We start from the raw sequence: 56,492 nt of genomic DNA, 5'->3' as shown, positions 1-56,492 counted from the left end.
AGGCCGCCGAGGACCCGCCCGCCGCGCCCGGCCCAGGCCGCGGCCAGCGGGGTCGGCCAGGGCTCGTAGAGGACGTCGAAGAGGGTGCCGGGCCGCTCGGGCACGGCCGCCGCCAGGGCGTCGGCGGCGCCCGCGGGCGTGGTGGCGATCACCAGGGGCGCGACCAGCGCCCGCGGCGCGTCCGCCCAGTCGGCGGTCGCCACCGCAACACCCAGCCGCTCCCCCCAGCCGCGCATCTCCTCGGCCCGCTCCCGGCTGCGGACGTACGCGGTGACCTCGCCGGTGCAGATCCGGGCGAGCGCGGCGAGCGCGGAGGAGGCCGTGGCCCCGGCGCCCAGCACCGCGGCGTGCGGGACGCTCTCCACGCCGCGTTCGCGCAGTGCGGCGACCATGCCGGGGATGTCGGTGTTCTCGCCGAGGCGGCGGCCGTCCGCGGTGAAGACCACGGTGTTGACGGCCCCGACCGAGGCCGCGGTGTCGCCGATCCCGTCCAGCAGGGGGATGACGGCCCGCTTGAGCGGCATGGTCAGCGACAGGCCGGCCCACTCCTCGCCGCCGGCGGCGAGTTTCTCCAGGAACGGCGCGATGCCGCCCTCGTCCACCTCGAAGCGGTCGTACGACCAGCCGGTCAGGCCCATCTCGCGGTAGGCGGCCCGGTGGAGCACCGGGGAGAGGGAGTGGGCGATGGGCGATCCCAGGACCGCCGCCCGCCTCGCGGCCGGGCTCACTGGCCCTCCCCGTTCTTCTCCTGCTCCGCGTTGAACTTCTCCACGTGCCGGCTGTGTTCCTCGTAGGTGTCGGAGAACACCGTGTTGTCCTCCGTGATCGACACGAAGTAGTACCAGTCCCCCTCGGCCGGCTCCACCGCCGCGTGCAGCGCCTCGGCGCCCGGGCTGTTGATCGGGCCGGGCGGCAGGCCCTTCTTGGCATAGGTGTTGTAGGGGTGGTCGAACTTGGCCATGGTGCTGGGCGAGGGCACGTCCAGCGTGTACTGGTTCTTGGCGAAGTTGTAGGTGGAGTCGAACTGCAGGTAGCCGTTGGTCTCGGTGTTGTCGGGCTTCAGCCGGTTGTAGACCACGCGGGAGACCTTCACGAAGTCGTGCTTGTACTTGCCCTCCGCCTGCACCAGGCTGGCGACGGTGAGCACCTGGAGCGGCGACTCGAGGCCGAGCCGCTCCACATGGCCTTCCAGGTCCGCCTTCTCGAACTCCCGCTCGGCCCGCTCCACCATCTTCTTGAGCAGGTCCTCGGGCTCGGTCTTGTCGCCCACGGTGTACTTGGCGGGGAAGAGGAAGCCCTCGGGGTTGCCCTCCGCCCACTCCGGCAGGCCGAGGTCGGCCTTCTCGGCGGCCTTCTTCGTGGTGCCCTCCGCCAGCTCGAGCTTCTCGTCGATCAGTGCGTAGATCTCCGAGGCCCGCTTGCCCTCGGCGATGATCAGGGCGTTCTGGCTGGAGGGGTCGAGCATCATCTCGATGGCCGCCGCCGAGGACATCTCCTTGCGGAGCATGTAGACGCCCGGCTGGATGCTCTGCGCCTTGGGGTTGGCGTTGGACGCCTCGATGAAGCCCTGCTGGCTCTTGACCACGCCGGCCTTCTCCAGGATGGCGCCCATCTGGGCCAGCGTGCTGTTCTCGGGGATCTCCACCTGGGTCTCGCCCTCGCCCCGGCCCGAGAAGTCGGGCGCGGCGGCGAAGTGGCTCTGGTAGAAGTCGTAGACGAAGTAGCCGGCCGTGCCGACGCCGCCGACCAGGACGAGGGCGACGGTCAGGCAGGCGATGCCGTTCCTGCCCTTCCTGCCGCCCCTGCCCTTGCCCCCGCGTCCGGACCGGCCGCCGCCCTCGTCGTCGTGCTCGTCGTCGCCGTCGTCCGAGAAGAAGGCGTGCTCGCCCTGGTCCGGGCCGGGGTCCCAGCCGGTCTCCTCGTCGGGCCCGGGGCCGGGGTCCGGCTCGTCGCGGCGCCGCCGCCCCGGCTGCCGGGAGTGCGGAGGCTGCTGCCCGTACTCCTCGTGCTGCTCGGGGTGCTCGGGGTGTTCGCGGTGCCCGTGCTGCTCGGGATGCTGTCCGGGGTACTGCGGGTAGGCGTCCTGGGCTCCGGGGTGAGCGGTGTGGTCCGCGTACTGTCCGCCGCCGTACGGATCGTCCTGGTGCTGCCCCTGGTGCTGTCCGTAGGGGTCGCCCTGGTGCTGCTGGTGCTGGCCGTACGGATCGCCGTACTGCTGCTGTTGGCCGTAGGGGTCGCCCTGGTGCTGCCCGTGGTGCTGCTGGTCCTGGTGGCCGTACGGATCGCCGTACTGCTGCTGGTGACCGTACTGCTGTCCGCCGCCCTGGGCGTCCCAGCCCTGCTGCCCGTAGCCGGGCTGCTGGTGCTGTTGTTGGCCTTGGTGCTGTTGGCCCTGGTGCTGCTGGGGGTGGTACTGACTCTGCCCGCCGTAGGTGTCCCAGTCGCCGTGCCGGGTTCCCTGCTGGGCCCCGTGGTGGGCTCCGTCGTTCCACCCCTGGTCCCCGTAGAGCGGGTCGTCGGGGTGCCACGGTTCGGAGCCGGTGCCCCGGCCATACTCAGTCATCGATCCCCTAGAGCCGTCGGACGGCAGCCGGTTGCGGTACTCGCGGACGCCGCTGCCCGAACAGCCGTCTCCGGCGTACGGCTTGGTGTTCGAACGGCGCCGTCCGAAGCGGAACGTTACCGTACCGCTATCGGCCGCCCGCCCCGACGCACTCCCCCGGGGCCTGGCCGGACACCCGCTCGGTCTCCAGTGCGCTCTGCAGGATGACCACGGCCGCGGCCTGGTCGATCCGGCTGCGCCCCTTCTTCGACGAGACGCCCGAGGCGCGCATGGACTGGGCCGCGGTGACGGTGCTCATCCGCTCGTCCACCAGGCGTACCGCCACCGGGGCGACGGCCTGGGCCAGTTCCCGGGCGAAGGCCCGCACCCGGGTCGCGGCCGGGCCCTCCCGCCCGTTGAGGGAGCGGGGGAGCCCGACCACGACCTCCAGCGGTTCGTACTCCGCGACGAGTTCGGCCAGCCGGCGGCGGGCGGCCGGGACGTCGCGTCCCGGCACGGTCTCCACCGGTGTGGCCAGGAGCCCGTCGGGGTCGCAGGAGGCGACCCCGATCCGGGCGTCCCCGACGTCGACGGCCAGCCGCCTGCCGCGCCTCATCAGGCGGCCGCCACCAGGCGCTCGACGGCGGCGACGGCCTCGTCGACCGCCTGGGGGTTCTGGCCGCCGCCCTGGGCGACGTCCGGCTTGCCGCCGCCCCCGCCGCCGAGGGCCTTGGCGGCGGCGCGGACGAGGTCGCCGGCCTTCAGGCCGCGGTCGCGGGCGGCGTCGTTGGTGGCGATGACGGTCAGCGGACGGCCGTTGGCCACCGAGAACAGGGCCACCACGGCCGGACGCCCGCCCTGGATACGGCCGCGCACGTCGAGGACGAGCTTGCGCAGGTCGTCGGCGGTCGTGCCGTCGGGGACCCGGGCGCCGACGAAGGCGGTCCCGTTGACGTCGCGGGCGGAGGAGGCAAGGCCCGCGGCGGCGGCCAGGACCTTCTCGGCGCGGAAGCGCTCGATCTCCTTCTCGGCGTCCTTGAGCTTGGCGAGCATCCCGGAGATCTTCTCCGGCAGCTCCTCGGGGCGACCCTTGAGCAGATCGGTGAGCTGGGAGACCACCGTGTGCTCGCGGGCGAGGAAGTTGTAGGCGTCCACGCCGACCAGGGCCTCCACGCGGCGCACGCCGGAGCCGATGGAGGACTCGCCCAGCAGCTTCACCAGGCCGAGCTGGGCGGTGTTGTGCACGTGGGTGCCGCCGCACAGCTCCTTGGAGAAGTCGCCGATGGTCACCACGCGCACCCGGTCGCCGTACTTCTCTCCGAACTCGGCGATGGCGCCCTGCTTCTTGGCCTCCTCCATGCTCATCACCTCGGCCATGACGTCGAGTTCACGGGCGAGAACCTCGTTGATCTTCTGCTCGACGTCGGTGAGGACGGTGCCGGGCACGGCGGTCGGCGAGCCGAAGTCGAAACGGAAGCGGCCCGGGGCGTTCTCGGAGCCGGCCTGGGCGGCCGTCGGGCCGAGCGCGTCGCGCAGCGCCTGGTGGGTGAGGTGGGTGGCGCTGTGGGCGCGGGCGATGGCCCGGCGGCGCGTGACGTCGATGGCGGCGTACGCCGAGGCGCCGACGGTGACCTCGCCGACCTGGACGGTGCCCTTGTGCACGGTGACGCCGGGCACCGGCTGCTGGACGTCGCGGATCTCGACGACGGCGCCGGAGTCCAGGCGGATGCGGCCGGTGTCGGGCTGCTGGCCGCCGCCCTCGGCGTAGAACGGGGTGCGGTCGAGCACGACCTCCACCTCGTCGCCCTCGGAGGCGGCCGGCGAGGGCAGGCCGTTCACCAGCAGGCCGACGACGGACGCCTCGCCCTCGGTGTCGGTGTAGCCGGTGAAGACGGTCGTCCCGGCGGTGTCGGCGACCTCGCGGTAGGAGCTCAGGTCGGCGTGGCCGGTCTTCTTGGCCCTGGCGTCGGCCTTGGCGCGCTCCCGCTGCTCCCTCATCAGGCGGCGGAAGCCCTCCTCGTCCACGGACAGGCCCTGCTCGGCGGCCATCTCCAGGGTGAGGTCGATGGGGAAGCCCCAGGTGTCGTGGAGCAGGAAGGCCTTCTCGCCCGGCAGGACGGCCCCGCCGGCGGCCTTGGTCTCGGTGACGGCGGTGTCGAGGATGTTGGTGCCGGCCTTGAGGGTCTTGAGGAAGGCGGCCTCCTCGGCGAGCGCGACGGTCTCGATGCGCTGCCGGTCGGTGATCAGCTCCGGGTACTGCTGCCCCATCGTGCCGATCACGGTGTCGACCAGCTCGCCGACGACCGGCTTGTCGGCGCCCAGGATGCGCATGTTGCGGATGGCGCGGCGCATGATGCGGCGCAGCACGTAGCCGCGGCCCTCGTTGCCGGGGGTGACGCCGTCGCCGATGAGCATCACGGAGGTGCGCATGTGGTCGGCGACCACGCGCAGCGAGACGTCGCTGCCCTCGGCGGCGCCGTAGCGCACCCCGGTCAGTTCGCCGGCCTTGTCGATGACCGCACGCAGGGTGTCGGTCTCGTACATGTTGTGCACGCCCTGCAGGATCATCGCCAGGCGCTCCAGACCGAGGCCGGTGTCGATGTTCTTGCTGGGCAGCTCACCGAGGATCGGGTAGTCCTTGCCCTCGCCCGGCCCGCGCTCGTACTGCATGAAGACCAGGTTCCAGATCTCCACGTAGCGCTCGTCGTTGACGGCCGGGCCGCCCTCGGCGCCGAACTCGGGGCCGCGGTCGTAGTTGATCTCCGAGCAGGGGCCGCAGGGACCGGGCACGCCCATGTCCCAGTAGTTCTCCTTCTTGCCCAGCCGCTGGATCCGCTCCGCGGGGACGCCGACGACGTCGCGCCAGATGCGCTCGGCCTCGTCGTCCTCCTCGTAGACGGTGATCCACAGCTTCTCCGGCTCCAGGCCGTAGCCGCCCTTGTCCTGGGGCGTGGTGAGCAGCTCCCAGGCGAGCTTCGCGGCGCCCTCCTTGAAGTAGTCGCCGAAGGAGAAGTTGCCGCACATCTGGAAGAAGGTGCCGTGCCGGGTGGTCTTGCCGACCTCCTCGATGTCCGGGGTGCGCACGCACTTCTGCACACTGACGGCGCGCTCGTACGGCGGGGTGGCCTCACCCAGGAAGTACGGCTTGAAGGGCACCATGCCGGCGGGGACCAGCAGCAGCGTCGGGTCGTCCGCGATCAGCGACGCCGACGGCACGACGGTGTGCCCCCGCTCCTCGAAGAAGCGCAGCCAGCGGCGGCGGATTTCAGCCGACTCCATCAGTGGTCCTCATTCCGGTCGTACGGGTGGGTGGCTCCGAGGGCGGGACGGTGCGGGGCCCGTCCGGCGATCCCCCGGCGTTCTTCCGCCTGGCCTGCGGCCCCGGGGTCGGCGGGGGCCGTCAGTCCCAGTGCGTCGTTCAACTCGATCTCCCGCTGTGCCATTCCGGCGCGGACGTCGAGCGCGAAGTCCTTGAGCCGGTGCCCGGCCGCCACGGCCTGGTCCGCCGCTCGTACGGCGAGGCTGTCGGGCGCGAGGCTGCGCAGCTTGCGGTTGACCTTGGTGGTGGCCCAGACGCCGGCGGCGGCGCCGGCGCTGAACCAGAAGGCACGGCGGAACACGGTGGGATCAGTCCTTTCCGTCGCGGCGCCGGCCGGCCCCCCGGCGCGCGGCCGGCACGGACCGGCCCACGACGACGGGGCGCTTGGACCGCGGCGGGTCGCTCCTGCGGCCGAGGGCGCGGCGCACTCCGTAGCCGAACGCGGCGACCTTGACCAGCGGGCCGCCGAAGGCGGTGGAGACGGTGGAGGAGAGCGCCGAGGCGTTGGCGGTGACCTCCTGGACGTCCGAGGCGATGGCGTCCACCCGGCTGAGCTGGCTCTGTGCCGAACGGACGGTCTCGGATGCCTCGCTGAGGAGGGGGACCGCCTGCTCCGTCACACCCGTCACCAGTCTGGTCGCCGCCTTGAGCGTCTGCGCGAGCCTCACCAGCACCACGGCGAGGAACGACACCAGGATCGCCCAGAAGACGGCCACCAGGAGGCCGGCCACCTCTCCACCGGACACGCTGCACCGCTTCCCTCGGGTCGTATGGGGTCGGCCGCCGCGTCCTGCGGTTCGTGGGGGTACCTGCCCACCGATCTCACGGGTGCGACGGCGGATACCGACCTTATCGCGCCGCGGGCCGTCGCCCGTACCGCATTGTCCCCGCACCGCGCTCCCCCGGCCCGGCGGCACCGGCCCGCGCCCGCGCGCCGGTGCGCGACGCGCCGCGGCCCTCCTGCCGCGCGGGACGTCAGGAGGGCCGGGGACCGGGAGGTCCGGACGCCCGTACCGCCCCTGCCGCCCGGGGCGGGCGGCAGGGGCGGTACGGGCGCGGTGCGGGATCAGCGGGCGTAGTACTCCACGACGAGCTGCTCGTCGCAGACGACCGGGATCTCCTTGCGGTTCGGCTCGCGGTCCAGGCGGAAGGCCAGCGCCTGGAGGTTGACCTGGAGGTAGCGCGGGGTCTCGCCGTCGGGCGCGTAACCGCCCTCGCGCGCCACCTGGAAGGGGTGCTTGGCGCGGCTGCGCTCGCGGACGGACACCACGTCCTCCGGGCGGACGCGGAAGGAGGGCTTGTCGACCTTGCGGCCGTTGACCTCGATGTGGCCGTGCACGACCATCTGGCGGGCCTGGTAGATGGTGCGGGCGATCCCCGAACGCAGGACGAGCGCGTCCAGGCGGCGCTCCAGCTCGATGACCAGGGCCTCGCCCGTCTTGCCCTCGGCCTTGCGGGCGCGGTCGTAGGCGCGGGCCATCTGGCGCTCGCTGATGTCGTACTGGGCGCGCAGTCGCTGCTTCTCCAGCAGCCGGACCTTGTAGTCGCTGTTCTGCTTGCGGCCCCGGCCGTGCTCGCCCGGCGGGTACGGGCGCTGCTCGAAGTACTTCACGGCCTTCGGGGTCAGCGCGATGCCGAGCGCACGCGACTTCTTGACCTTGGGACGCGACTGGTTCACGTTGAACGGACCTCCGTGTAATTTAGGTGAGCCTAACCTTAGCGGAGGAGAACGCATGTTTCGACCTGGGAGCCCCCTGCCCGGCGCCGGTTCCGCACGCGGCGGCGGCCCCGGCGGCAGTGCCGGAGCCGCCGCCGGGGCGGAGAGCGCGAGGAGGGGTCAGCCGCGTCCCGAGGCGGAGCCTGACGAACGGCGGCCCGGAGCCGCCGAGCGGATGCGTACCCTCGTCGAGTCGAACGCCTCGGCCGCCCTGGTCATTCCCGGTGCGGACCTGGGCGATCCGGAGTGGCCGGGCCAAGGTGCCTGCGAGGCCCGCGCCGTCACCCCCGAGGGGGACGTGCTCCTGCTGGTCCCGGCCGGTTCCCCGGCCGCCCGGGCCGCGGCCCACGCCCGGGACGGCGATCTGGCCGTCGTGATGGAGATCACCGACGTGGCGCCCGTCGCGGTGCCCCACCGCGTTCGCGGCCGGGCCGAGGTCGCGGGCTGGCTCACCCCCGTCTCCGGCGGCGAGCGGGCGTCCTGCGCCCGGCTGATGGCCGAGCGGCACCCCTCGGGGCCGTTCCCGGGCGCGGCGTGGACACCGCTGCGGCTGGAGGTCGGCGAGGGGTGGATCGGCGATCTGCGGGGTGAGGGGCACGTCGAGCCGGACGAGTTCGCCGCCGCGGCGCCCGACCCCCTGGCGCGCCACGAGGCCGAGTTCCTGCAGCACCTCGCCACCGCCCACGACGACCTGCTGCGCGGGCTGTGCTCGCTGCTGGGCGAGCGGGAGCGGGCCTGCGGCGCCTGGGAGGCGGTGGTGCCCGTGGCCCTGGACCGCTTCGGGCTGCGGGTGCGGTTCTGCGCGGACGGGCGGGGCTTCGACGCGCTCTTCGACTTCCCGCGGCCGGTGCGGGACGCGTCGGGGCTGCGCCGTGCGGTCCGGGCCCTGTTCGAGGCCGGTTCCGCGTCCTGAGGGGTCCAGGGCCACGGCGCCGGGAACGCGCGGGGCCCGGCGGAGCCGGCGGCGGGCCCTCAGGGCTTGTCCGGCGCCCCCTCACCCCGCAGCCTGGCCCGCACCCGCTCCGCCACCTCGGCGTACCGGGCCTCCGCCCCGTACCGCGTCGGCTCGTAGTAGCGCCTGCCGTGGACGCCGTCCGGGGCGTACTGCTGCGCGGCGATGCCGCCGGGCAGGTCGTGCGGGTAGCGGTAGCCCTCGCCGTGGCCCATCTTCCTCGCGCCCTGGTAGTGGCCGTCGCGCAGGTGCCGCGGCACGGGGCCGGCCAGGCCCGCCCGTACGTCCGCCAGGGCCGCGTCGATCGCCAGGTAGGCGGCGTTGGACTTCGGGGCGAGGGCCAGGGCGACGGTCGCCTGGGCGAGCGTGATCCGCGCCTCGGGGAAGCCGATCATCGCCACCGCCTGGGCCGCGGCCACGGCGGTCTGCAGGGCCGTGGGATCGGCCAGGCCGATGTCCTCGCTGGCGGAGATCATCAGCCGCCGGGCGATGAACCGCGGGTCCTCCCCCGCCTCTATCATCCGGGCCAGGTAGTGCAGGGCCGCGTCCACGTCCGATCCCCTGATGGACTTGATGAGCGCGCTGGCCACGTCGTAGTGCTGGTCCCCGTCGCGGTCGTACTTCACCGCCGCCCGGTCGACGGCCTCCTCCAGCGTCGCCAGGGTGATCTCCCGCTCGCCCTTGTCCAGGGCCGCGCCCGCGCCCGCCTCCAGCGCGGTGAGCGCCCGGCGCGCGTCGCCGCCGGCGATCCGCAGCAGATGCGCCTCGGCGTCCCCCGGCAGCTCCACCGCACCCGCCAGCCCGCGCTCGTCGGCGACCGCTCGGCGCAGCAGCCCGCGCAGGTCGTCGTCGGTCAGCGGCTCCAGGGTCAGCAGCAGCGAGCGGGACAGCAGCGGGGAGATCACCGAGAAGTACGGGTTCTCCGTCGTCGCCGCGATGAGGGTGACCCAGCGGTTCTCCACGGCCGGCAGCAGCGAGTCCTGCTGCGCCTTGCTGAAGCGGTGGATCTCGTCCAGGAACAGCACGGTGTCCTTGCCGTAGGCGCCCGACGAGCGCCGTGCGCCGTCGATGACGGCCCGGACCTCCTTGACCCCGGCGGTGATGGCCGACAGCTCCGTGAAGCGCTTGTCGGTGGCCTTGCTGACGACGTAGGCCAGGGTCGTCTTGCCGGTGCCCGGCGGCCCCCACAGGATCACCGACGACGGCCCCGCGGGCCCCTTCCCGCCCTCGCCGACCAGGCGGCGCAGCGGGGAGCCCGGGCGCAGCAGGTGCTGCTGGCCGACGACCTCGTCCAGGGTGCGCGGCCGCATCCGGACCGCCAGGGGGGAGGCGGACGGGTCCTTCTCCTGGCGCTCCTCGGCGGCGGCGGTGAACAGATCCGGTTCCACGGAACGCAACCCTAAGTCACGCCGCCGACAGTCGTACCGGCAGCGCCGGCGCCTCCGGGACGAACGGCCGGAGGGCCGCCCCGCACCGGTGACGGCACGGGACGGCCCTCCGGCCGTTCACGGATCAGCTCGTCCAGAAGTCCCACCAGCGGGTCAGGACCAGCATGCCGATGATGCCGACGTGGACCGCGGGGATCACCCAGTGGAACTCCCGCACGCCCTCGCGCAGCCAGGCCGGGGCGGGCAGGAAGCCGTTGTGGATGTTGCGGAAGGTCGTGTACCAGAACATCAGCAGGGTGGCGACCCAGGCCAGGTTGCACCACAGGCACAGCTTGCCGATCTCGTACAGCGACTGGTACATCAGCCAGGTGCAGAAGCCGACTCCGAAGAGCATGCCGGCGTTCATGGTCAGCCAGTACCAGCGGGGGAAGCGCGCCCCGGCCAGCAGGCCCATGCCGACGGCGACGATCATGCCGTAGGTGACCAGGCCGAGCACCGGGTTGGGGAAGCCGAACGCCTCGGCCTGCGGGCTCTCCATCACGCTGCCGCAGGAGACGATCGGGTTGATGTCGCACGCCATGTCCAGCGTGTCCCCGGTGAGCTTGGCCTCCAGCAGTCTGAACTTGTCGACCGTGATCACCCAGGCGGCGAGCACTCCGGCCAGACCGGTGATCACCAGCAGCAGGGCGTAGGCACGGCCCGCGCCCACGGCACCCCCCGCGGGCGGCCCGCCGCCGTCGTCGCCGGTGCGGGCCGCTTCGTCCCGGGGTGCCGTGGTCGTCGTCATGGTCGAGTCATCCCGTCGTCTCAGGTGGGGTTCTTCATTGTGCACAACGCACAACGAGTCAGGCGAGATTCCGTCGCAGTTCCGCCACCACACCGTCCAGCGGCACCGGGACCTGCTCGCCGCTGTCGAGGTTCTTGACCTGGACGACCCCCTCGGCCAGATCCCGCTCCCCGGCCACGACGGCGTACGCCGCCCCCGAGCGGTTGGCCGACTTCATGCCGTTCTTCAGACCGCGGCCGCCGTACGCGAAGTCCGTCGCGATCCCCTGCCGGCGCAGCTCGGTGACCACGCCGAACAGCGCGCGCCTCGCCTCCTCCCCCAGCGGGACGGCGAAGACCTGGGTGCGCGAGGGCTGCGGGAGCTCCACGCCCTCGGCCCGCAGGGCCAGGACCGTGCGGTCCACGCCCAGCGCCCAGCCCACCGACGGCAGCGGCGGGCCGCCGATCATCTCCGACAGGCCGTCGTAGCGGCCGCCGCCGCCGACCGCGGACTGCGAGCCGAGCCCGTCGTGGACGAACTCGAAGGTGGTGCGGGTGTAGTAGTCCAGGCCGCGCACCAGCTTCTCGTCGTCCTCGAACTCCACCCCGGCCGCCGTCAGCAGCCCGCGCACCTGCTCGTGGTACTCCTTGCACGCCTCGCACAGGTGGTCGGGCATCATCGGCGCGCCGGCGAGCTGCTTCTGGACGGCCTCGCGCTTGTCGTCCAGCACGCGCAGCGGGTTGATCTCGACGCGGGCGCGGGTGTCCTCGTCCAGGTCGAGTCCGCGCAGGAAGTCCTGGAGGGCCGCGCGGTAGACCGGGCGGCACTCGCGGTCGCCCAGGGAGTTCAGCAGCAGCCGGAAGTTCCGCAGCCCCAGCGAGCGGTACGCGTCCACCGCCAGGATGATCAGCTCGGCGTCCAGGGCCGGGTCCTCGGCGCCCAGCGCCTCGGCGCCGACCTGGGAGAAGTGCCGGTAGCGGCCGGCCTGGGGGCGCTCGTAGCGGTACTGCGAGCCGGAGTACCAGACCTTCACCGGCAGCGCGCCGCGGTGCAGGTTGTGCTCCAGTACGGCGCGGACGACCGGCGCGGTGCCCTCGGGGCGCAGCGCCAGGCGGCTGCCTCCCTTGGTGGTGAGGGTGTACATCTCCTTGGTCACGATGTCGGTGGACTCGCCGACACCGCGGGCGAACAGCTCGACGTTCTCGAAGCCGGGCGTCTCGATGTAGCCGTAGCCGGCGCGCCGCAGCGGCGCGGCGATCGCCTCGCGCACCGCGAGGTAGTCGGCCGACTCCGGGGGGATCAGGTCATAGGTGCCCCTGGGGGCGGAGAAGGTGCTCACGTCTTCTTCGTCGTCACATTCCTCGTCGCGGGGCGGCGGTGCCGCCTCCCGTTCCGAACGGGCCGCCGGCGGCCACCTCCCGCAGGAACGGGTTGGTGGCGCGCTCGCGGCCGATGGTGGTCTGGGGGCCGTGGCCGGAGAGCACCACGGTCGAGTCGTCCAGGGGCAGGCACACGCGTGCCAGCGACCGCAGGATCTCGGCGTGGTCGCCACCGGGCAGGTCGGTGCGTCCGATGGAGCCGGCGAACAGCAGGTCGCCCGAGAACAGCACCGGCGGGACGTCGGCCTGCTCGGGCATCCGGAAGGTCACCGACCCCCTGGTATGGCCCGGCGCGTGCGAGACGGTCAGCTCCAGTCCGGCCAGGGACAGCACGGCGCCGTCGGCCAGTTCCTCCACGTCGTCCGGCTCCCCCACGGAGAGCTCGCCCATCAGCGGCTGCCCGATGGAGCGGCCCAGCCACTTCTCGGGGTCGCTCATCATCTCCCGGTCCTCCGGGTGGATCCAGGCGGGCACACCGTGCGCGCCGCACACCGGGACCACGGAGGCCACGTGGTCGATGTGGCCGTGGGTGAGGACGACGGCGACCGGCTTGAGGCGGTGCCTGGCTATGGCCTCCTCGACGCCTTCGGCGGCCTGGTGGCCCGGGTCGATGATCACGCACTCCTCGCCCGCGGCGGGGGCGACCAGATAGCAGTTGGTCCCCCAGGCCCCGGCGGGGAACCCGGCAATGAGCACGATCGTCCTTCGGTCGTCCGGCAGGGATGCCGCGGCCGTCGGACCGGCCGCCGGCAGCGGTTACAGAGCCTACCGGCGACGGGACGGAGCCCGCGAACCCGTATCCCGTATACCGTACGGCCCAAGCTGTGGCACACGTGTGCGTACGCACGCCTCGTACAGACGCCCCGAAGGATTCGAAGGAGACGACCCGTGGTCAGCAGTGAGCAGCGGCGCAAGCAGCTCGCCCGCGAGAAGTACCTGCGTCAGCAGCAGCGGCGGGCCGAGGCACGGCGCAAGGGGCGGATCCGCAACGCCTCCATCGCGGGCGGCCTGGCCCTGGTCCTGGCGGCCGGCGGCGCCTACGCGGCCGCGGGCGGCCTGGCGGCGGACGACAAGAAGGCCGACAAGGCCTCCGCCGAGCCCTCCGCCCCGCCCACCAGCAAGGCCCCGGACCCCTGCGAGAAGCCGGCGAAGGGCGAGCCGAGCGAGAAGCACTGGAAGAAGGAGCCGAAGATGTCGATCGACACCTCGGCCACCTACACGATGAAGCTGGAGACCACCTGCGGCGACATCGAGATCGAGATGGACGCCGCCAAGACGCCGCGCACCGTGAACTCCTTCGAGTTCCTGGCCGGTGAGGGCTACCTCGACCACTCCCCGTGCCACCGCCTGGTGAACCAGGGCATCTACGTGCTGCAGTGCGGCGACCCGACCGGCACCGGCACCGGCATGTCGAAGGACGGCAAGGTCCAGCAGCCCGGCTACTCGATCCCGGACGAGAACCTCGACGACCCGAAGGTGAAGAAGGGCACCTATCCGGCGGGCACGGTCGCCATGGCCAACCGGTACAACGCCCAGACCAAGGAGGGCCGGGACAGCGGCGGCAGCCAGTTCTTCCTGGTCTACGAGGACAGCCAGCTGCCCCCGGACTACACCCCCTTCGGCACCGTCACCAAGGGCATGGACGTGCTGAAGAAGATCGCCGACGCCGGTATGACCCCGGACCCGCAGACGGGCAACACCAAGCCGAACGCGACCGTGGTGATCGACAAGGCGACGGTGCGGAAGAAGTGACCCCCGGCGGCCGGTGCCGCGCCCGTGCCCGGCGGCCGCTCCCGGCGGCCGCGCACCCGGATTTCGGTCGCCCGGGATGCGGACAGGGCGGGCACCGGTCGCCTATGTTGGGCGTTGTACGGGGTGCCTGCGCCGACGGCCGGGCAAACCCCCCGGCCGGCCGGTCGAACCGGTGCGGCCGGACCGGCCCGACCGGTCGAATCCGACCGTCGGCCGTATGACAACCGTGGACGATGCCGGGGAGCGCACGCCTCCCGTCGGCATCATGTGGAGGAGGCGCTGTGAGCAGCGACCCGTGGGGCCGCGTCGATGAGACGGGGACCGTTTACGTGCGTACCGCCGACGGCGAGAAGGTCGTCGGCTCGTGGCAGGCCGGAGCCCCCGAGGAGGCCCTGGCCTACTTCGAGCGCAAGTACGACGGCCTGGTCGTGGAGATCGACCTCCTTGAGCGCCGGGTGAAGACCACCGATCTGTCGGCCAAGGACGCCCTGGCCGCCGTCGGGCACCTGCGGCAGCAGGTCGAAGAGGCGCACGCGGTGGGCGACCTGGAGGCCCTGGGGAGGCGGCTGGACCAGCTCACCGAGCTGATCGAGACCCGCCGGGAGGAGCGCAAGGCCGCCCGGGCCCGGCAGGCCGAGGAGGCGCGCAAGGCCAAGGAGGCGCTGGTCGCCGAGGCCGAGGAGCTCGCCGCCAGCGACCAGTGGCGGGCCGCCGGGGAGCGGCTGCGCGCCCTGGTGGACACCTGGAAGGGCCTGCCCCGGCTGGACCGCAAGTCCGACGACGAGCTGTGGCACCGCTTCTCGCACGCCCGCTCGGCCTTCTCCAAGCGGCGCAAGGCCCACTTCGCGTCGCTGGACGCCCAGCGCGAGGAGGCCCGGCGGCGCAAGGAGAAGCTGGTCGCCGAGGCGGAGGCCCTGTCCGGTTCGACGGACTGGGGTCCGACGGCAGCCCGCTACCGCGAGCTGATGCAGGAGTGGAAGGCCGCCGGCCGGGCCCAGCGCGAGCACGAGGACGCGCTGTGGCAGCGCTTCCGCGGCGCCCAGGACGTCTTCTTCGCCGCCCGCGGCGAGGTCTTCGCCGAGCGGGACGCCGAGCAGCGGGAGAACCTGGCCCGCAAGGAGGAGCTGGCCGCCGAGGCGGAGAAGCTGCTCCCGGTCACCGACCTGAAGGCGGCCCGGGTGGCCTTCCGCGCGATCAACGAGCGCTGGGACGCCGTCGGCCATGTGCCCCGGGATGCCCGGGCCGGGATCGAGGGCCGGATGCACGCGGTGGAGCGGGCGATCCAGGAGGCCGAGGAGGCCGAGTGGCGCCGCACCAACCCCGAGGCCCGGGCGCGTGCGGAGGGCCTGACCGGCCAGCTCCAGGACGCCGTGGACAAGCTCCGCGCGCAGATCGAGAAGGCCCGTGCGGCCGGCAACACCGCCAAGGCGGAGAAGCTGGAGCGCGAGCTCGAGGGCCGGCAGGCCCTGCTGGACCAGGCCCTCAAGGGGCTGCGGGAGTTCAGCGGCTGAGAACGCGGGACGCGGGTACACGACGGGCGGCCCCGGCACCTTCGAAGGTGCCGGGGCCGCCCCCGTGCCCGGTCCGCCCGGCCGCGGTCGTCCGGGCCGGCCGGACGGACCGGGCGGACCGGGCTACGACCGGCGGGCCGAGGTGACGCGGTAGACGTCGTAGACGCCCTCCACCCCGCGCACCGCCTTCAGCACGTGCCCCAGGTGCTTGGGGTCGCCCATCTCGAAGGTGAAACGGGAGATGGCCACCCGGTCCCGGGAGGTCTGGACGGCCGCGGAGAGGATGTTCACGTGCTGGTCGGACAGCACGCGGGTGACGTCCGACAGCAGCCGGGAGCGGTCCAGCGCCTCGACCTGGATGGCGACCAGGAAGACCGAGGACTGGGTGGGCGCCCACTCGACCTCCAGCATCCGCTCCGGCTCGCGCGAGAGCGAGTCGACGTTGACGCAGTCGGCGCGGTGGACGGAGACGCCGTTGCCGCGGGTGACGAACCCGAGGATCGGGTCGCCGGGCACGGGCGTGCAGCAGCGGGCCAGCTTGACCCACACGTCCTCCACGCCCTTGACGATCACGCCCGGGTCCGCGCTGGAGCGCCGCTTGGTGCGCCGGCGCATGGGCGGGGCGGTCTCGGCGATGTCCTCGTTGGCGGCCTCCTCGCCGCCGATGGCCTGGATCAGCTTCTGGACGACGTTCTGCGCGGAGACGTGGCCCTCGCCGATGGCCGCGTAGAGCGCCGAGATGTCGGGGTAGCGCATCTCGTGCGCCTGGGTGACCAGGGAGTCGCCGGTGAGGATGCGCTGGATCGGCAGGTTCTGCTTGCGCATGGCCCGCACGATGGCGTCCTTGCCCTGCTCGATGGCCTCCTCGCGCCGCTCCTTGGAGAACCAGGCGCGGATCTTGTTGCGGGCGCGCGGCGACTTGACGAAGCTCAGCCAGTCGCGGGAGGGGCCGGCGCCGGGCGACTTGGAGGTGAAGACCTCCACCAGGTCGCCGTTGTCCAGGGTGGACTCCAGCGGCACCAGGCGCCCGTTGACGCGGGCGCCGATGGTGCGGTGGCCGACCTCGGTGTGGACGGCGTAGGCGAAGTCCACCGGGGTGGCGCCCGCCGGGAGCGCTATGACGTCGCCCTTGGGCGTGAAGACGAAGACCTCGTTGCGCGAGAGGTCGAAGCGCAGCGACTCCAGGAACTCGCCCGGGTCCTCGGTCTCCTTCTGCCAGTCCAGCAGCTGCCGCAGCCACGCCATGTCGTTGACGGCGTCGCCCTTCCTGGCGGGCGCGTCGGTGCGGACCTTGGAAGCGCCGGCGACGGCCTCCTGCTTGTACTTCCAGTGCGCGGCGATGCCGTACTCGGCGCGGCGGTGCATGTCGTAGGTGCGGATCTGCAGCTCGACCGGCTTGCCGCCGGGCCCGATGACCGTCGTGTGCAGCGACTGGTACATGTTGAACTTGGGCATCGCGATGTAGTCCTTGAACCGCCCCGGCACCGGATTCCACCGGGCGTGGACGGTCCCCAGCGCCGCGTAGCAGTCGCGGACGGTGTCGACCAGGACGCGGATGCCCACCAGGTCGTAGATCTCGGCGAAGTCGCGGCCCCGCACGATCATCTTCTGGTAGACGCTGTAGTAGTGCTTGGGGCGGCCGGTGACGGTCGCCTTGATGCGGGCGCCGCGCAGGTCGGCCTGGACCTCGTCGATGACGGTCGCCAGGTACTCGTCGCGCTTGGGCGCGCGCTCGGCGACCAGCCGGACGATCTCGTCGTACATCTTGGGGTAGAGGATCGCGAAGGCGAGGTCCTCCAGCTCCCACTTGATGGTGTTCATGCCCAGGCGGTGGGCGAGCGGGGCGTAGATCTCCAGCGTCTCGCGGGCCTTCTGCTCCTGCTTCTCCCGCTTGAGGTAGCGCATGGTGCGCATGTTGTGCAGGCGGTCGGCGAGCTTGATGACCAGCACCCTGGGGTCCTTGGCCATGGCGACGACCATCTTGCGGACCGTCTCGGCCTGGGCCGCCTCGCCGAACTTGACCTTGTCCAGCTTGGTGACGCCGTCGACGAGGAGGGCCACCTGGTCGCCGAAGTCGCGGCGCAGGGTGTCCAGGCCGTACTCGGTGTCCTCCACCGTGTCGTGCAGCAGGCCGGCCATCAGGGTGGCCGGGTCCATGCCCAGCTCGGCGAGGATGGTGGTGACGGCCAGCGGGTGGGTGATGTACGGGTCGCCGCTCTTGCGCTTCTGCCCGCGGTGCCACCGCTCGGCGACCTGGTAGGCGCGCTCGATCTGGCGCAGGGTGGAGGTGTCGGCCTTGGGGTCGTTGCTCCGGACGATCCGCAGCAGCGGTTCCAGCACGGGGTTGTAGGGGCTGGACCGCTGGACGCCGAGGCGGGCCAGGCGGGCGCGGACGCGGTTGGAGGAGCCCGAGCGCCCGGAGACGCCCGAGACGGCGCGGGTGGCCGAGGCCTTGTCCCGGGAGGCCGCGTCGTCGCGCTTCCCGCCCGCGGGCGAGGCGGTGGACGGCAACGGCTTGGGGGTGCCGCCGCGCTTCCCGGCCGCGGTGGCGCCTGCCGTGGAGGACTTCGCCGGCCTGCCGGCGTCCTGCTGCTGCGCTGCGGTGAGCGGCTTGGCCTCGTCTGGCAAGGGCAACTCCTCGGTGGGCCCCTCCTCGCCGGTCGCGGCGTGAGGAGGGCGGTTCCGGCCGGGAACAGGCCGGACTGCCATGGTATCCACCCCGGCCCCGGAACGAGCCGGGCGCCGGCGCGGGGCGGCCTCGGATGTCTTCGGACGTCTTCGAGGGTGTCACAGACGGAGGGCCGGACGCGACGGAGGGGATGGCCCGGAGCGCCCCGGGCCATCCCCTCCGCGAAGCCGGTGCCGCGGCGGCACCGGCTGCTCTCAGACGGTGATCACGACGTCCAGCGGAGCGCCCTCCAGGGCCGCCTCCAGTCTGGTCCGGCCGGGCAGGAAGCCCAGCTCCATCAGGACCGCGACGCCGGCGACCTGTGCCCCCGATCGGCGGATCAGGCGCAGCGACGCCTCGGCGGTGCCGCCGGTGGCCAGCACGTCGTCGATCACCAGCACCCGGTCCTCGGTGGTGAGGTCCTCGGCGTGGATCTCGATCTCGGCGCTGCCGTACTCCAGCTCGTACGCCTGCGACAGGGTGGCGCCGGGCAGCTTGCCCGCCTTGCGCACGGGGATGAAGCCGACGCCCGCCCGCACCGCCGCCGGGGCGGCCAGGATGAAGCCGCGCGCCTCCAGGCCGACCACCTTGGTGGCGCCGCGCTCCCGGGCGAGGCCGGCCAGTGCGTCGGTGAGGGCGGTGAAGGCCTCGGGATCGGCCAGGAGCGGGGTGATGTCCTTGAACAGCACTCCCGGCTTGGGGTAGTCGGGCACGTCGCGGATCCTGCTGAGCAGCAGGCCGCGCAGCCTCTCGAAGTCGGCGGTGACGGAGATCATCGGGTCACCGCCGCCGTCCGGAGGGACGCCCGCGCCCGCGGCTGCCGGACTCCGGCGAGCGGGGTCCGCCGACGGCTCCGGCCGTCGCGGCGCCGGCCTCCGCCGGCCGCCGCGCACCGGAGTCCGCGTTCTCGCCCGTCTCCTCGGTCTCCTCGGCTCCGTCGCCGCCCTTGGCCCGCTTGGCCAGCGTCCGCCGGTCGTGGGCCTTGATCTCCGGCGAGCGGAGCTTGAGGTCCACCACGATCGGGGTGGCGATGAAGATGGAGGAGAAGGTACCGGCGGTGAGGCCGATGAACAGCGACAGCGAGATGTCCTTGAGCATGCCGCCGCCGAGCAGGCCGGTGCCGATGAACAGCAGTCCGGCCACCGGCAGCAGGGCGACCACCGAGGTGTTGACGGAGCGGATCACGGTGGCGTTGATGCCGAGGTTGGCCAGCTCGCTGTAGGTGTGGCGGTTCTGCTTGAGCAGGCCGCGGGTCTTCTCCTTGACCTTGTCGAAGACCACCACCGTGTCGTACAGCGAGTAGCTGAGGATCGTCAGGACGCCGACCACCGTGCCCGGGGTCACCTCGAAGCCGACGATGGCGTAGACGCCGATGGTGACGACCAGGTCGTGCACCAGGGCGCCCATGGCGCCCACCGCCATCCGCCACTCGAAGGCGATGGCCAGGTAGACGCTGACCAGGATGAGGAAGACGACCAGGCCCTGGATCGCCTTGCTGCTCATCTGGTCGCCCCAGCTCGGGCCCACCAGCTCGGTGTCCAGCTCCTGGGTCTCCAGGCCGAGCTCGTCGGCGAGGGCCGCGCGGGTCTTCTCCGACTGCTCGTTGTCCAGCCCGGTGACCTGGATGCGCAGCGCGCCGCTGCCCAGTTCCTGGATGCGGGGCTCGGTGCCGGAGACCTCCTGGGCGGTCTCGCGGGCGTCCTCGATCGACATCTGGGTGGGCGGGGTGGTGAAGACGGCACCGCCCTGGAACTCGATGCCCATGTACAGGCCGCGGGCCCCCAGGCCCACCAGGGAGATCAGCATCAGCAGCAGCGTGACGCCGTACCAGAGCTTCCGCTTCCCGACGAAGTCGTAGCTGGCCTCGCCGCGGTACAGCTTGCCGCCGAGATCACCGAATCGTGACATCTCAGGCCTCCTTCGGTTCGGCGGGGGCGGCGACCGCGGCGCGGCGGCCCCGGTACAGCGGCGGGGTGACCCCGAGCCGCTTCGGGTCGAGTCCGGACCACGGATGGCCGCTGGTGAAGAACTTGCGGCCGGCCATGATCGTCATCATCGGCTTGGTCAGCAGGAAGACGATGGCCAGGTCCAGCGCGGTCGTCAGGCCGAGCACGAAGGCGAAGCCCTGGACCGAGCCGATCGAGACGATGAACAGCACGATCGCTGCGATGATCGAGACCACGTCGGAGACCAGGATGGTCCGCCGGGCGCTGGGCCAGGCCCGCTCGAAGGCGGCCCGGATGGAGCGGCCCTCGCGGATCTCGTCGCGGATCCTCTCGAAGTAGACGATGAAGGAGTCCGTGGTGATGCCGATGGCCACGATGGCGCCGCAGATGGCCGGCAGGCTCAGCGCGAAGCCGATGGCCGGGCCGAGCAGGGTCATGACGACGTAGGTGAGGATGGCCGCGGCCAGCAGGCTGGAGATCGCGACCAGCGCCAGCACCCGGTAGTAGAAGAGCAGGTACGCGACGACCAGCACCAGGCCGATGGCTCCGGCGATCAGGCCCGCCTTGAGCTGCTCGGAGCCGAGCGTGGGCGAGATGGTGGTCACGTTGCTCTCCTCGAAGGAGAGCGGCAGGGCGCCGTAGGACAGGATGTTGGCCAGTTCCTCGGCGGACTGCTGGTTGAAGCTGCCGGAGATCTCGGCGCTGCCGCCGCCGAGCCGCTCGGAGACGCGGGGGGCGGAGACGACCTCGCCGTCCAGCACGATCGCGAACTGGTTGCGCGGCTCGGCCTGGGTGGAGAGCTCCTCGGTGATGTCGGCGAACTTCTCGGCGCCGTTGGAGTCGAACTCCATGGTGACGATCCAGCCCTGGGCGCGCTGGTCGTCGAAGAGGGCCGCGGCGTCGGTGACGTCGGTGCCGGGGACGGCGACGGGGCCGAGCGCGTACTTGTACAGGCCGCTCTCGTCGCAGGACGCGACGGGCTCGGAGTTCTCCGCCTCGGCGGCGGCCCGACTGGCCTTGGAGCGGCCCTCGTCGGTGGCGCAGTCCAGTGCGTCGAGCTTCTTCTGCAGGTCGGCCGGGATGCCGGCGTCCGGCGCCGGAGCCGGCTGGGAGGGCTCGGGGTCGGCGGGCTCCTCGGACTCCTCGCTCCCGGACGCGGGCGCCGAGGGGGTGGGCGACTCGGAGCCTTCGGCCAGCAGGTCCTCGGTGACGGCCCGGCCCTGGGTGGAGGCCTCGGGTGAGGGGGACGCGGAGGAGTCGCCGGACTTCTCGCCGTCCGTCGCCTCCTCGGCCTTCTCGCCGTCCTCCGCCTTCTCGTCCTTCTCACCGGCGGCGCCCGACGGACTCGCCGAGGGGTCCGGCTGGGCGGGGGCTCCGGACGCGACGGTCAGGACCGGGCGGAACGCGAGCTGGGCGGTGGTGCCGACCTGCTCCCGGGCCTGCTTCTCGTCGGTGCCCCGCGGGATGTTGACGACGATGTTCTCGGCACCCTGCGTCCGCACCTCGGCCTCGGCGACGCCCAGACCGTTGACCCGCCGCTCGATGATGGAGACGGCGGTGTTCATGTTGGTCTCGTTGATCGCCTCCTCCTTGCCGGGCTGGGCCTTGGCCGTGAGCGTGATGCTCGTGCCGCCGGCGAGGTCGATGCCCAGGCGGGGCGTGGTGTGCCCGGAGAGGAACATGCCTCCGGTGAGCGCCACCATGGCCACCAGGATGAGCGCCAGGGAGCGCCACGGCCGTCCCTGGGTGCCCGGTGATCTGCGACCTTTCTTCGGTGCTGCCACCTTCTCGTATCTCCCTGTCCAACCGCCCGCGCTCGAATGGTCGCCGCGCGGCGCGCGAAGTGGTCGTAAGGACGTGCGGCACCGCCGGGCCCGTCGGGGCCGGCGGTGGGGCGACTCAGTTGGAGTCGGTGTCGCCCTTCCGCTTGGCGTCCCGGGTCTCCGCGTCGTCGGCGGAGGAGTCCGTCTTGCTCAGGTCGGTCTTGCCGGCGCTGCCGTCGGAGACCAGCGAGGAGGCGTCGTCCGGGACGACGGGGGTGTCCGCGTCGTGGTCCTCGCCGTTGACGATGCGCTCGTACTCGTCGGCCTCCAGCACCGCGCCGACGGCGTTCTTCGCGTAGACCGCGTGCACGCCCGGCGCCACCTCCAGGAGAACCGTGTCGGAGTGGACCTCCTTCACCAACGCGTACATGCCACCGATCGTACGGATGCCGGTGCCTGGCTCCATCCGGTCGCGCATCTGCATGGCCTGCTGCTGCTTCTTCTTGGCCGAGCGCGTCATCAGGAGCATGGCCCCGATGAGGATGATGAAGGGGAGGAGAAGTCCAATATCCACGGCGGAAGGTTTCCTTCACACGACCGCTGGGAAGCGGCCTGGTATTCGGGGGTGGTCATGCCCTCCGGGACGGAGGGCATCGGCGGAGTCTAAGCGAGCCCGCGCCTGGGGAACAACGTCAAGCATCGCACTGAGGTTCCGCGAAGGGCGAGTTCGCACGCCGTCACGATCCGAAGAGACCGGGTTGGCCCGGTCCTCCCGGTGCGGACGCCGGCGGCTGCCGGGGCGGGGTGAGCCCCATGTGCTCCCATGCGGCGGGAGTGGCGATCCGGCCCCGGGGAGTGCGGGCCAGCAGCCCCTCCCGGACGAGGAACGGCTCGGCGACCTCCTCCACCGTCTCACGTTCCTCGCCCACCGCGACGGCCAGCGTGGACAGGCCGACCGGGCCGCCGCCGAACAGCCTGAGCAGGGCGTCCAGCACCCCCCGGTCAAGGCGGTCCAGGCCCCGGTCGTCCACCTCGTAGACCGCCAGGGCCTGCCCGGCGATCTCCCGGGTGATCAGGCCGTCGGCCCTGACCTGGGCGTAGTCGCGCACCCGGCGCAGCAGCCGGTTGGCGATGCGGGGGGTGCCGCGGGAGCGCCCGGCGATCTCGGCGGCCCCCTCGGCGTCTATCTCCACGTCCAGCAGCCGGGCTGAGCGGTGGATGACCTGCTCCAGTTCGGCCGGCTCGTAGAACTCCATGTGGGCGGTGAAGCCGAAGCGGTCGCGCAGCGGCGGCGGCAGCAGGCCGGCCCGGGTGGTGGCGCCGACCAGGGTGAAGGGCGGCAGTTCCAGGGGGATGGCGGTGGCGCCGGGCCCCTTGCCGACGATGACGTCGACGCGGAAGTCCTCCATCGCCATGTAGAGCATCTCCTCGGCGGGCCGCGACATGCGGTGGATCTCGTCGAGGAAGAGGACCTCGCCCTCGGTGAGGGAGGAGAGGATCGCGGCCAGGTCCCCGGCGTGCTGGATGGCCGGCCCGGAGGTGATGCGGATGGGGGCGCCCATCTCCGCGGCGATGATCATGGACAGGGTGGTCTTGCCCAGACCGGGGGCGCCGGAGAGCAGCACGTGGTCGGCGGTGCCGCCGCGGGCCCGGGCCGCGCGCAGCACCAGGTCGAGCTGTTCGCGCACCTTGGACTGCCCGACGAACTCCGCCAGGTCCTTGGGGCGCAGCGCGGCCTCGACCGCCGTGTCCTCGCCGTCGGCGGTGGCTCCGACCAGGCGCTCGGCGCCGCCGTCTGTGTGGCCGGGGTGCTCCTCCCGGTTCATGACGGCCTCCCCGGGGCGGTGGGCGGGACGGCGGCCGGGGTGGGGATCCGGTCCGTGGGGCGGGGGCGGGGCGGGGAGTACGGCGTCATGGTCGGTCTCTCGTCGGTCCGTCGCCGGTCCGTGCCGCCGCGGCGGTACGGACCGGCCTCTCAGCGTGCGCGGTTCAGGGTCTGCAGGGCGGCGCGGAGGAGCTGGGGCACCGGCGGCCGGCCGCCCTCGGCCAGCGCCGCCTCGGCCTGCGGGGTGACGGCGGCGACCGCGTCCTCCGCCTCACGTGGTGCGTAGCCCAGGCCCACCAGGGCGGCGTGGAGCTGCTCGCGCCAGCCGGGTTCGCCCGCGGCCGGGCCGGGGACGCGGCCGGCCGCCACGGCCCCGGTGCCCAGCGGCTCGCCGAGCCTGTCCTTCAGCTCCAGCAGCAGTTTCTGCGCGCCCTTCTTCCCGATGCCGGGTACGGCGGTGAGCGCCTTCTCGTCTCCGGTGGAGACCGCCAGCCGCAGCGCGTCGGGGCTGTGGACGGCGAGCATGGCCTGGGCCAGCCGCGGGCCGACGCCGCTGGCGGTCTGGAGCAGTTCGAAGACCTGCCGCTCGTCGTCGTCGGCGAAGCCGTAGAGCGTCAGGGAGTCCTCGCGGACCACCAGTGAGGCGGCCAGCCGGGTGTGCTCACCGACGCGCAGGTCGGCGAGTGTGCCGGGGGTGCAGTGGAGGACCATGCCGACGCCGCCGACCTCGATCACGGCGGTGTCCGGGGAGAGGGCTGCGACCGGTCCGGATACGAAGGCGATCATCGGCTGTCCTTCGGGGTGCTCTGGGTTCGTCGGGCGGGCGCGGCGGGCGGCACGGATCCGGGCGCCGGGGCCGGCTCCGCTCTCGCCACCGCCTCGGAGACGACCCGGGCGGCGCGGATCTGCCGGCGGTGGAGCTGCTGGTGCCGGGCCTGCTGGAGCCTGGCCTGCTGGAGCCGGTCCTCGGCGGGGGCGCGCCAGATGTGGCAGATGGCCAGTGCCAGGGCGTCGGCGGCGTCGGCGGGCTTGGGCGGGGCGTCCAGGCGCAGCAGCCTGGTGACCATCGCACCGACCTGGGCCTTGTCCGCCCGGCCGGTGCCGGTGACGGCGGCCTTGACCTCGCTGGGGGTGTGCAGGGCGACCGGGAGGCCGCGCCGGGCCGCGCAGAGCATGGCGACCGCGCTGGCCTGCGCGGTGCCCATCACGGTGCGCACGTTGTGCTGGCTGAACACGCGCTCCACGGCGACGACGTCGGGCCGGTACTCCTCCAGCCACTCCTCTATGCCGCGCTCGACGAGCACCAGCCGGTCGGGCACCTCGGCGTCGGCGGGGGTCCGCACGACGCCGACCCCGCCCATCCGCAGCGGGCGGCCCGCGGTCCCCTCCACCACGCCGATGCCGCAGCGGGTCAGCCCCGGGTCCACGCCGAGCACGCGCACCGCGGCCCCCTTCCGTCCACTGGTCGTTCGATCACCTGTTCCCGCAGGTTATCGGCTGCCACCGACAACGCCGGAGGGCGACACGGAAGAGGGCCGGCGCCGGGCCCCGCACCGGGCTGCGCCCGGAAGCGCGGAGGGTCAGGCCTCGACCTTGGCCATGACGTCGTCGGACACGTCGAAGTTGGCGAAGACGTTCTGCACGTCGTCGCTGTCCTCCAGCGCGTCGATCAGCTTGAAGATCTTGCGGGCGCCCTCCTCGTCCAGCTCCACCTGCATGGTGGGGACGAAGTTCGCGTCCGCCGAGTCGTAGTCGATGCCCGCCTTCTGCAGCGCGGTGCGCACCTCGACCAGGTCGCTCGCCTCGCTGATGACCTCGAAGGACTCGCCGAGGTCGTTGACCTCCTCGGCGCCCGCCTCCAGGACGGCGGCCAGCACGTCGTCCTCGGTCAGGTCGCCCTTGGGGACGATCACGACGCCCTTGCGGTTGAACAGGTACGAGACCGAGCCCGGGTCGGCCATGGAGCCGCCGTTGCGGGTCATGGCGACGCGTACGTCGGAGGCCGCGCGGTTGCGGTTGTCGGTGAGGCACTCGATCAGGACCGCGACGCCGTTGGGGCCGTAGCCCTCGTACATGATCGTCTGGTAGTCGGCGCCGCCCGCCTCCAGGCCCGCGCCCCGCTTGACCGCACGGTCGATGTTGTTGTTGGGGACGGAGCTCTTCTTCGCCTTCTGGATGGCGTCGTAGAGGGTGGGGTTGCCGTCGGGGTCGGGGCCGCCCATCCGGGCCGCGACCTCGATGTTCTTGATCAGCTTGGCGAAGAGCTTGCCGCGCTTGGCATCGATCACGGCCTTCTTGTGCTTGGTGGTTGCCCACTTGGAGTGGCCGGACACAGCCTCGCTCCTTCATGTCGCCAACGGAGGAATCAACGGGCCGATACTACAGCGGGTGACACCGGCGGATCACCGTGCCGCCGAGCGCACCATCCCGGTGAAGAGCCGGTGCACGCGGTGGTCGCCGGTGAGCTCGGGGTGGAAGGCGGTCGCCAGCAGGGGGCCCTGGCGCACGGCGACGGGGTGGCCGTCGAAGACCGCCAGCACCTCGACTTCCGCGCCGGTGGACTCCACCCAGGGCGCGCGGATGAAGACGCCCTCGACCGGCCCGCCCTCCACCCCGGCCATCTCGACGGACGCCTCGAACGACTCGTTCTGCCGGCCGAAGGCGTTGCGGCGCACGATCATGTCGATCCCGCCGACCGTCTCCTGGCCGGATCGGGGGTCCAGGATCTTGTCGGCGAGCATGATCATGCCCGCGCAGGAACCGTAGGCCGGCATGCCCGAGCGGACCCGCTCGCGCAGCGGCTCCATCAGCCCGAAGGCGGTGGCCAGCTTGGAGATGGTGGTGGACTCGCCGCCGGGGATCACCAGGCCGTCGACCGCGGCGAGCTCCTCGGGGCGGCGGACGGTGCGGGCGGCGGCGCCGGCCGCCTCCAGCGCGGCGAGGTGTTCGCGGACGTCGCCCTGGAGGGCGAGGACTCCGATGGCGGGGGTGGTCACGGGGCGCACCTCTTCACGGACGTACGGAAATGGCGTGGGGACGGGCGGGGCGGGACGTACGGGGGCGGCCCGCGGTGCGCGGGCCGCCCTCCGCCGGGAGCGTGGTGACGGCGCGGTGCGCGCCGCGGGTCACCAGCCGCGGCCGGCGAACCTCTCGGCCTCGGTCAGGGTGTCGCAGTTGATGCCGACCATGGCCTCTCCCAGACCGCGGGAGGCGTCCGCGATGACCTTGGGGTCGTCGAAGAAGGTGGTGGCCTTCACGATGGCGGCGGCGCGCTTGACCGGGTCGCCGGACTTGAAGATGCCCGAGCCGACGAAGACGCCCTCGGCGCCGAGCTGGCGCATCAGCGCGGCGTCGGCCGGGGTGGCCACACCGCCGGCGGAGAACAGCACGACCGGCAGCTTGCCCAGCTCGGCGACCTCCTTGACCAGCTCGTAGGGGGCGCGCAGCTCCTTGGCGGCGGCGTACAGCTCGTTGCCGTCGTAGCCGCGCAGGCGGGCGATCTCGTTCTTGATCTGGCGCAGGTGGCGTACGGCCTCGACGACGTTGCCGGTGCCGGCCTCGCCCTTGGAGCGGATCATGGCCGCGCCCTCGGCGATCCGGCGCAGGGCCTCGCCCAGGTTGGTGGCACCGCAGACGAAGGGCGTGGTGAAGGCCCACTTGTCACTGTGGTTGACCTCGTCGGCCGGGGTGAGGACCTCGGACTCGTCGATGTAGTCCACGCCGAGGGCCTGGAGCACCTGGGCCTCGACGAAGTGGCCGATGCGGGACTTGGCCATCACCGGGATGGAGACGGCGTCGATGATCCCCTCGATCATGTCCGGGTCGGACATGCGGGCGACACCGCCGTCCTTGCGGATGTCGGCGGGCACCCGCTCCAGGGCCATGACCGCGACGGCGCCGGCGTCCTCGGCGATCTTCGCCTGCTCCGGGGTGACCACGTCCATGATCACACCGCCCTTGAGCTGCTCGGCCATGCCGCGCTTGACGCGCGCGGTACCGGTCTCGGGCGTCGACGCGGCGGCGGTTTCGGGCGTGCTGGAAGGCGTGGTGGACAAGGTGTGACCTCACTCGGCGACGGTGACAGCGATTGGGACGGTTGGGACGGCCGGGACGGTGGACGTCGGCGGACGGCACCGGCCGGCGGGCGGCCGGACCGCCCGCGCGGACGGGCGCGGCGGCCGTACTGTGAACCCATCGTAGAGCCGTTCGATTCCCTGCCGGGCCCGCCGTCCGGTCCAGTTCACGGTGATCCCTGCTACAGGACCGATGAAACGGGGCGATCGGCCCCTCACGAAAGGGCCAATCGGAAGTCAGTGGCCTTCCCCGCCCGGTCCCGCCCGGTCCGCCAGGACCGCCGGCGGCTCGTCGTCCATCTCGAAGGCCAGCGGGAAGGGGGCGTGTCCGGCCAGCCGGAACCAGCGCACCTTGCGGTGCCGGCGCAGCGCGCGGGCGGCCCGTACCGCGTCGTTGTGGAAGCGCCGCGCCATCGGCACCCGGCGCACCGCGGCGGCCAGCTCCTCGGCCGTCGCCTCGCCGCCGGGCGCCGCCCGTACCGCCTCCAGCTGCGCGCTCTCGGCGAACACCGCGCGCAGGGCCTGGCTGAGCTCGCTCTCGGCGACCTCCCGCTGCTCCTCCTCGGCCTGCCGGGCGTCGTGCGCGGCCTGGTACAGGACGATGGAGGCGGCCGGGTCCAGCACCCCCGCGGTGGCCAGCTCCTGTGCGACGGAGGCGCGCCGCAACAATTGCGCGTCCAGGGCGGCGCGGGCCGCGTCGATCCGGGCGTGCAGCCGGTCCAGGCGTCCGGCGGTCCAGCTCAGGTAGACGGCGACGAGCAGCAGCGCCGCCGCGATCCAGACGATCGTGGTGGTCACGGTCGGAAGGTTCCCCTCGGTTCAGTCGCGGACCAGGCCCAGCCGGGCACGCAGTCCCACCCTCTCGTCCGGCGCGACCGAGGCGGCGCCGTCGGTGACGGTCTCGTAGACGGCCAGGACGTCGGCCCCGACGGTGGACCAGTCGAAGCGGCGTACGTGGCGGCTGCCGCGCTCGCGCAGCGCGGCGCGCCGCTCCGGGTCGCCCAGCAGGCGCACCGCGGCGGCGGCCAGCGCACCGGCGTCCTCGTTGGCGTACAGCTCGCCGGCCTCTCCCCCGTCCAGCACCTGGGCGAAGGCGTCCAGATCGCTGGCGAGCACCGGGGCCCCGGCCGACATCGCCTCCACCAGGATGATGCCGAAGGACTCGCCGCCGGTGTTGGGGGCGATGTACAGGTCCACGCTGCGCAGCAGCCGCGCCTTGTCCTCGTCGCTGACCATGCCCAGGAACTCCACGCGGTCGCGCAGCTCGCGCGGCAGGCCGGCGACGGCCTCCTCCTCGTCACCGCGCCCGGCCACCAGCAGCCGGGTGCCGGGGCGCTCGGCGAGGATGTGCGGCAGCGCCCGCATCAGCACGGGCAGGCCCTTGCGGGGCTCGTCGATGCGCCCTATGAAGCCGATGGTGTTCCCGCCGTCGCGGCCCTGCCACTCGGCCTTGGGCTCGGCGGCCGCGAAGAAGCCCACGTCCACGCCGTTGGGGATGACGACCGCGTCCCCGCCCAGGTGCTCGACCAGGGTGCGGCGGGCGTACTCGCTGACCGCGATCCGCGCGCTGATCTTCTCCAGCGCGGGCTGCAGGATCGGGTAGGCGGCGATCATCGCCCGCGAGCGCGGGTTGGAGGTGTGGAAGGTGGCCACGATCGGCCCCTGCGCCGCCCAGCAGGCGAGCAGGGAGAGCGAGGGCGTGGCGGGCTCGTGGATGTGCAGGACGTCGAAGGCGCCCTCGTGCACCCAGCGGCGCACCCTCGCCGCCGACAGGAAGCCGAAGTTCAGCCGGGCGACCGAGCCGTTGTACGGGACGGGGACGGCCCGCCCGGCCGGTACGACGTACGGCGGCAGGGGGGTCTCCTCCTCGGCCGGGGCGAGGACGGACACCTCGTGCCCGAGGCCGGTGAGGTGCTGGGCCAGGTCCCGGATGTGGAACTGGACGCCGCCGGGGACGTCCCAGGAGTAGGGGCAGACGATGCCGATCCTCACCGCCGTCCCGCCTCCCGGCCGCCCGGGCCCGGGCCGGCCGGATCCGGCCCCGTCCCGGTTCCGCTCTCCGTCCCGGTCCGCGGCGCGAGGTCCGCCGACCACAGTCTCTGCAGCATGTGCCAGTCCTCGGGGTGCTCGGCGATGCCGGTCGCGAAGCCGTCCGCCACCGCCTGGGTCATGGCGGCGGCCTTCTCCTTGCGGGTGCCCTCGGCGGGCGCCTCCACCGGAGGCAGGACGCGCCCCTTCATCACGGGCGAGTCGTCGAACCACAGGTACGCCGGCAGCAGTGCGGCCCCGGTCTGCAGCGCCAGCATGGCGGGGCCGGCGGGCATCCGGGCCGGTTCGCCGAAGAAGTCCACCTCGATGCCGGAGGAGGACAGGTCCCGGTCGGCCACCAGTGCCACCAGCCCGCCCGCGCGCAGCCGCCGGGCCAGGGTGCCGAAGGCCGCGCCGCCGGTGTGCGGCAGCACCTCCATGCCCAGGCCCTCGCGGTAGGCGACGAAGCGGTCGTACAGGGTCTCGGGCCTGAGGCGTTCGGCGACGGTGGTGAAGGGGATGCCCAGACCGGTGGTGAGGTAGGCGCCGGCCAGGTCCCAGTTGCCCATGTGCGGCAGCGCCAGGATCACGCCGCGGCCGGAGTCGAGCGTGCCGGTGAGCCGGTGCAGGTCGGTGACCTCGACGCCGTCGCGGATGCGCGCCGCGTCCCACACCGGCAGCCGGAAGGACTCCATCCAGTAGCGCAGGTACGAGCGCATGCCCGCGCGGGACAATTCGGCGAGCCGCTCGGGGCCCGCGCCGGGGACCACCCGGGCGTAGTTGGCCTCCAGGCGCAGCACCCCCTGGCCCCGGCGCCGCCAGGCGGCGTCGGCGATGGCGCGGCCCAGGGCCGCGGCCGCAGGCTCGGGGAGGCGCTTGACCGCGCCCCAGCCCAGCCCGTACAGGGCGCCGGTCATCCGCTCCCTCATGAGCTGCCGCCTCCCTGCTCGGTCGCGGTGGCTCCGTCGCGTCCCGGCCCCGCGGCCTCTCCCCCGGCCCGGCCGGCCTCGGCTTCGGCGGCCTCCCGCCGGACCGTCACCATGCGCTGCAGGATCGTCACCAGACTGCCCACGGCCACCACCCACAGGGCGACGGGCAGCAGGATCCCGATGTACGGGACGCCGAAGGTGGCCTCGAACCCGGCGAGCCCGGCGCACACCAGGGTGATCACCAGTCGCTCGGCGCGCTCGACCAGGCCGTTGACGTTCACCGGCAGGCCGATGCTCTCGCCGCGCGCCTTGGTGTACGACACGACCTGGCCGCTCGCCAGGCAGAAGATCGCCACCGCGCACAGCACCGGGTCGTCGCCACCGCCCGCGTACCACAGCGCGATGCCGCCGAAGACGGCCGCGTCGGCGATGCGGTCGAGGGTGGAGTCCAGGAAGGCGCCCCAGCGGCTGGAGCGGCCCGACTGCCGCGCCATGGTGCCGTCGACCAGGTCGGAGAAGACGAACAGGGTGATGACGACGGTGCCCCAGAAGAACTCGCCGCGGGGGAAGAAGGCCAGCGCCCCCGCCATGACTCCGCCGGTGCCGATGAGTGTGACCGTGTCGGGACTGACCCCCAGCCGGAGGAGCAGGGCGGCGAACGGTGTGAGAACACGCGTGAAGAACGCACGCGCGTACTTGTTCAGCATGGCCTTCCCGGAGGTCGAGGTGGGCCGGCGGCCGGGGGGCCGTCGGCGCGCCCATCGTAGCCAGCCGCGTCCGGAGCGCCGCCGGTGCGTCACGGCATCCGCGGCGGCGGCCGCGGAGAGCGGGCCGGGAAGGCCGATTCCGCCCTGTCGGGCGCGCTTCGCGCATGAACGGAGGTTTTAACCCCTGTACTCCGAGTGGCGGCGAATGCCACGTATGGACGGACTCCGGTGGCGGTGGAAAGCTCGAAGGAGCACCTCTTGTGCGATCCGGCACGACCATCCGACCCAGCCGCGCGGACCGGGAGGCGGAAGACATGGGCGACAGGACGAGTACGCACACCGGGGCCGCGGGAAGGGCGCCGGTGGCCGACCGGCCCGGTTCCATCCGGAACGTGGTGCTGGTCGGCCACAGCGGCGCGGGGAAGACGACACTGGTCGAGGCTCTCGCCCAGACCTCGGGCGCGCTGGGCCGCGCGGGCCGGGTCGAGGACGGCACCACGGTCTCCGACCACGACGGGATCGAGCACCGGCAGCAGCGCTCGGTCCAGCTCTCCCTGGTCCCCCTGGAGTGGGACGGGGTCAAGGTCAACCTCCTGGACACCCCCGGCTACGCCGACTTCGTCGGGGAGCTGCGGGCCGGCCTGCGGGCCGCGGACGCGGCCCTCTTCGTCGTCTCGGCCGCCGACGGCGTGGACGGGTCCACCCGCCTGGTGTGGGAGGAGTGCGCCGCGGTCGGGATGCCGCGCGCCATCGTCGTCACCCGTCTGGAGGCCTCCCGCGCCGACTTCGAGGAGATGACCGACATCTGCCGGCGGGTCTTCGGCGGCGACGACCCCGACGCCGTGCTCCCGCTGTACCTGCCCCTGTTCGGAGAGCCGGGACCCGACGGGCACGCGCCGGTCGCCGGGCTGATCGGGCTGCTGTCGCAGCGGATCTGCGACTACTCCACCGGCGAGCGCGCCGAACGCGCCCCGGATCCCGAGCACCTTCCGCTGATCGCCGACGCCCGTGCCAGGCTGATCGAGGGCATCATCGCCGAGAGCGAGGACGAGACCCTGATGGACCGCTACCTCGGCGGTGCGGACGTCGAGGTGGAAACGCTGGTGCGGGACCTGGAGAAGGCCGTCGCCCGCGGTGTGTTCCACCCCGTCCTGGCCGCGGCCCCCGCCGCGGGGGGAGCCCGGCAGGGCCTGGGCACGGTGGAGCTGCTGGAGCTGGTCACCCGCGGCTTCCCCACCCCGGAGGAGCGCGAGATTCCCCCGGTCACCACCCCCGACGGACGGCCCCGCCCCCCGCTGGAGTGCGACCCCGACGGCCCGCTGGCGGCCGAGGTGATAAGGACGTCCTCCGACCCCTACGTCGGGCGGATGTCGCTGGTGCGGGTCTTCTCCGGCACTCTGCGCCCGGACGTCCCCGTGCACGTCTGCGGCCACGGCCTGACGGACCACGACGGCGCCCCCGCCGGGCAGCCCCATGACGTGGACGAGCGCGTCGGCGCCCTGACCAGCCCCTTCGGCGGGCAGCAGCGGCACGTGCCGCTGGCCGTGGCGGGTGATCTGGCCTGTGTCGCCAAACTCACCAGGGCCGAGACCGGCGACACCCTGTCGGACAAGGGCGATCCGCTGGTGATGGAGCCGTGGGTGATGCCCGACCCGCTGCTGCCGGTGGCCGTGGAGGCGCACGCCAGGAGCGACGAGGACAGGCTCTCCCAGGGGCTGGCCCGGCTGACCGCCGAGGACCCCACCCTGCGCCTGGAGCAGAACCCCGACACCCGCCAGCTGGTGCTGTGGTGCATGGGCGAGGCCCACCGGGACGTGGCGCTGGAGCGGCTGCGCACCCGCTACGGCGTCCGGGTGGACGCCGTGCCCCACCGGGTGGCCCTGCGCGAGACCTTCGCCGAACGGGCCTCCGCGCGGGGGCGGCACGTCAAGCAGTCCGGCGGCCACGGCCAGTACGCCGTCTGCGAGATCACCGTGGAGCCACTGCCGGCCGGTTCGGGCGTCGAGTTCGCCGACGAGGTGGTGGGGGGCGCGGTGCCGCGCCAGTTCACCCCCTCGGTGGAGAAGGGGGTGCGGGCCCAGGCGGCGCGCGGGGTGGCCACCGGCTGTCCGCTGGTGGACGTGCGCGTCACCCTCGTCGACGGCAAGGCGCACTCGGTGGACTCCTCCGACGCCGCCTTCCAGACGGCGGGCGCCCTGGCGCTGCGCGAGGCCGCCGCCGGCGCGCGGATCCACCTGCTGGAGCCGGTCGACGAGGTGCGGGTGACGGTCGCCGACGAGTACGTGGGCACGGTGATGAGCGATCTGTCGGGGCGGCGCGGCCGGGTGGTGGGCACCGAGCAGATCCCCGGCGGCAGCACCCTGGTGCGCGCGGAGGTCCCCCAGTCGGAGATCGGCCGCTACGCGGTGGACCTGCGCTCCCTCTCGCACGGCACGGGCCGCTTCTCCCGCTCCTACCTGCGCCACGAGCCGGTGCCGCGGCAGGTCGCGGAGCGGATCCGCGGGCAGGCCGAAAGCCGCGTGGCGTGACCCCGCGGTGACGGTACGCTGAACGCCGCGGCGTCGGGTCCGGCACGGGCGGGCACCGAAAGGTGTGCGGCGGGCCGTGGTTGGGAACGGTCGGTACGAGCCTGACGTCGGACGGCGCGAGCGGAGTGGGGGCACCATTGGCGGGCTTCGATGACGTCGAGGGCGGCGCGTACGACTTCAGTCCCGGCGCGCAGGTCCCGTTGACCGGCGCGGGCGGCGGGCAGACCGCCGCCACCCAGGCGCTGGCCTCGGCCGCCTACCGCGACGGCCCGGTGACGGACCTGCTCGCGGCGAACGACACCGCCAAGGTCTCCGCGCCCCGCTTCTCGCTGTTCGAGCCGAATCTGGGCGAGGCCTTCTCCCGCGCGGTCCAGTCGCGGATGCTCGGCGGCGCCCGCAAGGCGCTGATCCAGTCCTTCGGCTGCGAGCCGCAGGTCGTGGTCGAGCACTGCCTGGCGGCCAACCGCATCCGCCGGGAGCGCGACGCCCGGCTGACGGTGGTGATGGTGCTCTTCGGGGTGCTCTTCCTGCCCGGCGTCCTGCTGTGGCTCGGGGGCTTCCAGCTGCGCCGGACGCTGGCGGGCGCGCAGGACCGCCGGGCCGGGGCGCTGGGCATGGGCGTGCTCGTCGCGCTCGGCGTGCTGGCGGCGGTCTTCGTGCTGAAGCTGCCGTTCACCGGCTTCTGGGCGATCTACCTGCGCGTGATGCTGGTCGCCCCGGTCGTGGGCTGGCTGCTGGCCAAGCAGATCTGCGAGCGGTACGCCAAGGACCTGCGCTCCCGCTGGGAGGGCCTGCTGTCGGGCGGCGGCATCGGCGCCAAGATCCCCGAGGCGGTGCCGCACGCCCCGGGCGACGCGGGCGCGGAGAGCATCAGGCTGAATCTGGCCAAGCTGACGGCCGAGCAGCGCAGCAACGTGGTCTTCTACGCCGGCCCCAAGGGGATACTCGGCATGGGCACCCGCTGGGGGAGCTGGCAGCTCGCCGAGGAACTGGTGCCGGCCTCCCCCGGCACCGAGATCAACCCCTTCCGCAGCTGGGACGTGGCGCGCGCGATCCACGACCAGCTGCGGATGCTGGAGCGCACCCCGCTGCACACCGGCGGCTTCCCCAGGCCCTCCGTCCGGCACTGGGTCGTCGCCCCGGTCGGGGAGGGCGCCTCGGACGTCTCCCGGCCCGACGGCCAGAACGTCGAGGCGTACAGCGTCAAGGAGTTCGAGGTCCAGCGGATCTGCAACGAGCAGCAGTTCGGCAGCGGCAACCGCCACTACCTCGGCGTCCAGTTCGTGCTGTGGGACGGCCAGCTCGTGCTCACCCTGCTGGTCAACGTGACCGTGCTGCACCACACCCTGCGCATCGAGGTCACCGGCCACGCGCTCGGCCCGGTGCACCCGGTGTTCTTCTCCAAGCCGTCGCCGAGGAAGAAGACGGTCTCCAAGACCGTCCGGTTCTGGGAGACCAAGGACATCGAGCTGCCGCTGATCGAGGCCCGCGAGGTGGTGCGGCTGGCGGCGCGCGCCCCGCTGACGTGGTTCCCGCCGGTGCTGGACTTCCTGGGCGGCAAGCTGACTCTTCCCGAGCCCTTCGGGCTGCGGCACGTGTGGGCCGACAAGCCCTGGCGCCACCGCTTCATGGCCGACGACGCCCTCCGCGCGGCCACCCCGGTGCTGCGGGTGGTGCACGCGGCGGCCCTGAAGGTGCTGAAGGAGAACAACGTGGACACCGAGAAGTTCAACGCCCGCTCCCTGAGCCTCAGCGGCCAGGTGCAGGCCGCCGAGCCGGGCAACGCCGACGCGTACAACGCCTGATCCGCCCCTCCGGGCCTCGCGCACGGCCGCGCGGGACCCGTACGAGCACCGGTTCCCCCGGTCGTACGGGTCCCGCGCGGTCGTCCGTGCGGTGCGTGCGGCGGGGGCCTCAGGCCCCCGCGGGCCACTTCTCGGCCAGCATCCGCCGGGTGTCGGCCAGCAGTTGCGGCAGCACCTTGGTGTGGCCCACCACCGGCATGAAGTTGGTGTCGCCTCCCCAGCGGGGCACGATGTGCTGGTGGAGGTGGGCGGCGATCCCGGCGCCCGCGACCTCGCCCTGGTTCATGCCGATGTTGAACCCCTGCGCCCCGGAGGCCGCGCGCAGCGCCTTCATGGCCCGCTTGGTGTAGTCGCCCAGCCCCACCGTCTCCTCCTCGGTGAGATCGGTGTAGTCGGCGACGTGCCGGAAGGGCACCACCATCAGATGGCCGCCGTTGTACGGGTAGAGGTTGAGCACCGCGTACACCAGCTCGCCCCGGGCGATCACCAGCCCGTCCTCGTCGGACTTGGCCGGGATCGTGCAGAACGGGCAGCCGTCACCGGCGCCCGGGCCGCTCGGCTTGTTCTCCCCCTGGATGTAGGCCATCCGGTGAGGCGTCCACAGGCGCTGGAAGGCGTCCGGCGACCCCACTCCGATCTGCTGCTCCGGCTCGCTGCTCATGCGGGCCAGCATAGGACTTCACCGGCCGCGGCGGGCCGGTGGGGCGGGACGACGACGAAGGCGTGCTTCCGGAGCGCCGACGCTCCGGAAGCACGCCTTCACAGGACGGTCAGACCTGGACGCGGTCCTCGACGGCCTTGGCGATCTCCGCGATCGCCTCGTCGACCGGCACGCCGTTCTTCTGCGAGCCGTCGCGGTAGCGGAAGCTGACCGCGCCGTTGGCCATGTCCTCGTCACCGGCGATGACCATGAACGGCACCTTGCTCTTCTGGGCGTTCCTGATCTTCTTCTGCATCCGGTCCGAGGAGGAGTCCACCTCCACCCGCAGCCCCTTGGCCTTCGCCTTGGCCGCGAACTCCTCCAGGTAGGGCACATGGGTGTCGCCGATCGGGATGCCGACCGCCTGGACCGGGGCCAGCCAGGCCGGGAAGGCGCCCGCGTAGTGCTCCAGCAGCACGGCGAAGAACCGCTCGATGGAGCCGAACAGCGCGCGGTGGATCATCACCGGCCGCTGCCGGGAGCCGTCGGGGGCGGTGTACTCCAGGTCGAAGCGCTCGGGGAGGTTGAAGTCGACCTGGATGGTCGACATCTGCCAGGTCCGGCCGATGGCGTCGCGTGCCTGCACCGAGATCTTCGGACCGTAGAAGGCGGCGCCGGCCGGGTCCATGACCAGCTCCAGTCCCTGCTTCTCGGCGGCCCGGCGCAGGGTCTCGGTGGCCTCCTCCCAGTTCTCGTCCGTCCCGATGAACTTCTCCGGGTCCTTGGTGGACAGCTCCAGGTAGAAGTCCTCCAGGCCGTAGTCGCGCAGCAGGTTCAGCACGAAGGTCAGCAGCGAGTCGAGCTCGTCCGCCATCTGCTCCTTGGTGCAGTAGATGTGCGCGTCGTCCTGGGTGAAGCCCCGCGCCCGGGTCAGGCCGTGGACGACGCCCGACTTCTCGTAGCGGTACACGGTGCCGAACTCGAACAGCCGCAGGGGCAGTTCGCGGTAGGAGCGCCCCCGCGCGTCGAAGATCAGGTTGTGCATGGGGCAGTTCATGGGCTTGAGGTAGTAGTCCACGCCCTCGTCGAGCTGCATGGGCGGGTACATGCCGTCGGCGTACCAGTCCAGGTGGCCCGACTTCTCGAACAGCTTCCCCTTGGTGGCGTGCGGGGTGTAGACGAACTCGTAGCCCGCCTCCTCGTGCCGCCTGCGCGAGTAGTCCTCCATGGTGCGGCGGATGATGCCGCCCCTGGGGTGGAACACGGCCAGGCCGGAGCCGATGTCCTCCGGGATGGAGAACAGGTCCAGCTCCGCGCCGAGCCTGCGGTGGTCGCGCTTCTCGGCCTCCGCCAGGAACTCCAGGTACGCCTTCAGTTCGTCCTTCGACGGCCAGGCGGTGCCGTAGATCCGCTGGAGCTGCGGGTTCTTCTCGCTGCCCCGCCAGTACGCGGCGGCCGACCGCATCAGCTTGAACGCCGGGACGGTGCGGGTGGTGGGCAGGTGCGGACCGCGGCACAGGTCCTTCCAGCACAGCTCGCCGGTCTTGGCGTCGAGGTTGTCGTAGATGGTCAGCTCGCCCGCGCCGACCTCGGCCGACGCCCCCTCGGCGGCCTCGGCCGCATTGCCCTTGAGGCCGATCAGCTCCAGCTTGTACGGCTCGCCGGCCAGCTCCTCGCGGGCCTCCTCGTCGCTGGTCACGCGGCGGGAGAAGCGCTGGCCGCGCTTGACGATCTCCTGCATCCGCTTCTCGATGCGCTTGAGGTCGTCCGGGGTGAACGGCTCGGCGACGTCGAAGTCGTAGTAGAAGCCGTCCTTGATCGGCGGGCCGATGCCGAGCTTGGCCTCGGGGAAGAGGTCCTGCACGGCCTGGGCCATGACGTGCGCGGTGGAGTGCCGCAGGATGTTCAGCCCGTCCTCGGAGGAGATCTCCACGGGTTCGACCTCGTCGCCGTCGGCGACGGCGTACGCCAGGTCCTTCAGCTGCCCGCCGACGCGGGCGGCGACGATCGAGCGGTCGCCGGCGAAGAGATCGGCGGCCGTGGTGCCCGTGGTCACCACGCGTTCTTCCCGCTCGGAATCGCGTTGGATGATCACACGGACGTCCGCCACCGGTCTCTCCTGACTGCTGTCGTCTCGGGTCTCCCCGTCTCGGGATCCGCCCGAGGCGCGGCCGATCGCCGCGCACCGTGAATCGTACCGAGCCGGACGCCCCGGCCGCGAAACGGTTGCGGCCCGGTCCAGGGAGGCCGGGGTTGGCCGCGAGCCGGGTGAGGTATCAAGACGGGCGACGGGCGTACGCGCCGCCGTGTGCGCCCACCCGCCGGGACGGTCCCGGTCTCGACACGGAGGGGAATCAGAGCATGACGGTGTGGTACGAGGGGCCGCTCGCCGCATTCGACACCGAGACCACGGGGGTGGACCCGGAGCGGGACCGGATCGTCTCGGCCGCGCTGGTGGTGCAGGACGCGCCGGGAGAGCCGGTGCGCGCCGTGCGCTGGCTGGTGGACCCGGGGGTGCCGGTGCCCGAACGGGCGGCGGCGGTGCACGGCCTGACCGGGGAGCATCTGCGCGAGCACGGCCGCCGCCCCGCGGAGGCCCTCGGGGAGATCGCGGCGGCCCTGGCGGAGCGTGCCGCCGAGGGGCTGCCGCTGGTGGTGATGAACGCGCCGTTCGACCTGACGCTGCTGGACCGGGAACTGCGGCGGCACCACGGCGCCTCGCTGAGCGACACCGCCGGTTCCGGGCCGCTGTGCGTGCTCGACCCGCGGGTGCTGGACAAGCACCTGGACCGCTACCGCAAGGGCCGCCGCACCCTGGCCGCGCTGTGCGGGCACTACGGCGTGGAACTGGCCGAGGCCCATGACGCCGCCGCGGACGCCACGGCGGCGCTGGAGGTCGTGCGGGAGGTGGGGCGCCGCCACTCGCGGCGGCTGTCCTCGCTGTCGCCGGCCGAGCTGCACACCCTGCAGTCGGTCTGGCACGCGGCCCAGGCGCGCGGGTTGCAGGCGTGGTTCGCCCGCAACGGGTCCGACGAGGTGGTCGATCCGGCGTGGCCGCTGCGGACGGAGGTCCCGGCCGCGGTCTGAGAGCGGTCCGGAGCCGTCCCGGAGGAGGAGGCCGGGAATGTGGGCGCGAAACGCGGGAGGCCGGTTCCGCCGAACGGAACCGGCCTCCCGGGCGGTGGGCGATACTGGGATCGAACCAGTGACCTCTTCGGTGTGAACGAAGCGCTCTCCCGCTGAGCTAATCGCCCTTGCGGTGCCCTGCGGCACGACGAGAACCATACAGGGATCGCGGGTGTTCATCCAAACTCCTTCCCGCGCCCTCCCGGTGGGACCTCCCCCAGCCGGCGGCGCAGCCCGCGGTGTCCGGCGCGCATCATCAGCGCGTGGTTGGCCGCGAACAGCGGACGGCCGGGCAGCGCCAGCAGCCGCAGGAGGGGGCTGCGGGCCTCCACCTCCTGCTCGAAGACGGCACGGGTGCCGGCGGCGCGCGGGGCGAGCCGCCAGCGGGCCCAGCCCTCCAGATCGCCGTCCATCTCGATCGCCAGGGCCCGGGCGGCGGGGTCGCGGAGGGTGAGCCGGGCGGTGATCCGCAGGTCGTAGGGGAGCAGGGAGCGGATACGGGCGGAGCCGGCCGCCCGTTCCCCTCCCCCGCCGCCGTCCCCCCGCCAGACGACCTCGCGCACCTGCGGCCACCACTCGGGGTACTCCCCGGCCCGCTCCAGGACGGCGTAGACGTCCCCGGGCGGCGTGTCCAGATCCCAGACGCTGCGGAATCGGTAGTGGCTCAGGCCCACCGCGTCACCCTCCCTCCGCACGGGGCGCGGTGGTACTCAGACGGCCCTGAGTACCACCGCGCATGCCCGATCGCCCTCGTACGCGCCACACTCCGCGCATGCCGAACCTCCCACCGCCTGCCTACTGCCCCGGTTGCTCACTGCCACTCGCTCCCGGCGCGCCGGCGGCCGCCTGCCCCCGGTGCGCGCTGCCGCTCACCGGTCCGGTGCCGCAACAGGTGCGGGAGATCGACGCCGAGTTGTGGCGGCTGGAGGCCCGGCGCACCGAACTGCTGTACCGGCGCGGGCAGTTGCTGGCCGGGTTGCGTGCCTCCGGCCCCGGGGGCGGCGGCCGGACGGACACCGCTCCTCGCGTTCCCCCGGCCGGTCCGCCCGCCCCATCGACCGCGCCGCCGCCCGCCCCGCCGGCCGCGCGGAACGTGCTGCTGGCCCTCGGCGGGGTGCTGCTGGCGGTCGCGGTGACCGCCTTCACGCTGGTGAGCTGGGGCCGGCTGGGTATCGGGGGGCGCGCGGCGGTGCTGGGCGCGCTGACGCTTCTGGGGCTGGGCGTGCCCGCGGCGCTGACCCGCCGCGGGCTGACCGCGACGGCCGAGGCGGTGGCGTCGCTGGGGCTGGTCCTGCTCCTGCTCGACGCCTACGCGCTGCACCGGGTGGCGCTGCCGGAGGCCGGCGGCGCCGGCTACGCGGCGGTGGTGGCGGCCGTGACCGCCGCGCTCTGGGCGGGGTACGGGGCGGCGCTGCCCCGGCTGCGCGGTCCGCTGCCCGTCGCCGTGTGCCTGGCCCAGCTCCCGCTGCCGCTGTGGGCGCTGAGCGCGGGCGGCGGCCCGTACGCCTTCTCCTGGGCGCTGCTGGCGACGGCGGCCGGTGACGCGGCGGTGGCACTGTGGTGCGCCGGACGCGGACGGCGGGCGGTGGCGGTGACGGCTCTCGCCGCGGGGTGCGCGCTGGGGGTTCCGGGGCTGCTGACCGCCGCCGTACTGGCCCTGACGGCGAGGGGGTGGGCCGGGTCCGCGCACTCGGCGGCGCTGCTCGCGGCGGCCGCGGCGGTGCTGCTGTACGCGGCCCGCCGTCTCGCCCGGGTCGCCGCCCGCACGGATGCGGCGGCGCCCGCGGCGGTGGTGCCGGCCGCGGTGGTGCCGGCCGCGGTGGCGGGGCTGGCCGTGCTGGTGGCGGGCGGTGGCGCGCTGCGGGGGACGGGGGTGTTGCCGGAGCCGGAGTGGCCGGTGCTGGGCTTCCTGCTGTGCGCGATGGCGCTGGGGGTGGTCCCGGTGGGGGAACGGTCCGTGGCGGCGGGGCTGCGGCTGGCGTCCGCCGCGGTGTGCGCCGGTGCCGCGCTGTGGGCGCTGCCCGCCGTGGCACGGCTGGTGCTGGGGCCGCTGGGATGGGTGTCCAGGGTGTGGGACGGTGCGCCGCAGGGCGCCCGGGCCGCGGTCGCTCCGGGACTGGGCTGGCCGTACGGGATGGCGCTGCCGGCGGTGCTGGGCGCACTGGCGGTGGCGTCGGCCGCGGTGGGGTGGGGCCTGGGGACGGGGGCGCGTGTGCCGCGGCAGTGGCGCGCGCGGGCCCGAGGGGGCGCGCTGGTGGCGGCGGCCGCGGCGGCGGCCGTACTGCCGGTGGTGCTGGACCTGCCGTACCGGGTGGCCGTGGTGCTGCTGCTGGCGCTGGTGGTGGTGCTGCTGGCCGTCTCGGTCAGCCCGGTCCGGCCGGGTGCGGCCGGACCGGACGCGGCCGGGTCGGGTCCGGCCTGGCCGGCTCCTGTGACCGCGCTGGCGGCGGCCGCGGCGGTGAGCGGCTGGTCCCTGGCCGAACCGGCGATGACGGTGGCCGTCCTGGGTGCGCTGGCCGCGGCCTTCGCCGGGGCGGCGGTGGCCGCGCGCGCCTCCGCGTCGGTGGGTCCGGTGGTGGCCGTGGCGGCGGTGCTGTGGTCGGGCGCGTTCGCGGCCGCCGTACCCCTGGCCCTGGGCGCACCGCTCCACCGGGCGGCGTTCGCGGCGCTGGGCGCCGCGGTCGCCACGGTGCCCCTGGCCGCCCGGCTGCGGGCGCGTCCGACCGGGGCGCCGGTGGAGTGCGCCGGGTACGCCGTCGCCGCCGCGGCCGTCGCGCTGACGGTCGCGGAGCCCGTCGCGCTCTCCCTGGCGCTGGCCCTGTGCGGGGTGGCGGCGGGGGGCGTGGCGCTGCGCGCGGAGCGCCGGCCGGTCGCGGCGTACGCCGGGGGCGTGCTGCTGGTGCTGGCCTGGTGGGTGCGGCTGGGGAGCTGGGAGGTGACCTCGCCGGAGGCGTACACCCTGCCGGTCACGATCCCCGCGCTGGCCGTCGGCCATCTGCACCGGATCCGGCCGGAGGTCTCCTCCTGGGCGGCGTACGGCCCCGGGCTGGCGACGACGCTGGTGCCGAGCCTGGTGGCGGTCTGGCTGGACACGCACTGGCTGCGCCCGCTGCTGCTGGGCACCGCCGCACTCGCCCTGACGGTGCTGGGCGCGCGGTCGCGGCTGAAGGCCCCGCTGCTGCTGGGCGGGGGCACCGCCGCGCTCGTCGCCGTGCACGAACTGGCTCCCTACGTCGTCCAGGTGGCCGGGCTCCTCCCCCGGTGGGCGCCGCCGGCCGCCGCCGGCGTGCTGCTCCTGGCCCTCGGCGCGACCTACGAGCGGCGGCTGCGGGACGCGCGGCGGCTGCGCCGCGCGGTGGGCCGGATGCGCTGACGGCCCGGCGGCTCCGGCGATCGCGGAAGCAGCAGGAGCAGGAGCGGGAGCAGGAGCGGGAGCAGGAGCGGGAGCAGGAGCGGGGACAGGCCGGGCCAAGACGGGCCACCAAGACGGGCCGGGCCGGAAGGGGCGGACGGGAGCCTGGACCGTCCGCCCCGGTCCGGCCGGCCTCACTCGGGGAGGAGGTCCCCGATCAGGGCGAGGTTCTGGATGGCGGCCAGGCCGTACAGGGCGGTGGTGTTGGTGTCCACCCAGGCGGCCCCGCTGCCCTCGACCAGGGCCATGGGCCCGCTGATCTTCTCCGTCTTCCAGGGGGAGGAATCGCTGTAGCCCCAGGCGTCCTTGGTGAAGAACTCCCGCCAGGCCCGGGTGCCGTACTTCTCCCGCTCGTCCTTCAGCCGGGAGGCCGCGTAGGCGGTGAGGCGGGAATGGCCCTGCTGGAGGATGAGGTTGGTGGCGTAGCCGCCGAGTTCGGCCTGCTGCTCGGCCCGGGTGGCGCCGTAGAGGCGGCAGTACTGGAGCCAGGCCTCCTCGAAGCCTTCCACGTCGGTGAGGTGGATCAGCTCTGCGCAGATCTCCACCTGCCCGAACATCGCGCTCAGATGGCTCATCGAGACCTTCTTCTCAGCCTCGGCGAACTCCCCGGTCTCGATGTCGTAGCGGCCCTCGCCGGTGCAGAACCCGTTGGGCATCCGCGCGATGGTGCGCATGGTGGCCTTCAGCTTCTTCTCGGCCCTCTCCGCCTTGGGGCCGCGGCGCTCCCATTCGGTGAGCCAGGCGGCGGCCAGGCCGCTCCAGTCGGTGCCCAGCCCGATGCCCAGCGCCCGGGGGTCGGGCTCGTAGGGCTCGGTGCGGATCTTGCGCAGCGGGTCGAGGGCGAGGAAGGTCTCGTCGGAGTCGACCAGGGCGTGCATCAGGTCGCCGCAGCGCTCGTCGGCGGTGAGGAAGTAGTACGGGCGGCGGTAGACGGCGGTGGAGATGCGCTGCTGCTTGGCGCTGTCGGCGTAGTGCTGCACGCCGTGGCGGGTGCCGAGCCCGGCCCACTTGCCCAGGTGGTAGACGTCGACCTCGCCGGTGTGGCGGGTCATGGCCTCGGCGAAGCGGAAGACGTCGGCGCGGCCGGAGCGCAGGTAGGCGTACCACAGCCACAGGTCCGGGGAGAGCTCGGAGTTGTCCCAGGCGTAGCCGCCGACGTCGTAGCGCCACTGGTGCCGGTCCGCGTCGTAGGTGTGCATGATGTCGCCGTAGTCCCAGAAGCCGTACCAGCGGCGCTGCTCCACCTGGTCGCGGTAGTAGTCGAAGAGGAAGTCCAGGTGGTCCTCCAGCCTCGCCTTCGCGGGTGTGGAGCGGTCGACGGGGGCGAACAGGGCGCCGAGGACTCCGGCGGCGGCCAGGTGCGCGGGCGGGGCGGCCAGTTGCGGCGGGGTCTGCACGGCCTCGGCCTGGCGGGCGAGGGTCTCGGCGGCGGGGGTGGCGGCGTTGGCCCAGAACATCAACTCGCTGGTGCGGGCGATGCCGTAGGGGGTTCCGAAGCCGGGCTCGTAGTCCTCGTAGGTGATGTTGAGGCCCTCGAGCTGCTCGGCGTGGGTGTCCTGGCCCATGCCGTCGTGGTAGAAGCGCAGGTCCATCGGCTGCGCCTCGGGTGACCACAGCCAGAGGGTGACCTCGGCCTCGTCCGTGGCGGCGCCGCGTACGTCGAGCTGGGCGGGGTGCTTGCGCCAGAAGTCGCGCAGCCCGAAGGAGAGTCCGCCGCCGACCCCGCCGACGTAGCCGAAGCCCGAGGCCCGGCGTCCGCCTCCCGCGGCGATCCAGCCGTGGCCGGGCTTGGTGCGCTTGCGCACGGTGAAGCCGTCGGCGGAGAGCTGGGCGAGGGTGTAGTCGCCCCAGGTGGGGATGAGGTGCAGCCGGCTGGTGACACGCTGGTCCCAGGTGGCGGGGTCGGGCAGCCTCTCGCCCCTGACCTGCTTGGCGCGGACCTCGGCGCCGGGGTCGCGGCGCAGTCCGGTGACGCCCCTGACCGCCTCCGACAGCAGACCGCGGCCCTCGCCGCCGAGGCGGATGTGGCGATCGTGGTGCTCGTCGCGCATGGGCACGGTGAAGCGCACGCCGAGGCCGCGGATGAAGTCCTCGTGCTCGTCGCCGTCGAAGGTGACGGTGTGCAGCATCCGGAAGGCGTCGGAGCCGGCGTGGAAGTACAGGCGGACGGAGAACGGCAGCCAGCCGCGGCTTCCCCGGCGGTGCCTGCCGTCGACGCGGACCACCGCGCGGACGGGGCCGTCCTGTTCGACGGCGACCTTCTCGATGTCGCCGTCGAAGCGCTGCCACTTCTGCGTGCCCTGGTCGCCGTCGTCGATCCTCCCCTGGCGGAGCAGGACCAGGCGGCCGTCGCGGGCGATCTCGGTGGAGCCCCGGCGCACCGACTTCACCAGGGATCCGCCGTCCCCGCCGATGCGGGCGGTGACGGTACCGGTGTCCACCACGACGTCGCCGCCTTTGCGGGTGACGGTGAGGGCCCTGGCGGGTGCGGCGGGCGCGTCGCCGGGGGTGAGGCGGTAGGAGGCGGCGTTCCCGGCCTCGGGGCCGACGGCGTGCGCGGTCCACTTCAGGGTGCCGTCGGGCCAGTACGCGGTGGGCCAGGTCTGGACGGGGACGGCGGTGCCGTCCGCGGCGCCGAGCGAGAAGGGGGTGCCGGCCTTCAGGGCGCCCATGGGCCAGGGCACTCCGAAGGTGTTGCCGGGGGCCTCGCCGAGGCCGCCGTCCTCCAGCCAGGTGATCTCCACCGGGCCGTCGGCTCCCTTGGCGCCGGTGGCGGCACCGGCCGGGCGGGCCGCGTGGGCTGGGGTCCCGCCGAGCAGCCAGGAGGCGTGGGCGGCGGCGCCGGCGACCGCGGCGGCCTGGAGCACGTTCCGTCTGGGGATCGGGGACATGACGCTCCCATTCTAGTGTCAGGGCCATGACAGTTCGAGATGCCGACCGCCCGGCGGTGGCGCCGGACGGCCGGGTCGGGAATGCGGTCAGGGGCGGCCGTGCCGCCGCTCGACGGCGACCGCACAGGCGGCCAGGCAGCCGAGCGCCGGGGCGGCCAGGGGCGGCAGCATCCAGGCCGCGACGCCGACCACGGCCAGCCCTCCGGCCAACAGCAGCGAGCCGCCCGGCTCGGTGCGCAGGGTGCGCCGGGCGGCGGCCCGGCCGGTGCGGAACCAGTCCGCGCCGGGGCGCCAGGCCGCGGCGGCGCGCAGCCCGGTGACCACCACGGCCACCGCGGCGGCGGCCGTGACGGCGCCGACCGCGGCCACCGCCGGGCCTCCGGGCAGCAGCCCGGAGGAGACCACCCGCAGGTCGAAGGCGAGCAGCGCCAGGGCGGCCCACCACAGCAGCGAGAACCGCCAGCCGGTGCGTACGGCCGCCGCCCACTCGGCGGCGAACTCCCGCCACCCCGCCCGCTCGGCGTCCAGGTACCGCCGCAGATGCCCGCAGGCGGCGGCGAACGCGGGCAGCGCCGTCACCAGTGCGAGCGCGGCGAGCAGCAGCCACACCCCGGCCAGCAGGCACTCGGCGAAGAGCGCGAACCGGGCGGCGAGGGGCCGCCGGTCCGCACTTCCGGCGGCGCCCGGGGCGGTGCCCGGGGAGATGTCCGCGCGAGCCCGCGCCGCGGCGCTCGTCCCGCTCATCCCTTGAGCCCCGAGGTGGCCGCGCCCTCGACGAGGTAGCGCTGGAAGGTCAGGAAGAACAGCAGCACCGGCAGCAGGGCCGCGACCGACATGGCGATCATGCCGCCGTAGTCGGCGAGGCTGTCCTGGTCCATGAACATCTTCAGGCCGAGCGAGACGGTGTACTTGTCGGGCTCGTTGAGGTAGATCAGCGGCCCGAGGAAGTCGTTCCAGGCCCAGATGAAGCTGAAGATGGCACTGGTGATCAGCGCCGGGCGGCACAGCGGCAGCACGATCGTCCAGTAGATCCGCCAGTGGCCGCAGCCGTCGATGCGGGCCGCCTCGTCCAGCTCCCTGGGGAGGTTGCGCATGAACTGCACCATCAGGAAGACGAAGAAGGCGTCCACCGCGAGGAACTTGCCCAGCAGCAGCGGCACATAGGTGTTGATCAGCTCCATCTTCTGGAACAGCACGTACTGCGGCACCAGCAGCACGTGGACGGGCAGCAGCAGGGTGCCGATCATCAGCGTGAACAGCACGTTGCGGCCCGCGAAGCGGATCCGGGCGAAGGCGTACGCGGCCAGCGAGCAGGAGAACAACACGCCGGCCACCGAACCCAGCGCCACCAGCAGCGAGTTGAGGAAGAACGTCTCGATGCCGATGCCCGCGATCCCGTCGGCGAGCCGCTCGTAGTTGTCGGTGATCGGGTCGGTGGGCAGCAGTTCGAGGCTGCCCACGATCTCGTTGCCCGGCTTGAGGGAGCCGCCCAGCACCCACACCACCGGGTAGAGCACCACGGCCAGGAGGGCCAGCGCCCCCAGGTGCCACAGGACCGACCGCGCACCGCGGCGCGCCGGGGCGCCGGCCCCGCCGCGCGGGGGGCGGACGGGACGGGCGGTACGGACGGTGCCGGTGGGCGCGCTCATCGGCCCCCCTCCTCGTAGTGCACCCAGCGGCGCTGGGACCAGAACAGCACGGCGGTCACCACGGCGATCCCGGCGAGCAGCATCCAGGCCATCGCGGAGGCGTAGCCCATGCGCAGGTTGGAGAAGCCCTGCTCGTACAGGTACCAGGTGTAGACGAGCAGCGAGTCGCCGGGGCCGCCCGCGCGTCCGCCGCCGGGTCCGGCGATCACGAGCGCGGAGGTGAAGATCTGGAAGGAGTGGATGATCTCCAGCAGCAGGTTGAAGAAGAGCACCGGGGAGATCATCGGCAGGGTGATGGAGCGGAACCGCCGCCAGGCGCCGGCTCCGTCCACCTCGGCCGCCTCGTACAGCTCGCGCGGCACCTGCTTGAGGCCGGCCAGGAAGATGACCATCGGCGCACCGAACTGCCAGGCCGACAGGGCGATCAGGGTGGGCATCGACCAGTCCGGGTCGCCGACCCAGCCGCCGCCGTCCCAGCCGAACAGGCTCAGGGACCGGTCGACGACCGCGTCGTCCTGGAACAGGGCCCGCCAGACGATGCCGATGCTCACGCTCGCCCCGATCAGCGAGGGGGCGTAGAACGCCGAGCGGTAGAAGCCCTGTCCCTTGCGGGGCCGCACCAGCAGCATCGCCACGCCGAGCGCGACCGCGAGCTTGAGCGGGGTGGCGATCAGCACGAACACCGCCGTGACCCGGACCGACTTCCACCAGCGGTCGTCGGAGAACATCTCGGAGAAGTTCGCCAGGCCCACCCAGCGGGGCGAGTCGAAGAGGTTGTAGTCGGTGAAGGCCAGGTAGAGCGAGACGAGCATCGGCCCCAGCGTCAGCAGCAGGATGCCGACGCACCACGGGGAGAGGAACAGATAGCCGGCCAGGGTCTCCCGGCGGGCCCGCCGCCGCGCGGTGGAGGCGGGCCGGGGGGCGGGGGCGGACGGGGCGGGGCGGTGGGGGCTCTCCACCGCCCGCTCCCCCTCCGCCCCGGCCGGTGCGGGGGTGTCGGTACGCATCACGGGACGTTCTCCTCGGGTCAGGAGCCGAGGGCGGTCTTGGCCTCGTCGAAGAACTGGGACACCGCGTCGTCGACGGAGACGGATCCCTGGGCCACCGAGCCGTAGATGCTCAGGAAGGCGGCCTCGACGGTGTCGGTTCCGGCCGGGTGCGGCGTGATCGGCTCGAGGTAGTCGGTGACGCTCTTCTCGTACTCGGCGATCTTGGCGTCGGGGCCCTCGGGCTTGTAGGCGTCGAACTGCGCGTTGGTCGGCAGCACCCCGCGGTTGTAGCCCATGATCTTCCCGACCTCGGGGTCGTTGACCATGAAGTCGATGAACTTGGCGACCTCCTCCGGGTGCTTGGTGCGGGCGGAGGCGCTGAGCATCAGCGAGGAGAGGTACTGCCCGGTCCGCTCGCCGTCCATGGTCGGGATGGGCGCCAGGGCGAGTTCCCTGTCCGTCTCGGAGACGTAGCGGACCAGGAAGTTGTCCCAGGTGAACTCGGCGGCCGACAGACCGGCGCTGACCTCGGACTTGGGCTTGACCTGCTCGGCCTGCTTGGCCGGGACGAGCAGGCCGTCGTCGAGCTTCTCCCGGTAGTCGCCCCACCACTTCTTCAGGTCGGCCTCGGTGAAGCCGAGCCCGTCCTCGGTGAAGAACGCCTTCCCCTGCTGGCGCAGGTAGAGGTCGTACAGGTACATCACGCCGCCGTTGTTGCTGGCGCCCCAGAAGTCCTTCCCGGATCCGCTGATCTTCTCGACGGCCGCGTCGAACTCCTTCCACGTCCAGCCGGGCTCGGGGGTGACCCCGGCCTCCTCGAACGCCTTGACGTCGTAGACGAGGGTGAAGGTGTTGGCGCCGACCGGCACGCCCAGCAGCTTTCCGTCGACCTCGCCGGCCCTGCCCAGTCCCTGGCGGAAGTCGTCCAGGTTCAGATTGCCCGCCTTCACCTGGGCGTCGAGATCCAGCAGCAGGTTCTTCTGCCCGTACTTGCGCAGGAAGGCATAGGAGTTCTGGAAGACGTCCGGCGGATTGCCGCCCGCGGCCTGGGTGTTGAACTTGGTCCAGAAGTCGCCGTACTCCTGGAAGTCGGTCTTGACCTCGATGCCGGGGTTCTCCTTCTCGAACAGGTCCACGGTCCTGTTGATCAGGTCGGCCCGGTCCTGCGCGCCCCACCAGGAGTAGCGGATGGTCACCTTGCCGTCCGCGCCTCCGTCGCCGCCGCCGCATCCGGAGGCGAGCAGCCCCAGCGCGGCCAGGCCGGCCCCTATCGCCCGCAGGCCCGTGGTCCTGCTCCGTCGAGAACTCATCGAAACGCCCCTCCCGGGCGGGTTCGTCCCGCCACCCCGGTTGTTTGAAACGTTTTAGGCAAGCGCTTGCCGGGCTAACTTAGGGACGAGCGGCAGAGGCGTCAACGGTTCGGACAGAATTCACCGGCGGGCATCCGGAGCGTGTACGGGCGCACACGGGCCACACACGGAAGAGGCCGGGGTCCCGGCAGGCTCCGCGCCTGCCGGGACCCCGGCCTTCGGTGGGCGATACTGGGATCGAACCAGTGACCTCTTCGGTGTGAACGAAGCGCTCTCCCGCTGAGCTAATCGCCCGGGTGCGGCGACAACATTACCGCATGTCAGCGACTGCTCGTGACCCCCTCGCGCCCGCCCCGGCGCCCTCACCGGCTCAGCTCGCGACGTCCCACGGCATCGCCGTCCCGTACAGCGTCAGGTACACGGCCACCAGGGTCGCCGCGACGGCCACGCCGAGCGCCGTGAGCACCATGTTGCGGCGCCGCACCTTCGGGTCGAGCGCGCGCCTGGCCGCCTCGGAGACCTTCCGCCGCGTCCACCGCAGGACGATCTGGGCCCAGACGAACTCCGTCGCCCAGACCGCCAGCCCCGTGAAGATCACCAGCCAGCCCGGCCCCGGCAGCGCCAGCATCAGCACTCCGGCGATCACGATGGCGAGCCCGACCAGGAAGACCCCCACCTGCCAGCTCAGATGGAGCGCCCGGGACGCCTTGATGAACTGCGGCGCCCGTGAACCGAGGGCCCGTTCCTTACTCTCGGTTTCCACCTGCCCCAGATTACCCGAGGCCTCTGCGCCGTTCGCCCGAACAGACCACCGGCCAAATCCGCATTCCTCCATCTGAATGATGCGAAGGGAAACAAAAGGGGCAGAGGGGTTTACACCCATCCCGTAGGTGGCATGTCGATTTCGCCGACGTGCGAATCCCCGAGCGCACACTGAGCGAAAGGCCCTGGCGCTTATGAACACCACGGTCAGCTGCGAGCTGCACCTGCGCCTCGTTGTATCGAGCGAGTCCTCCCTGCCTGTACCCGCGGGCCTGCGGTATGACACGGCCGATCCCTACGCCGTGCACGCCACCTTCCACACCGGCGCCGAGGAGACCGTCGAGTGGGTCTTCGCCCGCGACCTCCTCGCCGAAGGCCTGCACCGTCCCACAGGCACCGGCGACGTCCGTGTCTGGCCGTCCCGCAGCCACGGTCAGGGCGTCGTCTGCATCGCTCTCAGCTCACCGGAGGGCGAGGCGCTGCTGGAGGCCCCCGCGCGGGCCCTGGAGTCCTTCCTCAAGCGAACGGACGCCGCCGTCCCCCCAGGCACCGAGCACCGGCACTTCGACCTCGACACCGAGCTCTCCCACATCCTCGCGGAGAGCTGACAGACGCCGGCACCCCGTTGCCGTCCGACTCGGGGCGACGGCTCGGGGCCCGGCCCTCCCGGCCCAGCGACGACGACGCCGCCGCCACGTATCACCGTGGCGGCGGCGTCGCCGTGTCCGGGAGCGACTAGAGTCTCACCGCAGCAAGGCCCGCAGGGCTGCCGACGAGACACCGGCCAGGGAGCGACGACCGTGCTGATCAACCACGACACCCGGTGCGCTCTCGACGCCGTCGTCGATCTCCTGAACACCGCGCCCGACGAGCACACCCCCGACACGCTCGCCGACGTCGGCGCGCTGCGCGCCTTCGTCGAGCGCAACGCCGTCAGCGACGTGGGCGCCCTGGACGAGACGGACCTGGCCGCCGTACGAGAGGTGCGCGAGCAGTTCGGGCGGGTCTTCGCCGCGTCCGACGCGCACCGCGCGGCCGAGCTGGTGAACACACTGGTCGCCGCCGCCGGCACCACGCCCCGGCTCACCGACCACGACGGCTACGACTGGCACATCCACTACTTCGCGCCCGGCGCCTCCCTCGCCGACCACCTCGCCGCGGACGGCGGCATGGCCCTGGCCTTCCTGGTGGTCGCCGGGGAGCGCGAGCGGCTGCGCCGCTGCGCCGCCCCCGACTGCCGCCGCGCCTTCATCGACCTGTCCCGGAACCGCTCGCGCCGCTACTGCGACAGCCGCACCTGCGGCAACCGTCTGCACGTGGCCGCCTACCGGGCGCGGCAGCGCGAGGCCTCCGGGAGCTGACCGGGACCGGACGGGCAGCGCCGGGACCGGGGGCCGGGGAGCGGAGCAGCCGGCGGTCAGAGCAGGAACAGGTCGTGCGCCGCCGCCAGGAAGACCAGTGCGCCGACGACGGCCAGGAAGAGCATCAGCGGCGGCTGGGAGAGGGCGAACAGGCAGCCGCGGGGCTCGGGAAGCCCGGTGGGCGGTCCGCCGGGCCGTACGCCGGGGCTCGCCTCGTGCGGGGGGCCGGGAGCACGGCCCCCGGTTGTGCCGGTGGCGGTGCCGGCCGTGGTGCCGGTGGCGATGTCGGTGGTGTCGGTGGTGTCGCGCATCTCGCCGCGATGATGGCGCAGGCCGGGGTGCCGCGCGGTTCAACACACCACCGTGCGGGCCCGGTTCACCGGATTCAGATGCCGTGTTTCTTCAGAATCGCTTCGATGTCCGAGAAGTCGTCCGCGTCGGTCGCCCCCGCCGGCCGCTTCTCGCGGCCCCCGGCGCCCTCGCCTCCGAGGGCCGGCCGGGAGGCGCCGGACTCCGCCGCGCGGCGCCCGCCGCGCCCGGATCCGGTGCCACCCTCGCGGGCACGCGTACGCCTCCCGGCGGCGCGGCCCACCACGTAGAGGACGAGGGCCGCGGCGAGCACCCCGAAGCCGGCCCAGACCGTGGGTTCGAGCACCAGGCCCGAGGCCCAGGACGCCACCGCCCCTCCGATCTCGCCGAACATTCCCAGCAGGCCGGACATCGCCAGTCCGACGGGCACCAGGGAGAGGGCCGCTATACGGGTGGCCGCGGCGAAGCGGCGGCGGTAGGCCGTCAGGAAGGCGACGGCCAGTCCCGCCGCGGAGAGCGCCGCGCAGACGGTCGTGGTCAGCATGTATCCATCGTGCCGCTTCTCGCCCCGTATGTGCCATGCCCGGCCCCGCGGCCCGGGGGGATTTCCGGGATCCCCCGGACCCCGGCCCCCTTCTCGGACCTCACGGCCCCCTCTCCGGGCCGGACTGGGAGACTGTCCCCATGGACGACACCCGCCCCTCCCGCCCCGTCCTGGACGTCTGGTGCGAGCTGCAGTGCCCGGACTGCGACCGGGCCATGGCCGACCTGCGCGTGCTGCGCGAGCGGTACGGCGACGCCCTGGAGATCCGGCTGCGCCACTTCCCCCTGGACAAGCACCGCCACTCCTACGCGGCCGCCCAGGCCGCCGAGGAGGCGTACGCGCAGGGCCGGGGCGACGAGTACGCCGAGGCGGTCCTGGCCCGCGCCGGGGAGCTGGGCGAGCGCGGCGAGGAACTGCTGCTGGAGGTGGCCCGGGAGACGGGTCTGGACGCCGAGGAGATGGACACCGCCCTGATCGACGGGCGGCATCTGCTGGTCGTCGACGCCGACCAGGCCGAGGGCCGGGCGATCGGGGTCACCGGCACCCCGACCTATGTGATCGGCGGCGAGCGGCTGGACGGCGGGAAGAGCCAGGACGGCCTGCGCGAGCGGATCGAGGAGATCGCCGACCGGCTGCTGGCCGGGTCCGGGGAGGGGACCGGGCGGCACGGCTAGAGCAGCGGCTTGTACAGATGGTGGGCGGTCGGCCGGTGGCCGAGCGACTCGTACAGCCGCAGGGCCGCGGCGTTGTCCGTGAAGACGTTGAGCCCGAGCGTGCGCACCCCGGCCGCCAGGCACTCGCGCTCGGCGGCGAGCATCAGCGTCCGGCCGTGGCCCCGGCCGCGGTGTGACGGGGCCACCTCGACGTCGAAGACCCAGGCGCCGGATCCGCGCGCACGGGCCGTCGCCAGCCAGAGCGTGCCGACGTCCGCTCCTTCGTGGACGAGGACGCGCAGGGCGGTGCCCGCGGTGTCCGGCCCGTCGGGCAGCAGCCCGGCGTGGTCGGCCTCGGACCTGAGGCGGGCCCGCTCCGGATCCATGCCCCACCCGGCCCAGACGCGGGCGTAGGCCTCCCGGCGGCCCTCCAGCCACGCCGGGTACTCGTCCGCCTCCAGGGGGCGCATCGCGCTGCCGCCGGGCAGTACGGGCGGCTCGGACAGTTCCTTGGCCATGCTCCGGCTGCGCTCGGCGTACCCCAGGGCCGCGGCCAGCCGCAGGGCGGGGCCGGCGTCCGCCGGGACGCTCGCCTCGATCCGGCGGACGCCCCAGCCGCGCAGCACCTCCTCGGCCGCGAGCGCGGCGACGGTGGCCCGGCCCCTGCGGCGGTCGGGTCCGTGGACGGCGAGTTCCTCGATGCGGCCGGCCGACGGGCCGAAGCGTCCGTCCGTGGCCAGCCGCACACGGCCGACGGGGCGGCCGTTGACGCAGACGTCGTACGAGCGGGAGCGGGCGCCGTCCGCGGCGTGCCGCTCGGGTCCGGTGGGGCGCAGGGTGGTGGTCATCGCCTGGGTTCTACCCACCTCGGCGCCCCGCCTGTCACCGGGACGCGGGGAGACCGGGGGCGCCGGGGCACCGGGCGCGGCCGCCGCCTCACGGGTCGATGTCGGCCGCCGAGCGCTCGGCGAAGGTCCGCATCGCCTTGGCCGTGACCGGTCCCGGCGCGGAGGGAAGTTCGCGTCCGTCGATCCGGTGGACGGCCTGGACGTCGCGCAGGGTGGAGGTGAGGAAGACCTCCTCGGCCCGTTCCAGGACGTCCATCGGCAGATCGGTCTCCTGCGCACCCGTCCACTCGGCCACCAGTGCGCGGGTGATCCCGGCCAGGCAGCCGGAGGCGAGCGGCGGGGTGTGCACCTCGCCGTCGAGGACGACGAAGACGTTGGAGCCGGTGCCCTCGCACAGCCGCCCGACGGTGTTGCCGAACAGGGCCTCGGAGGCGCCCTGCCGGTGGGCGTGGGCCAGCGCGACGACGTTCTCGGCGTAGGAGGTGGTCTTCAGGCCGGCCAGCGCGCCGCGCTCGTTGCGGACCCAGGGGACGGTGACGACGGCGGTGGTGTCGGGGCGGGGCTTCGCCTCGCCGACGGCGACGACCAGGGTGGGCCCGGCGTCACCGCGGTCGGAGCCGAGGGGGGAGAGCCCACCGGTGTAGGTGATCCGCAGCCGGCCCAGCGGCACGGGGTTGGCCTCCACCACGGCGGCGCAGGCGCGGCGCACCTCGTCCCGGTCCGGCTCGGGCAGGCCCAGGCCGCGGGCGGAGACGGCCAGGCGCTCCAGATGGCGGGTGAGGGCGAAGGTGCGCCCGTCGACGGCCTTGACCGTCTCGAAGACCCCGTCGCCGACGGTCAGTCCGTGGTCGAGCACGGACACCCGCGCGGCGTCGGCGTCCCGCAGTTCTCCGTCCACCCAGATCAGCGTCATGCCCCAGCTCCTCCGGTCCCGCCCGTCGTGCTCGCCGCGCCGGTGGTCCGGATCGCGCCGCTCGCGGAAGGCGTCTTCGCGTACTCCCCCGACGCTACCGCGAGCAGCCGCTCCGCCTTGAGTTCGGTCTCCTCCCACTCCCGCTCCGGATCCGAGCCCCAGGTGATCCCGGCGCCGGTGCCGAAGCGCAGCGCCGGGCCGCCGGGCGCGGTGCGGTCGATCCAGAAGGTGCGGATGCCCACCGCCAGCGCTCCGGTGCCGCGGTCGGCGTCCACCCAGCCGATGCCGCCGCAGTACGGGCCGCGCGGGGCGGCCTCCAGCGAGCGGATGACGCGCAGGGCACTGGACTTGGGGGCGCCGGTGACCGATCCGGGCGGGAAGGTGTGCTCCAGCAGCTCGGCCCAGCCGGCCCCGGGGGCCAGTTCGCCGCGGACGGTGGAGACGAGGTGGACGAGTCCGGGGTGCGGCTCGACGGCGCACAGGGCGGGGACGGTGACCGATCCGGTGGCGCTGACGCGGCCGAGGTCGTTGCGGACCAGGTCCACGATCATCACGTTCTCCGCGCGGTCCTTGTCCAGCAGGTCGGCGGCCGTACGTCCGGTGCCCTTGATGGGACGGGACTCCACGGTGCGCCCGCGGCGGGCGAGGTACAGCTCGGGCGAGGCCGTGGCGACCTCGATCCCGTGGGCGGGGAGGCGGACGGTGCCGGCGTGGGGGGCTGGGTTGCCGCGCGCCAGGAGCGCGGTCAGTTCGTCGGGGTCGGCGGCGGCCGGGTCGGGCAGCGGCGCGGTGAGCACGCGGCAGAGGTTGGCCTGGTAGACCTCGCCCGCCGCTATGTGCTCGCGTATGCGCCGCACGCCCGCGGTGTAGGCGGCGCGGTCCAGGGACGACGTCCAGGCGCCGGCGTCCGGTCCGCGCCAGCGCCCCGGCCGGGGACGGGGTACGGGGTCGGGCCGCACATCGCCGAAGCGGGCGCAGACCAGGCGGCCTTCGAAGTCGGCGACCACCGCCCACCAGCCGGTGGAGTCCAGGGCGGCGGGGTCGCTGGTGACGTCCCGCAGGTCGGTGGCGACAAGACCGCCGAAGCGGGCGAGAGGGGCCGGATCGTGCACGCGGCGAGTCTACGGCGGGCACGCTGGGGAAACGGAATTTGAGCTGGCCCGGGAATCCGCTAGAGTTCATGTCGTCACCGAGCGCGGCAGCGGGCGGTGACGGCAGCTCCCGAGCACCGCCCCGGGAGAGGCACTGCGGACGTAGCTCAGTTGGTAGAGCACCACCTTGCCAAGGTGGATGTCGCGAGTTCGAATCTCGTCGTCCGCTCGATGGGGGCCCTGCGGCCCCCGCACTGGTGGAGTGGCCGAGAGGCGAGGCAACGGCCTGCAAAGCCGTCTACACGGGTTCAAATCCCGTCTCCACCTCGGACGATTAGCTCAGCGGGAGAGCGCTTCCCTGACACGGAAGAGGTCACTGGTTCAATCCCAGTATCG

Annotated in this window: 50 protein-coding genes and 4 tRNA genes (1 of these 54 running past the window's edge); 12 read left to right on the top strand and 42 right to left on the bottom strand. The window is 73.1% G+C overall.

The annotated features are described in order from the left end of the window. From BMY40_RS22675 to rpsD, 7 genes are all read right to left on the bottom strand, one after another. Nucleotides 1-728: the 5' portion of a shikimate dehydrogenase gene (locus tag BMY40_RS22675; protein WP_093662558.1), read on the bottom strand. The gene continues 118 nt to the left of window position 1, outside the view; 728 of the gene's 846 nt are visible here — the first part of the coding sequence; it begins with the start codon at nt 726-728; the stop codon falls past the left edge of the window. Next, entirely contained in the window at nt 725-2,563 is a 1,839-nt protein-coding gene (mltG, locus tag BMY40_RS22670; RefSeq protein ID WP_093662556.1) for an endolytic transglycosylase MltG, read from the bottom strand. The genes BMY40_RS22675 and mltG overlap by 4 nt, the downstream gene beginning before the upstream one ends. A 127-nt stretch (nt 2,564-2,690) precedes the next feature. Beyond that, nucleotides 2,691-3,158, bottom strand: a complete 468-nt coding sequence (gene ruvX, locus BMY40_RS22665; protein ID WP_093662554.1) for a Holliday junction resolvase RuvX — start codon at nt 3,156-3,158, stop codon at nt 2,691-2,693. Further along, nucleotides 3,158-5,821 (bottom strand): alanine--tRNA ligase, encoded by a 2,664-nt coding sequence (gene alaS / locus BMY40_RS22660; protein WP_093662552.1) that lies wholly within the window; start codon nt 5,819-5,821, stop codon nt 3,158-3,160. The genes ruvX and alaS overlap by 1 nt, the downstream gene beginning before the upstream one ends. Further along, complete coding sequence (locus tag BMY40_RS22655; protein ID WP_093662550.1) at nt 5,821-6,162, bottom strand: DUF6167 family protein; 342 nt, start codon at nt 6,160-6,162, stop codon at nt 5,821-5,823. Before BMY40_RS22655 ends, alaS begins: the two co-directional genes overlap by 1 nt. Before the next feature lie 7 nt (nt 6,163-6,169). Further along, nucleotides 6,170-6,607, bottom strand: a complete 438-nt coding sequence (locus BMY40_RS22650) for a DUF948 domain-containing protein (protein ID WP_093662548.1) — start codon at nt 6,605-6,607, stop codon at nt 6,170-6,172. Between the two features lie 320 nt (nt 6,608-6,927). Next, nucleotides 6,928-7,596, bottom strand: a complete 669-nt coding sequence (gene rpsD, locus BMY40_RS22645) for a 30S ribosomal protein S4 (RefSeq protein ID WP_093662546.1) — start codon at nt 7,594-7,596, stop codon at nt 6,928-6,930. Here rpsD and BMY40_RS22640 point away from each other — a divergent pair. Beyond that, complete coding sequence (locus BMY40_RS22640) at nt 7,595-8,491, top strand: DUF2470 domain-containing protein (RefSeq protein WP_425443159.1); 897 nt, start codon at nt 7,595-7,597, stop codon at nt 8,489-8,491. The genes rpsD and BMY40_RS22640 overlap by 2 nt on opposite strands. Nucleotides 8,492-8,550: 59 nt before the next feature. On the opposite strand, the gene BMY40_RS22635 is transcribed toward BMY40_RS22640, so the two are convergent. From BMY40_RS22635 to BMY40_RS22620, 4 genes are all read right to left on the bottom strand, one after another. Then, the gene (locus tag BMY40_RS22635) at nt 8,551-9,918 is read right to left on the bottom strand and encodes a replication-associated recombination protein A (protein ID WP_093662542.1); all 1,368 of its coding nucleotides are present in this window, start codon (nt 9,916-9,918) and stop codon (nt 8,551-8,553) included. Between the two features lie 124 nt (nt 9,919-10,042). Next, a complete protein-coding gene (locus BMY40_RS22630; RefSeq protein ID WP_093662540.1) occupies nt 10,043-10,705 on the bottom strand; it encodes a vitamin K epoxide reductase family protein in 663 nt (220 codons plus the stop codon). A 58-nt stretch (nt 10,706-10,763) separates the two neighbouring features. Further along, nucleotides 10,764-12,023, bottom strand: coding sequence for a histidine--tRNA ligase (hisS, locus tag BMY40_RS22625; RefSeq protein ID WP_093662538.1), 1,260 nt, complete (start codon nt 12,021-12,023; stop codon nt 10,764-10,766). Nucleotides 12,024-12,036: 13 nt separating this feature from the next. Further along, nucleotides 12,037-12,759, bottom strand: a complete 723-nt coding sequence (locus tag BMY40_RS22620; protein WP_093662536.1) for an MBL fold metallo-hydrolase — start codon at nt 12,757-12,759, stop codon at nt 12,037-12,039. Between the two features lie 192 nt (nt 12,760-12,951). Here BMY40_RS22620 and BMY40_RS22615 point away from each other — a divergent pair, with 192 nt between their 5' ends. Both BMY40_RS22615 and BMY40_RS22610 read left to right on the top strand, forming a co-directional pair. Further along, nucleotides 12,952-13,815 carry a peptidylprolyl isomerase gene (locus BMY40_RS22615; RefSeq protein ID WP_093662534.1) on the top strand — a complete coding sequence of 288 codons (864 nt, stop codon included), beginning with the start codon at nt 12,952-12,954 and terminating at the stop codon, nt 13,813-13,815. Between the two features lie 281 nt (nt 13,816-14,096). Beyond that, the gene (locus BMY40_RS22610; protein WP_093662532.1) at nt 14,097-15,326 is read left to right on the top strand and encodes a DUF349 domain-containing protein; all 1,230 of its coding nucleotides are present in this window, start codon (nt 14,097-14,099) and stop codon (nt 15,324-15,326) included. Between the two features lie 123 nt (nt 15,327-15,449). On the opposite strand, the gene BMY40_RS22605 is transcribed toward BMY40_RS22610, so the two are convergent. The 15 genes from BMY40_RS22605 to pgsA all read right to left on the bottom strand — a co-directional run bounded on the left by BMY40_RS22605 (nt 15,450) and on the right by pgsA (nt 31,265). Then, nucleotides 15,450-17,954, bottom strand: coding sequence for a RelA/SpoT family protein (locus BMY40_RS22605; protein ID WP_093662530.1), 2,505 nt, complete (start codon nt 17,952-17,954; stop codon nt 15,450-15,452). A 255-nt stretch (nt 17,955-18,209) separates the two neighbouring features. After that, a complete protein-coding gene (locus BMY40_RS22600) occupies nt 18,210-18,770 on the bottom strand; it encodes an adenine phosphoribosyltransferase (RefSeq protein WP_093662611.1) in 561 nt (186 codons plus the stop codon). 4 nt (nt 18,771-18,774) lie between these two features. Continuing rightward, entirely contained in the window at nt 18,775-19,902 is a 1,128-nt protein-coding gene (gene secF, locus BMY40_RS22595) for a protein translocase subunit SecF (protein WP_093662528.1), read from the bottom strand. 1 nt (nt 19,903) lies between these two features. Further along, complete coding sequence (gene secD, locus BMY40_RS22590; RefSeq protein ID WP_093662526.1) at nt 19,904-21,724, bottom strand: protein translocase subunit SecD; 1,821 nt, start codon at nt 21,722-21,724, stop codon at nt 19,904-19,906. 115 nt (nt 21,725-21,839) lie between these two features. Further along, on the bottom strand, nt 21,840-22,277 hold the full coding sequence (gene yajC / locus BMY40_RS22585; protein ID WP_093662524.1) for a preprotein translocase subunit YajC: 438 nt from the start codon (nt 22,275-22,277) through the stop codon (nt 21,840-21,842). 163 nt (nt 22,278-22,440) lie between these two features. Beyond that, nucleotides 22,441-23,529 (bottom strand): Holliday junction branch migration DNA helicase RuvB, encoded by a 1,089-nt coding sequence (gene ruvB, locus BMY40_RS22580; protein ID WP_093662522.1) that lies wholly within the window; start codon nt 23,527-23,529, stop codon nt 22,441-22,443. Nucleotides 23,530-23,678: 149 nt separating this feature from the next. After that, a complete protein-coding gene (gene ruvA / locus BMY40_RS22575) occupies nt 23,679-24,314 on the bottom strand; it encodes a Holliday junction branch migration protein RuvA (RefSeq protein ID WP_093662520.1) in 636 nt (211 codons plus the stop codon). Then, a complete protein-coding gene (gene ruvC / locus BMY40_RS22570) occupies nt 24,311-24,970 on the bottom strand; it encodes a crossover junction endodeoxyribonuclease RuvC (RefSeq protein WP_245770252.1) in 660 nt (219 codons plus the stop codon). Before ruvC ends, ruvA begins: the two co-directional genes overlap by 4 nt. Nucleotides 24,971-25,108: 138 nt before the next feature. Next, on the bottom strand, nt 25,109-25,861 hold the full coding sequence (locus tag BMY40_RS22565) for a YebC/PmpR family DNA-binding transcriptional regulator (RefSeq protein ID WP_093662518.1): 753 nt from the start codon (nt 25,859-25,861) through the stop codon (nt 25,109-25,111). Nucleotides 25,862-25,930: 69 nt separating this feature from the next. After that, nucleotides 25,931-26,524, bottom strand: a complete 594-nt coding sequence (gene pdxT / locus BMY40_RS22560; protein WP_093662516.1) for a pyridoxal 5'-phosphate synthase glutaminase subunit PdxT — start codon at nt 26,522-26,524, stop codon at nt 25,931-25,933. Between the two features lie 129 nt (nt 26,525-26,653). Continuing rightward, on the bottom strand, nt 26,654-27,583 hold the full coding sequence (gene pdxS, locus BMY40_RS22555) for a pyridoxal 5'-phosphate synthase lyase subunit PdxS (RefSeq protein WP_093662514.1): 930 nt from the start codon (nt 27,581-27,583) through the stop codon (nt 26,654-26,656). 255 nt (nt 27,584-27,838) lie between these two features. Next, nucleotides 27,839-28,399 carry a LemA family protein gene (locus BMY40_RS22550; protein ID WP_093662512.1) on the bottom strand — a complete coding sequence of 187 codons (561 nt, stop codon included), beginning with the start codon at nt 28,397-28,399 and terminating at the stop codon, nt 27,839-27,841. 21 nt (nt 28,400-28,420) lie between these two features. Continuing rightward, nucleotides 28,421-29,593 (bottom strand): glycosyltransferase family 4 protein, encoded by a 1,173-nt coding sequence (locus BMY40_RS22545; protein ID WP_093662609.1) that lies wholly within the window; start codon nt 29,591-29,593, stop codon nt 28,421-28,423. Beyond that, nucleotides 29,590-30,558 (bottom strand): phosphatidylinositol mannoside acyltransferase, encoded by a 969-nt coding sequence (locus BMY40_RS22540; protein ID WP_093662510.1) that lies wholly within the window; start codon nt 30,556-30,558, stop codon nt 29,590-29,592. Before BMY40_RS22540 ends, BMY40_RS22545 begins: the two co-directional genes overlap by 4 nt. Beyond that, complete coding sequence (gene pgsA / locus BMY40_RS22535; protein WP_093662508.1) at nt 30,555-31,265, bottom strand: phosphatidylinositol phosphate synthase; 711 nt, start codon at nt 31,263-31,265, stop codon at nt 30,555-30,557. Before pgsA ends, BMY40_RS22540 begins: the two co-directional genes overlap by 4 nt. Nucleotides 31,266-31,579: 314 nt before the next feature. Between pgsA and BMY40_RS22530 the strand changes: the two genes are divergently transcribed. Together BMY40_RS22530 and BMY40_RS22525 are read left to right on the top strand one after the other, a co-directional pair. Continuing rightward, nucleotides 31,580-33,793, top strand: a complete 2,214-nt coding sequence (locus tag BMY40_RS22530) for an elongation factor G-like protein EF-G2 (RefSeq protein WP_093662506.1) — start codon at nt 31,580-31,582, stop codon at nt 33,791-33,793. A gap of 137 nt (nt 33,794-33,930) precedes the next feature. After that, a complete protein-coding gene (locus tag BMY40_RS22525) occupies nt 33,931-35,598 on the top strand; it encodes a hypothetical protein (protein WP_093662504.1) in 1,668 nt (555 codons plus the stop codon). 109 nt (nt 35,599-35,707) lie between these two features. Here the strand turns inward: BMY40_RS22525 and BMY40_RS22520 are convergent, their stop codons facing one another. Both BMY40_RS22520 and thrS read right to left on the bottom strand, forming a co-directional pair. Beyond that, nucleotides 35,708-36,271 (bottom strand): HIT family protein, encoded by a 564-nt coding sequence (locus BMY40_RS22520; RefSeq protein WP_093662502.1) that lies wholly within the window; start codon nt 36,269-36,271, stop codon nt 35,708-35,710. Between the two features lie 97 nt (nt 36,272-36,368). Next, nucleotides 36,369-38,348 (bottom strand): threonine--tRNA ligase, encoded by a 1,980-nt coding sequence (gene thrS, locus BMY40_RS22515; protein WP_093662500.1) that lies wholly within the window; start codon nt 38,346-38,348, stop codon nt 36,369-36,371. 251 nt (nt 38,349-38,599) lie between these two features. Here thrS and BMY40_RS22510 point away from each other — a divergent pair, with 251 nt between their 5' ends. Beyond that, nucleotides 38,600-39,325: an exonuclease domain-containing protein gene (locus BMY40_RS22510; protein ID WP_093662498.1), complete on the top strand. Its 726-nt coding sequence runs from the start codon at nt 38,600-38,602 to the stop codon at nt 39,323-39,325. Between the two features lie 95 nt (nt 39,326-39,420). On the opposite strand, the gene BMY40_RS22505 is transcribed toward BMY40_RS22510, so the two are convergent. Both BMY40_RS22505 and BMY40_RS22500 read right to left on the bottom strand, forming a co-directional pair. Beyond that, nucleotides 39,421-39,492: transfer RNA gene (locus BMY40_RS22505), tRNA-Val, on the bottom strand. 48 nt (nt 39,493-39,540) lie between these two features. After that, a complete protein-coding gene (locus tag BMY40_RS22500) occupies nt 39,541-40,059 on the bottom strand; it encodes an SRPBCC family protein (RefSeq protein WP_425443158.1) in 519 nt (172 codons plus the stop codon). A gap of 77 nt (nt 40,060-40,136) precedes the next feature. On the opposite strand from BMY40_RS22500, the gene BMY40_RS27785 reads away from it, so the two are divergent. Next, nucleotides 40,137-42,737 (top strand): SCO7613 C-terminal domain-containing membrane protein, encoded by a 2,601-nt coding sequence (locus BMY40_RS27785; RefSeq protein ID WP_245770251.1) that lies wholly within the window; start codon nt 40,137-40,139, stop codon nt 42,735-42,737. Between the two features lie 173 nt (nt 42,738-42,910). Here BMY40_RS27785 and BMY40_RS22490 read toward each other — a convergent pair whose 3' ends face one another. From BMY40_RS22490 to BMY40_RS22460, 7 genes are all read right to left on the bottom strand, one after another. Then, complete coding sequence (locus BMY40_RS22490; RefSeq protein WP_093662494.1) at nt 42,911-45,667, bottom strand: exo-rhamnogalacturonan lyase family protein; 2,757 nt, start codon at nt 45,665-45,667, stop codon at nt 42,911-42,913. An 87-nt stretch (nt 45,668-45,754) separates the two neighbouring features. Further along, a complete protein-coding gene (locus BMY40_RS22485) occupies nt 45,755-46,411 on the bottom strand; it encodes a hypothetical protein (RefSeq protein WP_245770250.1) in 657 nt (218 codons plus the stop codon). Further along, on the bottom strand, nt 46,408-47,316 hold the full coding sequence (locus BMY40_RS22480) for a carbohydrate ABC transporter permease (RefSeq protein ID WP_093662492.1): 909 nt from the start codon (nt 47,314-47,316) through the stop codon (nt 46,408-46,410). The genes BMY40_RS22485 and BMY40_RS22480 overlap by 4 nt, the downstream gene beginning before the upstream one ends. After that, a complete protein-coding gene (locus tag BMY40_RS22475) occupies nt 47,313-48,323 on the bottom strand; it encodes a carbohydrate ABC transporter permease (RefSeq protein ID WP_093662490.1) in 1,011 nt (336 codons plus the stop codon). Before BMY40_RS22475 ends, BMY40_RS22480 begins: the two co-directional genes overlap by 4 nt. Nucleotides 48,324-48,343: 20 nt before the next feature. Further along, nucleotides 48,344-49,615 (bottom strand): ABC transporter substrate-binding protein, encoded by a 1,272-nt coding sequence (locus BMY40_RS22470; RefSeq protein WP_093662488.1) that lies wholly within the window; start codon nt 49,613-49,615, stop codon nt 48,344-48,346. A gap of 222 nt (nt 49,616-49,837) precedes the next feature. Then, nucleotides 49,838-49,909: transfer RNA gene (locus BMY40_RS22465), tRNA-Val, on the bottom strand. Between the two features lie 76 nt (nt 49,910-49,985). Continuing rightward, entirely contained in the window at nt 49,986-50,450 is a 465-nt protein-coding gene (locus tag BMY40_RS22460; protein ID WP_093662603.1) for a TIGR02611 family protein, read from the bottom strand. A 121-nt stretch (nt 50,451-50,571) separates the two neighbouring features. Between BMY40_RS22460 and BMY40_RS22455 the strand changes: the two genes are divergently transcribed. Further along, complete coding sequence (locus BMY40_RS22455; protein WP_003959770.1) at nt 50,572-50,985, top strand: SsgA family sporulation/cell division regulator; 414 nt, start codon at nt 50,572-50,574, stop codon at nt 50,983-50,985. Nucleotides 50,986-51,177: 192 nt separating this feature from the next. Further along, entirely contained in the window at nt 51,178-51,738 is a 561-nt protein-coding gene (locus BMY40_RS22450) for a CGNR zinc finger domain-containing protein (protein WP_093662486.1), read from the top strand. 56 nt (nt 51,739-51,794) lie between these two features. Here the strand turns inward: BMY40_RS22450 and BMY40_RS22445 are convergent, their stop codons facing one another. Together BMY40_RS22445 and BMY40_RS22440 are read right to left on the bottom strand one after the other, a co-directional pair. Then, nucleotides 51,795-52,022: a hypothetical protein gene (locus BMY40_RS22445; RefSeq protein WP_425443160.1), complete on the bottom strand. Its 228-nt coding sequence runs from the start codon at nt 52,020-52,022 to the stop codon at nt 51,795-51,797. 101 nt (nt 52,023-52,123) lie between these two features. Continuing rightward, nucleotides 52,124-52,591 (bottom strand): hypothetical protein, encoded by a 468-nt coding sequence (locus tag BMY40_RS22440; RefSeq protein WP_093662482.1) that lies wholly within the window; start codon nt 52,589-52,591, stop codon nt 52,124-52,126. Nucleotides 52,592-52,731: 140 nt separating this feature from the next. Here BMY40_RS22440 and BMY40_RS22435 point away from each other — a divergent pair, with 140 nt between their 5' ends. After that, nucleotides 52,732-53,265 carry a DsbA family protein gene (locus BMY40_RS22435; protein WP_093662480.1) on the top strand — a complete coding sequence of 178 codons (534 nt, stop codon included), beginning with the start codon at nt 52,732-52,734 and terminating at the stop codon, nt 53,263-53,265. On the opposite strand, the gene BMY40_RS22430 is transcribed toward BMY40_RS22435, so the two are convergent. From BMY40_RS22430 to BMY40_RS22420, 3 genes are all read right to left on the bottom strand, one after another. After that, nucleotides 53,262-54,092: a GNAT family N-acetyltransferase gene (locus BMY40_RS22430; RefSeq protein WP_093662478.1), complete on the bottom strand. Its 831-nt coding sequence runs from the start codon at nt 54,090-54,092 to the stop codon at nt 53,262-53,264. The two genes, BMY40_RS22435 and BMY40_RS22430, sit on opposite strands and share 4 nt — an antisense overlap. An 88-nt stretch (nt 54,093-54,180) precedes the next feature. Next, the gene (locus BMY40_RS22425; protein ID WP_093662476.1) at nt 54,181-55,005 is read right to left on the bottom strand and encodes an aminotransferase class IV; all 825 of its coding nucleotides are present in this window, start codon (nt 55,003-55,005) and stop codon (nt 54,181-54,183) included. After that, a complete protein-coding gene (locus BMY40_RS22420; RefSeq protein ID WP_093662474.1) occupies nt 55,002-56,117 on the bottom strand; it encodes a chorismate-binding protein in 1,116 nt (371 codons plus the stop codon). The genes BMY40_RS22425 and BMY40_RS22420 overlap by 4 nt, the downstream gene beginning before the upstream one ends. A gap of 135 nt (nt 56,118-56,252) precedes the next feature. On the opposite strand from BMY40_RS22420, the gene BMY40_RS22415 reads away from it, so the two are divergent. Both BMY40_RS22415 and BMY40_RS22410 read left to right on the top strand, forming a co-directional pair. Next, nucleotides 56,253-56,325, top strand: a tRNA-Gly gene (locus BMY40_RS22415). Nucleotides 56,326-56,352: 27 nt separating this feature from the next. Continuing rightward, nucleotides 56,353-56,423 (top strand) — tRNA-Cys (locus BMY40_RS22410). Nucleotides 56,424-56,492 lie beyond the last annotated feature (69 nt).

The sequence above is a fragment of the Streptomyces radiopugnans genome, assembly GCF_900110735.1.
GTDB classification, from domain to species: domain Bacteria; phylum Actinomycetota; class Actinomycetes; order Streptomycetales; family Streptomycetaceae; genus Streptomyces; species Streptomyces radiopugnans.
This window is presented reverse-complemented; position numbering and strand designations above follow the sequence as displayed.

Excerpts from the sequence above, each read along its gene's own strand:
- mltG (WP_093662556.1), bottom strand. The coding sequence starts at position 2,563 with ATGACTGAGTATGGCCGGGGCACCGGCTCCGAACCGTGGCACCCCGAC.
- ruvX (WP_093662554.1), bottom strand. The coding sequence starts at position 3,158 with ATGAGGCGCGGCAGGCGGCTGGCCGTCGACGTCGGGGACGCCCGGATC.
- alaS (WP_093662552.1), bottom strand. The coding sequence starts at position 5,821 with ATGGAGTCGGCTGAAATCCGCCGCCGCTGGCTGCGCTTCTTCGAGGAG.
- BMY40_RS22640 (WP_425443159.1), top strand. The coding sequence starts at position 7,595 with ATGTTTCGACCTGGGAGCCCCCTGCCCGGCGCCGGTTCCGCACGCGGC.
- rpsD (WP_093662546.1), bottom strand. The coding sequence starts at position 7,596 with ATGCGTTCTCCTCCGCTAAGGTTAGGCTCACCTAAATTACACGGAGGT.
- BMY40_RS22630 (WP_093662540.1), bottom strand. The coding sequence starts at position 10,705 with ATGACGACGACCACGGCACCCCGGGACGAAGCGGCCCGCACCGGCGAC.
- BMY40_RS22600 (WP_093662611.1), bottom strand. The coding sequence starts at position 18,770 with ATGATCTCCGTCACCGCCGACTTCGAGAGGCTGCGCGGCCTGCTGCTC.
- secF (WP_093662528.1), bottom strand. The coding sequence starts at position 19,902 with ATGTCACGATTCGGTGATCTCGGCGGCAAGCTGTACCGCGGCGAGGCC.
- ruvB (WP_093662522.1), bottom strand. The coding sequence starts at position 23,529 with ATGAACCGGGAGGAGCACCCCGGCCACACAGACGGCGGCGCCGAGCGC.
- ruvA (WP_093662520.1), bottom strand. The coding sequence starts at position 24,314 with ATGATCGCCTTCGTATCCGGACCGGTCGCAGCCCTCTCCCCGGACACC.
- BMY40_RS22540 (WP_093662510.1), bottom strand. The coding sequence starts at position 30,558 with ATGAGGGAGCGGATGACCGGCGCCCTGTACGGGCTGGGCTGGGGCGCG.
- pgsA (WP_093662508.1), bottom strand. The coding sequence starts at position 31,265 with ATGCTGAACAAGTACGCGCGTGCGTTCTTCACGCGTGTTCTCACACCG.
- BMY40_RS22530 (WP_093662506.1), top strand. The coding sequence starts at position 31,580 with ATGGGCGACAGGACGAGTACGCACACCGGGGCCGCGGGAAGGGCGCCG.
- BMY40_RS22520 (WP_093662502.1), bottom strand. The coding sequence starts at position 36,271 with ATGCTGGCCCGCATGAGCAGCGAGCCGGAGCAGCAGATCGGAGTGGGG.
- BMY40_RS22510 (WP_093662498.1), top strand. The coding sequence starts at position 38,600 with ATGACGGTGTGGTACGAGGGGCCGCTCGCCGCATTCGACACCGAGACC.
- BMY40_RS27785 (WP_245770251.1), top strand. The coding sequence starts at position 40,137 with ATGCCGAACCTCCCACCGCCTGCCTACTGCCCCGGTTGCTCACTGCCA.
- BMY40_RS22490 (WP_093662494.1), bottom strand. The coding sequence starts at position 45,667 with ATGTCCCCGATCCCCAGACGGAACGTGCTCCAGGCCGCCGCGGTCGCC.
- BMY40_RS22485 (WP_245770250.1), bottom strand. The coding sequence starts at position 46,411 with ATGAGCGGGACGAGCGCCGCGGCGCGGGCTCGCGCGGACATCTCCCCG.
- BMY40_RS22480 (WP_093662492.1), bottom strand. The coding sequence starts at position 47,316 with ATGAGCGCGCCCACCGGCACCGTCCGTACCGCCCGTCCCGTCCGCCCC.
- BMY40_RS22475 (WP_093662490.1), bottom strand. The coding sequence starts at position 48,323 with ATGCGTACCGACACCCCCGCACCGGCCGGGGCGGAGGGGGAGCGGGCG.
- BMY40_RS22470 (WP_093662488.1), bottom strand. The coding sequence starts at position 49,615 with ATGAGTTCTCGACGGAGCAGGACCACGGGCCTGCGGGCGATAGGGGCC.
- BMY40_RS22460 (WP_093662603.1), bottom strand. The coding sequence starts at position 50,450 with ATGGAGGAATGCGGATTTGGCCGGTGGTCTGTTCGGGCGAACGGCGCA.
- BMY40_RS22455 (WP_003959770.1), top strand. The coding sequence starts at position 50,572 with ATGAACACCACGGTCAGCTGCGAGCTGCACCTGCGCCTCGTTGTATCG.
- BMY40_RS22440 (WP_093662482.1), bottom strand. The coding sequence starts at position 52,591 with ATGCTGACCACGACCGTCTGCGCGGCGCTCTCCGCGGCGGGACTGGCC.
- BMY40_RS22435 (WP_093662480.1), top strand. The coding sequence starts at position 52,732 with ATGGACGACACCCGCCCCTCCCGCCCCGTCCTGGACGTCTGGTGCGAG.
- BMY40_RS22430 (WP_093662478.1), bottom strand. The coding sequence starts at position 54,092 with ATGACCACCACCCTGCGCCCCACCGGACCCGAGCGGCACGCCGCGGAC.
- BMY40_RS22425 (WP_093662476.1), bottom strand. The coding sequence starts at position 55,005 with ATGACGCTGATCTGGGTGGACGGAGAACTGCGGGACGCCGACGCCGCG.